The following is a 57524-nucleotide window of genomic DNA, read 5'->3' as shown; positions in this document are numbered from 1 at the left end:
GCGACTGCCGGACCCCGGCGCCCCCGGGTTGGCGGCACGTCGAGACCTTCGATCTGGTGCAGTACTCCGGTGAGGACACCGAACGGCGACCCGACCCGGAACTCGTCCGGCTCGGCCCGCCGGACGTGGCCGAGATGACCGAGCTGGTGACACTGACCAAGCCCGGGCCCTTTCTCCCGCGCACCGTCGAGATGGGCGTCTACCTCGGCTACCGGGACGGCGACGGCCGGCTGCTCGCCATGGCGGGTCAGCGGCTGCGGCTTCCCGGCTGGGTGGAGATCAGCGCGGTGTGCACCCATCCGGAGGCACGCGGACGCGGACTGGCACGCAGACTCGTCGCCGCGGTGGCTCAGGTCATCGTCGACGACGGCGACCTGCCCTTTCTGCACACGACGGCGGAGAATCCGGCGCGCAGCCTGTACGAGGCGATGGGATTCGTCCTGCGCAGCGAGGTGAGCCTGGAGATCGTCCGGGTTCCGAAAGGAGAGTGAATGATGTTCGATCTCGGTCTGCTCGGCGTTCCGATCGCGGGCGCTCCGATGGCCGGAGGCACGTCGACGCCGGAACTCACCGCAGCCGTCTCCGGCGCGGGTGGTCTCGGCTTCTACGGTGGCGCCTATCTCACGCCCGAACGACTCCGTGAGGACATCCGCGCGATCGCCGCGCTGACCGATGCGCCGTTCGGCGTCAATCTGTTCGTGCCCGAGGAGATCCCGTTCGACGAAGCGGCCTTCGCCGAGTACCGCGACCGGCTCGCCCCGCTCGCCGAGCGGCTGGGCGCACCGCTGCCCGAGCACGTTCCGTTCACCGACGACCACTTCGACGCCAAGGTCCAGGTGCTGATCGACGAGCGCGTGCCCGTCGCCTCGTTCACCTTCGGCTGTCCCGACGCCGCCACGGTGGCACGACTGCACGCCGCGGAGGTCTTCGTGGTCGGGACCGTCACCTGTGTCGACGAGGCGCTGATCGCGCGAGAGTCCGGAGTGGACGCGCTCTGCGCCCAGGGCGTGTCGGCGGGCGGACACCGCGGCACGTTCGGCATCCTCGACGCCGACCCGGGCATCGACACGCTGCCCCTCCTCACCGGTGTTGCTGACGCGGCGGGCCTGCCGGTGATCGCTGCGGGCGGCGTCGCCTCCCGCGACGACGTGATCGCACTGCTCGAGGCGGGCGCCGCCGCCGTGCAGGTGGGGACGCTTCTGCTCCGCTGCCCCGAGGCCGGCACCAAACAGGCGCACCGGGACGCCCTCGCCGACCCGCGCTTCACCGAGACCGTCACCACCCGGGCGTACTCGGGCCGCTTGGCGCGTGGCCTGGTGAACGAGTTCATCGCCGCCTACAGTGATGCGGCACCGCCGGTGTATCCCCAGGTCAACACTCTCACCGGCGGTATACGCCGGGCCGGTTCCACCGACCCGGACGTCATCAATCTCTGGGCCGGGACCGGCTTCCGGGCTGCTCAGGCGGTCCCGGCGGCCGACGTGGTGGCCGCATTGAGCCCGTAGCGGTCGGTCAGCCGTCGAGCAGGGTCCTGCGCAGCTTCTCGTCCTTCTCGAGGACCATCTCCTCCAGTCCGGCTTGGAACTTCGCCATCGCACTCTGAACGGCCGGATCGGAGGCTCCGAGGATGCGTGCGGCCAGCAGACCCGCGTTCCGGGCGCCGCCGATCGACACCGTCGCGACCGGCACGCCGGCCGGCATCTGCACGATCGACAGCAGTGAGTCCATCCCGTCGAGGTACTTCAGGGGAACGGGCACCCCGATCACCGGTAGCGGTGTGGCCGCCGCGACCATGCCCGGCAGATGAGCGGCGCCACCGGCACCGGCGATGATCACCGAGATACCGCGTCCCGCGGCGTTCTTCGCGTAGTCGAGCATCCGCTGGGGGGTGCGGTGCGCCGAGACCACGCCGACCTCGAACGGTATGCCGAACTCGGCGAGCGCCTCCGCCGCGGCCTGCATCGTCGGCCAGTCGGAGTCACTGCCCATGATGAGGCCGACTCGGGGTGCGGGCACGGTGGCGGGTGCGGTCATCGACGTCTCCAAGGTTCTCGGGGGCTGATTCTCAACAGCGTAGGCGAGGCAACCGTGCGCGGTGACGCCGGCTGTCGTCCCCGACACGGTGTGAAAGCGGCTCGAAGGCGGGCGGCCGGCGTCTTCGCGATCACCGGATCTTGCGGCGGTAGAGGCGAATCGCCGCCGCGTAGGCGATGGCGCCGATCCCGATGCACCACGCGAGCGCGGCCACGAGGTCGGCGGTGGCGACGGGCTGCTCGCCGAGCAGCGCGGAGACGGTGTCGACGATGGAGGTCACCGGCTGGTGCTCGGCGAAGACCCGCACCGGGGTGGGCATGGTGTCGGTCGGGACGAACGCGGAGCTGACGAAGGGCAGGAAGATGAGCGGGTACGAGAACCCGGTCGCACCGTCGACGGTCTTGGCGGCCAGTCCCGCGACGACCGCGATCCACGTCAACGACAGCGTGAAGAGGGCGAGGATGCCGGCGACTGCGAGCCAGGCGAGCGGTCCCGCGGACGATCGGAAACCCATCGCCAGTCCGACCGCGATGATGATGACCACCGTGACCGCGTTCGCCGCCATCGAGGTGAGGACGTGGGCCCAGAGGACGGCGACGCGAGCGATCGGCATCGATCCGAAGCGCTCGAACAGCCCGCTCTGAAGGTCGTCGAACAGGCGCAGTGCCGTGTACGCGACGCCCGAGGCGATGGCCATCAGCAGGATTCCGGGAAGCAGGTAGTCGACGTAACTCGCAGTTCCGGTGCTCGCCTTGATGGCTCCGCCGAAGACGTAGACGAACAGGAGCATCATGGCGATCGGGGTGAGCGCGGTGGTGACGATGGTGTCGACACTGCGCGTGACGTGCTTGAGCGAGCGACCCAGGAGGGCGCCGGTGTCGCTGAGGACGTGTGTGGTCATGACCGGCCTTCGTTCTCGGTGCGGTGTCTGGTGAGCGCGAGGAAGATCTCCTCGAGGGTGGGCTGCTTCTCGACGTATTCGACCTTGGTCGGCGGAAGCAGTCGCTTCAGTTCGGCGAGTGTGCCGTTCGCGATGATCCGGCCGTCGTGCAGCACGGCGGTGCGGTCGGCGTGTTGTTCGGCCTCCTCGAGATACTGGGTGGTCAGGAGGATCGCGGTGCCGCGGCCGGCGAGTTCGCGGACGGTGTCCCACACGTCGATGCGGGCTTCGGGGTCCAGTCCGGTGGTCGGTTCGTCCAGGAAGATGACGGACGGATCACCGATCAGGCTCATGGCGATGTCGAGACGACGCCTCATGCCGCCCGAGTACGTGGCGACGGCGCGTCCGCCGGCGTCGGTGAGCCGGAAGCGCTCGAGCAGGCCGTCCGCGACGGCGCCGGGGCCGTGCACGTGGCGCAGGCGGGCGATGAGCATCAGGTTCTCGCGGCCGGTCAGTACCTCGTCGACGGCGGCGAACTGACCCGTCAGGCTGATCGACCGGCGAACCTCGAGGGGCTCGGTCGCGAGGTCGTGGCCGCCGACGACGGCGGTGCCTGCGTCGGGCCGCGTCAACGTCGAGAGGATGCGGACGAGCGTCGTCTTGCCTGCACCGTTAGCACCCAGGAGTGCGACGACGCTGCCCGCCTCGACGTCGAGGTCGACCCCGCGCAGCACAGAACGGCCGTCATAGGACTTCTCGATTCCGCGGATCCTGATCGCGGGCGGAGCGATGGTCGTGGTCATGACCGTGTTCCTTCGTCTTCGACTGAGCGAGCGCTGTCTGAAACCGAGTGGGCGCGCCGAATCTCGATGTCGCCGTATGACGTTCGCGCGCGAATGGACACATGCTCACCGGTCGACGGGACGGTGGAACCGTCGAGACGGTTGCGCAGCTGTCCTTGAGTGGACGAGAGGTCGAGCCAGGCGGGAACCCCGTCGGCGACGCCGACGACGATCGTCCCGAAGCTGCTCTCCAGGTCGAGAGCGCCGCCGCGCGCCTCACCGACGGTGACGCTTCCGTACGCGGTGCGCGCGGTGACCGACGACGCCGAACCGTCGATGTGCAGGTCGCCGTACGAGAGATTGGCTTCGACGGCGGCGTGCGCCGTGCCGAGGTGGACGCTGCCGTACGACGACTTCAGTGCGGCGTCGCCGGCGACGGTGCCGATCCGGATCTGCCCGTGCCCCGCGACGACCTCGGCCGACCCGTCTACCGTGCCGACGGTGGCGTTGCCGTACGCGGCGTGCAGCCACAGGTCGCCGGTGGCGTCGAGGTCGACGGCACCGACGGACGCCTTCACCCGGGTCGCGGCCAGCCTGCCGGTGGCGCGGACACCCCCCGTGGAGCATTCGGCGGTGAATCGCGAGCCCTCCGGGAGTTCGACCGTGATGTCCACCGACTCGGAGGGGCCGAGGAAGCGGAACCTGGGACGCGGTCCGAGGACGGTGATTCGGCGGCCGTCGAACTCGACGGTGGTCGCTGCCGCACCGCGCTGATCGGCGGGTTTGTCCGGGTTACTGGGCGATACGGTCACGACGGCGTCGGTGCGGTCGCTCGCGATGACGTCGATGTGGCCGAGCGGCAGGTTCACGGCGAGATCGACGGGTTCTGGGGTGCGGTAGGTGGGCATGGGAGAGCCTTCCGGAGGGTGCAGTCGACCGACCCCGTGGTCGAGACGGGGTGATGGGGATCGTTCGCGAAGGTGTGGAGAGTGATCAGCGCGCCCAGCCGGCGAAGTCGCCGCCGGTGCGCAACGCGCGCTGCACGGATCGTCGCCGGCGCGGATTCAGGGCTGAGGCGACGGCGCGCACCAGCCAGGTGTTGACCGAGACGCCCTCGGCGGCCGCGGCTTCGTCCACCTGCGCCTTGAGGACGTCCGGGAGTCGCAGTGTGGTGCGTGAGCTGGTGGTGTCGTCGAAGTCGACGCCGATCGCGGACTCCGAGTCGGCATCGTCGGTGGTGCGCGGCGTTGCGACGACGAAGTCCACCTCGCGCCCTCGCAGGCGGAGGTCGACCGAACCGGGAACCAGGTCACGAGTGATCTCGCCGGCCGCCGCAGACAGGACATCGAGCAGGGCGAGTCGGATGGTGGCGTCCATACTGTTCGCGAGACGCTCCGCGGCGGCGCGGACGTCGTCGACCCCGTTGTCAGCGGCGTCGGAGAGGTCACGTTCCGCCGCGGCTCCGAACCGGCGCTGAAGGTCGTCGACGTACTGATCGAGGTCCATGACATCAATCATGACACCACGATGGTGTCAATTCAACCCCGTGGCGGTTTCACACCCTCGTTCACGCACCGAGACCGCAGCGTCACGATGGTGTCACCGCGTCCGACTAGCCCGCGTGCGGATCCCAGCCGTCGGTCCACACGGCCGCGCTCATCCACTGGGCGGCGCGCTCGGCCCGTTCGCGGACGTCGTCGACGCCCTCACCCGGACGTCCTACGACATTGACGTGTCCGATCTTGCGATCGGGCCGCTCGCCCTTCCCGTACAGATGGACCTTGGCCTCGGGCATCCGGGCGAACAGATGATGCAGGCGCTCGTCCATCGACATCTGCGGAGCCTCCGGCGCCCCCAGGATGTTGGCCATCACGACTACGTCGGCGCGCGCCGCGGTATCGCCGAGCGGGTAGTCGAGAACCGCGCGCAGATGCTGTTCGAACTGCGAGGTGACGGCGCCGTCCATGGTCCAGTGACCGCTGTTGTGCGGGCGCATCGCGAGCTCGTTGACCACCAGTTCGCCGTCCGTCGTCTCGAACAGCTCCATCGCCATGGCGCCCACCGCGCCCAGTTCCTCGGCCAGCGTGAGCGACATCTGCTGCGCCTGCTGAGCGACATCGGCGTCCAGGCCCGGAGCCGGAGCCAGAACGACGGCGCACTGGCCGTTGCGCTGGACGGTTTCGACGACCGGCCACGCGGCGCCCTGTCCGTACGGCGACCGTGCCACCATCGCCGACAGCTCGCGCACCATCGCCACCTTCTGCTCCGCCATGAGCACGGTGTCGCCCGAGGAGGTGTCGTCGAAGACGCGCAACGCTTCGTCGCGGTTGTCGGTGAGCCACACTCCGCGACCGTCGTAACCGCCTCGGACCGCCTTCAGAACCACCTGCCAGTCGTGGGACTCGCCGAAGGCGATCAGCGCGGAGCGCGCCGCGCCGACCTCGCCCGACAGGTCGACGAAGTCGGGAACCGGGAGGCCCAGTTCCGACAGTTTGGTCCGCATGGCCAGCTTGTCCTGTGCGAAGTGCAGCGCCTTCGACGGCGGGCGCACCGCGACGCCCTCGGCCTCGAGCGCTTCGAGGTGAGCGAGCGGAACTCCCTCGTGATCGAAGGTGAGCGCGACCGCCCCTTCGGCGGCGGCGCGGAGGGCGTCGAGATCATCGTGCGAGCCGAGCACCACGTTCGCGCTCACCTGCGCGGCCGGCTCGTCGGCGCTGCCCGCCAGAACCCGCAGGCACTGACCGAGGGCGATGGCCGACTGATGGGTCATTCGGGCCAACTGACCACCGCCGATCATGGTCACGGTGGGCATGCCGCTGGAACGTCGGTCTGGGCTGGAAGTCACCGTTCAATGTTGTCATGCCCGGCCGCGGACACGCGCACCCCGGCCGGTCGGTGACAATTCGGCGGGCCAGATTACGTACACTCGAACCTTGTGCCGACAATTGACGGGGCAGTGAAGCGACTGCCGGAGCCCGTGCGACGGCTGGTGCTCAAGCACAGCGAACTGATCAAGTTCGCGATCGTCGGCGGCACCACATTCGTGGTCGACATGGCGGTCTACTACGCACTCGCCCTCAGTGTTCTCGAATCGAAGCCGACGGTGGCCAAGGTGATCTCCGGCGTGGTCGCCACGATCCTGAGCTATGTCCTCAACCGCGAGTGGGCGTTCAAGAACCGCGGCGGACGCGAGAAGCACCACGAGGCACTCCTGTTCTTCGCCATCAGCGGCATCGCCGTCCTGATCGCCGCCGCGCCGATCTGGATCGCGAACAACGTCTTCAACATGCGTGAGAACCTGGTCGGCCTCGAACTCGCGATCTTCGACTTCCTGCTCGCCTTCGTGATCGGCAACCTGCTCCAGATGGTCTTCCGGTTCTGGGCGCTGCGGCGGTTCGCCTTCCCCGACGAGCAGCCGCGCGGCGGCGAAGGCGGATCCACCGACGTCAACCCCACGTCCGAGGAACTCAGCGATGAGGAACTCGGACATGCGTGAGCGTCGGCCCGTCGCCGTCTGTCCCGTCGCCGTCTGTCCCGGCACCGCCGTCCGCACCGGCACCGCCGCCGGCGTCTGACTCCTCGCCGTAGGACGCACCGCTCGCCGGATGCAGCGGCGCCACCACCGCGAACACCGCGGGCCGCCGCGACACCAGATCGAGCCGACCGCCGTCGGCCTCCACCAGGGCGCGGGCCAGTGACAGACCCAGCCCGTTCCGTCCCCCGCCCGACACACCCCGGCGGAACATCTCCGGTACCACCTCGTCGGGCACGCCGGCGCCGGCGTCCGACACCGTGACGCGGACCATCTCGCGCGATGTCAGCACCCCGACCCGGACGACGCACTCCCCGCCCCCGTGGACCAGTGCGTTGTCGACGAGCACGCTCAGCGCCTCGCGGAGGCGGCCCGGACGACCGTAGGTGTGCGGGACCGGTTCGTCGACCACCATCCGCACCGACCGCCCGGCCGCTCGATACGCGGGCTCGAAATCGCGCACCAGGGTTTGAACGACCGACGTGACGTCGATCGCGACCCGCGCCTTGGGATCCGCACGCGAGGCCGCGATCATCTCGTCCAGTTCGTCGGCGAGCCGTTCCACCTGCGCCAGTCCCGCCTCGGCCTCGGCGACCACTGCCGGATCGCGGTGCAGGGTCAACTCGTCGAGCCGCAGCCCGATCGCGGTGAGCCGGCTGCGCAGCTGGTGGGAGACGTCCCCGATGATCTCGCCCTCGCGCTCGAGCCGCAGGACGATCTCGTCATTGGCGTCAGCCAGCGCCGCCGAGACCCGATCGAGCTCATCGATGCCGTATGCAGGCCAGTCGGAGGAGAAGTCGCCCCGCCCCATGGCGGCGGCGCGGCGCGCGACGTCCGACAGCGGCTCCGACAGCCGCCGCGCCGTGAGGACGGCCACCACCGCACCGCCGACGACGGCGACCAGGATCGCCAGCAGCAGGGTCAGCACCGCCAGCAACTGGGTCGGACGGACGTCCTCCTGCGGTATCGCGAGCGTCAGGTCCACGTCGCGGCCGAGATTGACCGACTCCGAAACCGCCGCGCCGTCGAAGACATGGCCGATCTGGCGGATCCCGCGCTGGTAGCCGCCGGGCGCGTCCCGATCGCGAACGCGATAGGTGAGCGTGAGGCGACCGTTCGGCGGCACCAGCAGACGGAACTGTTCGAGATCCAGATCGTGCGGGGATACGGCGCGGCCGGCGGCCTCCTCCGCGAGCACGTGCTCGCTCATGCGTTTGAGCCGCTCGGAGAGGTCCTGGTGAGCGGAGGTGGAGAACCAGTCCCAGGTGATGATGGTCATCGGCACGCCGAACATCACGCCCATCGCCACGAGGGACGCGATCATCATCTTCAGGATTCGACGACGCACACGGCTCCTACGGGTCGAACCGGAAGCCGACACCGCGCACGGTCACGATGTGTCTGCGATTCTTGGGACGGTCGTCGCCGATCTTCCGCCGGATCCAGGAGATGTGCATGTCGAGCGTCTTCGACGACCGCAGATCCGTCGACCCCCACACCGCGTCCATGATCTCGTCGCGCGACACCACTTCGCCCGACCGCTCCATCAGGAAGCGGAGCAGATCGAACTCCCGGTTCGCCAGCGTCAGATCCTCGCCGTCCACCACCACGCGCCGAGCGCGCGGGTCGAGCTGGATGTCGCCGCTGTCGAGGATCTCCTCCCCCTCCACGGCCGTGACGCTGCGCCGCATCAGCGCGCGCACGCGCGCGAGCAACTCGGCCAGGCGGAAGGGCTTGCCGACGTAGTCGTCGGCGCCCGCATCGAGACCGACGACGAAGTCCACCTCGTCCGTGCGAGCGGTCAGCATCAGCACGGGCAGTTGCGGCAGTTCGGAGCGGATCCGGCGGCACACCTCCAGACCGTCCATCCCGGGCAGGCCGAGATCGAGGATGAGCAGTCCGTAGTCGCCGCTGCGCACCTTCTCCAGCGCCTCGGGACCGGTGGCCGCGATCTCGCAGTCGTTGCCCTCCCGGCTCAGCGCTCGGGCCAGCGGCTCGGCGATGGCCGCGTCGTCCTCGGCCAGGAGCACCGCTCGCGACCTCATCATCGGCGCCACTCGTCGACGCGGCCCGTCAGCGCGTCGTCGTCCTCGTCGAGCAGCTCCTGGTAGAGCTGAGCGTGCACCGCCTCCACCTGCGGGATGTCATGGAAGGCGAGCGGCTCGTCGGATGCCGATTCGATCACCAGAGTGCCGGTGCGGAGGATCCGGTCGATCACCCCGTGCCGGAACTCGACGGTGTTGATCCTGCGGATCGGAATGTCGATGCCGGACCTGGTCAGGACGCCGCTGCGGTAGATGACCCGACGGTCGGTGACGACGAAATGAGTGGTCTTCCACGAGATCAGCGGCCGGATGAGGAACCACGCCACGGCCGCCGCCCAGATCGCGACGACGACGGCGGTGACCCACAACGCGGCGCGGTCGGCCATTGCGGACGTCTGGGCGTAACCGACCGCGACTCCCGCGGCAGCGGTCACCGCCCAGAAGATCAGCACCGGCACCAGCAGGCTCTTCCAGTGCGGATGCCGGTGTATGACCACCACCTCGCCGGGCGCAAGGTTCTCGCGCGGGTAACCCATGGCGTTTCACCTTAGTGCCGGATTCTTAGGAGGGCCTGATATCGGCGCTACACTGGGGCGGATCTGGCCTCACGACCGCAGCGATACCGAGCAGCAACAACAGGCAAGGACCATGACGTACAACGATCCGCGCGACCCGAACCACCGTCCGCCTCAGCCGCCGGCGACGCGTGCCTACAGCCGGCCGAACGATTACAGGCAGTACACCGAGGCCGGCGACTACGGCCAGACCGGGTACGACGCCCAGTACAGTCAGGGGCCCGCCGCACCCCGCCGCCGCGGCCCGGACATCGACCCGCTGATGTTCTGCGGAGGCGTTCTGATGACCGGAGTGGTCACGGGGCTGGCCGCTTGGCTCGCCGCCTGGGTGATCCGCGCCGTCACCCAGAAGATCAACGAGTCGGGCCGGTTCGGCATCTGGAATCCGCTCGCACAGGACGAGGTGTGGTTCGCCGTCACCGGGTTCGTCGCCGCGATCGTCGCCGGCGCCCTGTGGTACCTGCTGCAGGTGGGTACGCCTGCGCCCAATCAGTTCTACCGATGGATCGTCGGGCTGCTGATCGCCGCCGCGGTGATCCTTCCGCTGCTGCTGTCGGAGCAGATCTCGTCCGGCATCGGCACCGCGGTGCTGCACCTGATCATCGGCTTGCCGGTGCTGACGCTGATCCCGACGATGGGCCGCGCCAGCAGCGACCGCAAACGCAGCTAGAGGTGTCCGGCGCTAGTCGGCGGGCCGCAGATGCGTGACGTCGCCCGCCGACGCCGTGACCGGACCGTCCGGACCGTCGACGATCACCCGCCCCTCGTCGTCGATGTCGGTGGCGATACCGACCACCTCGACGTCGCCGGGCAGGATCAGCCGGACCCGTGACCCCAGGGTGGCGCTGACGCTGCGATAGTTCTCGGCGAGGACTTCGATGCGGTCGGGCCAGTCCGCGAGCCGCTCGGACAACGCCCGCAGATACGCGGCCGCGACTCGGGTCTGGTCCACCGGCGCGTCGGCGAGGCCGCTGATCGAGGCCGCCGTGTCGGGCGCCGACCCGGCGGGCAGATCCAGGTTCAGTCCGGTGCCGATCACCGCCACGCCCCCGCCGTCGCCGGTGAGCCGGAACTCCGAAAGGATGCCCGACAGCTTGCCGCCACCGGGTGCGAGGACATCGTTGGGCCACTTGAGCTCGAGACCGGTTCCGGTGAGTGCGGAGACGGCGTCGTGGACGGCGAGGCCGGTGAGCAACGACAACCAGCCGAGGCTGCGAATCGCATCGGCGTCGACCGCGATGGCAGCCGAGACGGCGAGCTGTCCGGGCGGTGTCTCCCATACCCGCGCATGCCTGCCGCGGCCCGAGGTCTGCCGCGCGGCGATCAAAACAATGCCGTCGACGTCTTCCCCGGCATCGATTCGCGCAATCAGATCGGCATTGGTCGAGCCGGTCTCGGCGATCACCTCCACGGCGCGCCACCGCGTGTCCGACAGCTGTTCGGCGAGGATTTCCTGATCGGGCACGTCGTTGCTCATGTACGAGCACTTTACGGGCCCGCGAGTGAATACACTCACAGCAACGCTTCCGCAGTGATCTCGAATGTGAGGATATTCTCACATTCTCGGCGCGGTTGACCTCGCATAGGTGTCGGTCGTTAGCATCGGATCCCATGACGACTGCTTCACGCGACGACGGCGCTGCGCCGGACATCCACACCACGGCGGGCAAGCTCGCCGATCTGCGCAACCGCCTCGCCGAGGCCGAGTTCCCGGTCGGCGAAGCCGCTGCGGAGAAGGTTCACGCCAAGGGCAAACTCACCGCACGCGAGCGCATCACCCACCTCCTCGACGAGGGTTCGTTCGTCGAACTCGACGCGCTGGCGCGTCACCGGTCCACCAACTTCGGGCTCGCCGAGCGGCGCCCGATGGGCGACGGTGTCGTCACCGGCTACGGCACCGTCGACGGCCGCGAGGTGTGCGTGTTCAGCCAGGACGCCGCGGTCTTCGGCGGCAGCCTGGGCGAGGTGTACGGCGAGAAGATCGTCAAGGTCATGGACCTGGCGATCAAGACCGGCCGCCCCCTGATCGGCATCAACGAGGGTGCGGGCGCCCGCATCCAGGAGGGCGTGGTCTCCCTCGCCCTGTACGGCGAGATCTTCGGCCGCAACGTCCGCGCCTCCGGCGTCATCCCCCAGATCTCGCTGATCATGGGCCCGAACGCCGGTGGCCACGTGTACTCCCCCGCTCTCACCGACTTCGTGGTCATGGTCGACCAGACCAGCCAGATGTTCGTGACCGGTCCCGACGTCATCAAGACCGTCACCGGTGAGGACGTCACTCAGGAGGACCTGGGCGGCGCACACACGCACATGACCAAGTCGGGCGTCGCCCATTATGTCGGCCAGGACGAGGAAGACGCCCTCGACTACGTCAAGGAACTGCTGGGTTACCTGCCGAGCAACTGCCGCGCCGAGGCCCCGCGCCTGCCCGCACCGGAGCGCGTCGGCGCCATCGAGGACAATCTCACCGAGGACGATCTCGCGCTCGACACGATCATCCCCGACTCGCCCAACCAGCCGTACGACATGCACAACGTCATCCGGAACATCCTCGACGACGAGGAGTTCCTGGAGGTGCAGGCCGAGCGTGCGATGAACGTCATCGTCGGCTTCGGACGGGTGGACGGCCGCAGCGTCGGCATCGTCGCGAACCAGCCGACCCAGTTCGCCGGCTGTCTCGACATCGACGCCTCGGAGAAGGCGGCGCGCTTCGTGCGCACCTGCGACGCCTTCAACGTTCCGATCGTCACCCTGGTCGACGTCCCCGGCTTCCTGCCCGGCACCGAGCAGGAGTACAATGGCATCATCCGCCGCGGCGCCAAGTTGCTCTACGCCTACGGCGAGGCGACGGTCGGCAAGATCACCGTCATCACCCGCAAGGCCTACGGCGGCGCGTACGACGTCATGGGCTCCAAGCACATGGGCGCCGACGTGAACCTGGCCTGGCCGACCGCTCAGATCGCGGTCATGGGCGCCTCGGGCGCGGTCGGCTTCGTCTACCGCAACCGCCTCAAGGAGGCGCAGGCGAACGGCGAGGACGTCGACGCACTGCGCCTGGAACTGCAGCAGGAGTACGAGGACACCCTGGTGAACCCGTACGTCGCGGCTGAGCGCGGCTATGTCGACGCGGTGATCCCGCCGAGCCACACCCGGGGCCAGATCGCGAATGCCCTGAAGCTGCTGGAGCGCAAGATGGTGCAGCTGCCGCCGAAGAAGCACGGCAACATCCCGCTGTAGTCCGCTCCCCGATCCAGAAAGGCGACGACATGAGTGACGACGTCACCTCGGCGGGCAGCCAAGAGCAGCCCGCCCGCCCGTTCCTGACCATCGTCGACGGCAAGCCCACCGACGCGGAACTGGCCGCCCTGGTCGGTGTCTTCGCCGCGGCGAGCGGCGGCACCGCCGACACCGGACCGCAGATCCGGAACGACTGGGGCCGCCCCGTCGACATGTTCCGGGTGAACTGGGGCCAGCCCGGCAGCTTCACCAACCGCGGCGGCTGGTGAGCCCCGCACACCGTTCCACCGCGACGACCGTCGTCCTCGGTTCGGCCTCGCCCGCACGCCTGCGCGTGCTGCGAGACGCCGGACTGCGGCCGGCGGTCGTCGTGTCAGACGTGGACGAGGACGCCCTGCTCGACGAGCTGGCGGGCGCCCCGCCCGCGCAGATCGTCACCCGGCTGGCCGAGGCGAAGGCCGACGCGGTGGTCGCCGCCGTCCTCGGTGACGGCGCACCGCAGGCGGCGGGTGCGGCGACCGACGGCGTGGTCGTGACCTGCGATTCGATGCTGCTCACCGGCGGGTCGCTCGCGGGCAAACCGCACACCGCGGCGGCCGCCGCCGAGCGGTGGAGACGGATGCGCGGGACCACCGGTCATCTCATCACCGGACACTGCGTGCGGCGCCTGCGTGACGGCGAGGCCGTCGCGTCCGCCAGTCACAGTCAGTCGACGGCGATCTTCTTCTCCGACGTCTCCGACGAGCTCATCGAACGCTACGCGGCGACCGGCGAGCCGCTCGAGGTCGCGGGCGCGTTCACCCTCGACGGGATCGGCGGCTGGCTGATCGACGGCATCGACGGCGACCCGTCGTCGGTGATCGGCATCAGCCTGCCGCTGGTCCGGCGCCTGCTGACGCAGGTCGGCGTCGACGTCGCCGACCTGTGGTCCGCCGAGCGCTGAGACCTCACTGCCGGAGTACGGCGGGCCAGTACGCCTTGAGGCAGTCGCCGGGCTGTCCCTGCCGTCTGAGGTTGTCGGTGAATCCGCGCCAGAGGGCCCGTGCCCGCGCGACGGAGGTTCCGTGGCCCTGCCCGGGCGCGGCGTCGCCGACACTGACGATCAGCGCTGCGGCCTGCAGCATCGACGTGAACGACAGGTCTTTGCGCTCGAAGACGGTGGCCGCCCAGTTGCCCGCGAAACAGTCGGCGATCAACTCGCGGTCGTCTCCGGGCGGCCCGGCCGCGTCGCCCATGCCGTACGCCTTCGCGAGGCGGTACACGACGTTGTGGCCGTATTCGTGGGCCATGATGGTGGCCGCGGTGAAGTCACCGAGCATGATGCCGGACGAGCCCATGAGCTTGCCGTTCCAGATGTCGGCGAAGGTCTGCACGGGCAGGATCACCGACCCCTGCCTGTCGGTGCCGCCGCCGTCCGGCCGGCGGTCGAGCGGGCAGAAGAAGGCGTTCGGGAAATCGCTCGGGATTCCGTCGGGCAGTTCACCCGAGTCCAGGCACGCGCTGTGGAAGGCATCGCCCGGGGCGATCAGCACCCGGCCCGCCGTCGACCCCTCGATCGCCAACTGGGCGAACCAGTCCTGCCACACCGAGTCCAAGTCGTCGAGCACCGCCGACATGTACGCCGGGACCGCGGTCGACTGATTCGACTCGTCGACCCCGGAGGCCGCCAGCCGCTCAGCCGAGACGGCGGCCAGTTCCGGACACCGAGCGGCCGAACAGTGCGCGGGTGGCGTGGGCGCCGCGCGATGCGCCGTTCCGTCCACCCCGCATGCGCTCATCGTCAGCGCGGCCACGACCGCCAGGGCCGTACCCACCACTGTCCGGAGCCCGCGCCCCGATCCCCTTCTCGGCATGACGGGAACGCTAACACCGTCGCCCCCGGCGACGTGCCCGACGTCATTCGGACGATTGCGCAGGCCGGACCGCGGATCGGAACGAACTTGAGACCGGTCCGGCGAAACGCCTCGGCGCGGCCGTCCGTATGCTTGTATCCGCGGCCGGTTCCGGTCGCCTCCGACATCAGCAGAGGCGGGAGACCCTCAGTGACTGTGGAATTCGATCCGAATCCGGCTTTCTCCGCATACGCACATCCGGAGCGCTTGGTGACGACCGAGTGGTTGTCCGCGCACCTCGGCGCGCCCGGATTGAAGATCATCGAGTCGGACGAGGACGTGCTCCTCTACGACATCGGCCACATTCCCACCGCCCAGAAGGTGGACTGGCACCTTCACCTCAACGATCCGGTCACCCGCGACTACATCAACGGCGAGCAGTTCGCGAAGCTGATGAGCGAGAAGGGGATATCCCGCGACGACACGGTCGTGATCTACGGAGACAAGAGCAACTGGTGGGCCGCGTACGCCCTCTGGGTCTTCACGCTCTTCGGCCATGAGGACGTCCGGCTCCTCGACGGCGGCCGCGACGCGTGGATGGACGAACAGCGCGAGACCTCCTTCGACGTCCCGGTCTACCGCCCGACCGACTATCCGGTCGTGGAGCGCGACGACTCCAAGATCCGCGCCTTCGCCGAGGACGTGCTGTCCGAGATCGGTTCGACTCCGCTGATCGACGTGCGCTCGCCGCAGGAGTACACGGGCGAACGCACGCACATGCCCGATTACCCGCAGGAGGGTGCGCTGCGCGGCGGTCACATCCCCACCGCCGTCTCGATCCCGTGGGCCAAGGCCGCCGCCCCCGACAGCCGGTTCCGCAGCCGGGCCGAATTGGAAGACGTGTACGCCGGTCTCGACCCGGCCACCCCGACCATCGCGTACTGCCGGATCGGCGAGCGGTCGAGCCACACCTGGTTCGTGCTGACCCATCTTCTCGGCTTCGAGAACGTCCGCAACTACGACGGCTCCTGGACCGAATGGGGCAACCGCGTCCGGGTTCCGATCGCCGTCGGCGACGAGCCGGGCACGGGCGTCGCCGACTGACGCCGGAAACAGTTCCATGACGCTGCCCGCCCCTCTCGCCGAGATCGTCTCGGATTTCGCCGATCTGGCGGATTCGGACAAGGTCACTCTGCTGCTCGAGTTCTCCCGCGAGCTCCCCGAGCTGCCCGAGTCGCTGAAGCCCGAGTCGATGGAGCCGGTTCCCGAGTGCCAGTCGCCGATCTTCCTGTCCGTGGACGCCTCGGACGCCGGGGCCGTGCGCCTGTACTTCAGCGCTCCGCCCGAGGCACCCACCACCCGGGGTTTCGCCTCCATCCTGCACGAGGGGCTCGACGGCGCCAGTGCTTCGGAGATCACCGCGGTGCCCGACGACTTCTTCCACGAGCTGGGTCTGTCGTCGGTGATCAGTCCGCTGCGTCTCAACGGGATGGCGGGCATGCTGACGCGGATCAAGCGTCAGGTGCGCGAGCAGACTTCCCGCTGAACGCCGTCGCAGCGCAATGGACTTTCTGCAGATCGTCGACGCCCCGATTCAGCCCGGCGGCCTGGTCGAGTGGATTCCGGCTGTACCGGGCGGTCTGGGCAGCTGGAGCCGAGACGTACGCGAGACCTCGCACAACCACGAGGAGCATCTGCGGTCGGCGTTCGAGTACCGGGCGCTGACGCATCGCGAGGGCGGCCGCGAATCGTGGCTCGGGCTCGCGATCGAGTTCGACGAACCGATGTCGGTGCCCTCGGTCCGCTCCGCGCTGGTGGCGTACATCAATCGCCACGAGGTGCTGCGGACGCACGTGGTGCTCAAGGCCGACCGCGACGCCCGCTACCGCACGGAGCGCTACACCACCGAGCCCGACACCGTCCGGGTCAAGATGGCACGCATCGGCTGGTACACCGAGACGCCGTTGCTCCTCGAGCAGATCGCGGGATCGTTCGACCGCGCGACCGCCCCTCTGCACTGGCCGGCGTACCGGTTCGCGACCGTGGCGCGACCGGACAGTTTCACCCTGTTCTTCGCCGCCGACCACTCGCTGGTGGACGGCTACTCCCTGGTCAATGCGCATCACGAGTTGTCGGAGCTGTACCGGGCGGCCCGCGAGGGTCGTCCACCGGCTCTCGAGCCCACGGGCAGCTACCTCGACTTCAGCGACGCCCAGCGCCGCGCCGCCGACGTCGCCGACCCCGAGCACCGCGCAGTGCGCACATGGGCCGAGTTCGTCGCCCGGTTCGGCGGCCGACTGCCACCGAACCCCCTGCTGACCCCCGGTCGGGCGGGGCCCGCCGAGGAGGGCACCGGGCCGGTCCAGCTCGCGCGCACCCGGTTGCTCCTCGACGACGCAGGCGCAACGCGCTTCGAGGCCTTCTGCGCCGCCTCGGGCGCGTCCCCGGTGGGCGGGATCCTGGGAGCGATGGCGGTGGCCTTCCGCGAGACCAGCGGCGCCGACGACTTCGCCGTGATCATGCCCCGGCATACACGGACCGACCGCTCGTGGCTGCACTCGCTGGGCTGGTTCGTCGGTCTGGCGCCCCTGGTGATCGACGTCTCCGACGATCCCACGCCCGCCGAGGCGTCGCGGCGGAGCACCGCGGAACTGAGCGCTTCGCGGCACGGAAGCGAGCTTCCGTTCCTTCGTGTGGCGGATCTCATCGGCGTCACCGGCTCGCCGCATACGGTGGTCTCGTACATGGACACGCGCGGGGCACCGCGTGCCCAGGCCGCCGACGACGGTGCCGCACGGGTCCTGCGCAGCCATTCTTATGCCGACGACGAGGTCTACGTGTGGGTCAACCGGACGCCCGGCGGCCTGCGGATGCACGCTCGCTATCCCGCCGAAACCGCAGGTGATGTTCCCGTCTTCCTCGACCGTTTCGCGGACCTACTCGCGCGTACAGCCGAAGCCGGGTAGACAATTTTCTTGACCTGCGTGAGATGCGTCGTACCGAGCAATTGATCGGTGCGTTAATCTGAGTCGCGGAAATCACGTTGCCCGTCTGATGCGAGCCACGTGTAGGACGCCACGAGCGGGAGAATCCCGCGCGAGACGCAGCCCGTCGACCCCGGATGGTGAGAGCCGTCCCCGACAACGGCACCGCCTGACCGGTGGTGCCACAGGAGTGCCAGTGACCAGTTCCGCTGAGATCAGTCAGACGACCATCAAGAAGGTCCTCATCGCCAACCGCGGTGAGATCGCCGTTCGCGTGATTCGCGCCGCGAAGGACGCAGGCATCGCCAGTGTCGCCGTGTACGCCGAACCGGACGCCGACGCACTGTTCGTGCAGCTGGCGGACGAGGCGTTCGCACTCGGCGGCCAGACGTCGGCCGAGTCGTACCTGGTGTTCGACAAGGTCCTCGACGCCGCCGCCAAGTCCGGCGCTGACGCAGTCCACCCCGGATACGGCTTCCTCTCGGAGAACGCGGACTTCGCACAGGCCGTGATCGACGCCGGTCTCACCTGGATCGGCCCGCCCCCGTCGGCCATCCGTGACCTCGGCGACAAGGTGACCGCACGCCACATCGCCGAGCGCGCGAAGGCGCCGATGGCCGCCGGCACCAAGGATCCCGTCGCCGGCGCCGACGAGGTCGTCGAGTTCGCCAAGCAGTACGGCGTCCCGGTCGCGATCAAGGCCGCCTTCGGCGGCGGCGGCCGCGGCATGAAGGTCGCGCACACCGTCGAGGAGATCCCCGAGCTGTTCGAGTCGGCCACCCGCGAGGCCGTCGCGGCATTCGGTCGCGGCGAGTGCTTCGTGGAGCAGTACCTCGACAAGGCGCGACACGTCGAGGCCCAGGTCATCGCCGACCAGCACGGCAACGTCGTCGTCGCCGGAACCCGTGACTGCTCGCTGCAGCGCCGGTTCCAGAAGCTGGTGGAGGAGGCCCCCGCTCCCTTCCTGACCGACGAGCAGCGGGCGCGCATCCACTCCTCCGCGAAGGCCATCTGCCGCGAGGCCGGCTACTACGGCGCGGGCACCGTGGAGTACCTGGTCCAGGGTGACACCGTCTCGTTCCTCGAGGTCAACACCCGACTCCAGGTGGAGCACCCGGTCACCGAGGAGACCTCGGGCATCGATCTGGTGCGCCAGCAGTTCCGCATCGCCGAGGGCAAGGCCCTGGAGATCACCGAGGATCCGACCCCGCGTGGTCACTCCTTCGAGTTCCGGATCAACGGTGAGGACGCCGGGCGAGGCTTCCTGCCCGCGCCCGGCCCGATCACCGTCTACCGCGAGCCCTCCGGCCCCGGCGTCCGCGTCGACTCGGGCGTCCGCCAGGGCGACGTCATCGGCGGTCAGTTCGACTCGATGCTGGCCAAGCTGATCGTCACCGGCGAGAACCGGACCCAGGCACTCGAGCGCGCCCGCCGCGCACTGGCCGAGTTCGAGGTCGACGGCCTCGCCACCGTGATCCCGTTCCACCGCCACATCGTGTCGAACCCCGCCTTCATCGGCAGCACCGACGAGAACGGCGTCGAGGGCTTCGAGGTCTACACCAAGTGGATCGAGACCGATTGGGACAACCCGATCAAGTCCTTCACCGGCGGTGAGCCGCTCGACGACGAGGACGACACCCAGCGCCAGAAGGTCATCGTCGAGGTCGACGGCCGCCGCGTCGAGGTCTCGCTGCCCGGCGATCTCAACCTGGGCGGCGGTGGCGGCACCAACGGCGCCATCCGCCGCAAGCCGAAGTCGCGCACGCGCAAGAAGGGCGGCGGCGCCGCTGCCTCCGGCGACGCCGTGACCGCGCCGATGCAGGGCACCGTCGTCAAGGTGGCCGTCGGTGAGGGCGACGAGGTCGCCGAGGGCGACCTGGTCGTGGTCCTGGAGGCCATGAAGATGGAGAACCCGGTCACTGCGCACAAGGCCGGCACCATCACCAGCCTGTCCGCCGAGGCCGGTGCCGCGGTCACCCAGGGCACGGTGCTGCTCGAGATCAAGTAGAACCGGATACACCTCCGGCTGTGCCGTTCCGCCTGACCGATGTCGAGTCAGGAGGAACGGCACAGCCCGTTTTCGGAGCCGTGCACGCGCCCGGATCCGGCCGATTCGTGAGCGAACGAGAAGGACCCGTCATGGAAGCTGTCGAGATCAACGCCGGTGCGTGGTATCTGCGCGCCCTGCGGCACGACGAGCGGTTGTCCGATGTGCCCGCGCTCGAGCTCCTCGGCGTCGGCGATCCGGTCGAGTACATCCGAGCCGCCGACGCCGCGTGGGCCGACGAGTCGCGGCTCACGTGGGCGGTGTGCGTTCCCACCACCGGAGAACTCGCGGCGCTGATCGGCGTCGACGCCGCGGGGTCGGTGGCCGGCCTCGCCCGCGACGGCTACGACGCCGCGCTCGCGGCCGCGGTCGATCCCGCCACCCGTTGCGCGAGCGCACTGCTCGACGTCGAAGCGGCGGCTCTGCGCTCCGGACTGCCGGGCCGCTGACCCGGACGCCGCGCATCCAGGTCGCCGCGCATTCAGGCCGGCGCTCAGAGGGGCGAGTCGGCGGGGTTCCCGAGATCGGTGCAGTCGACCAGCACCATGTCGTCGCGGTGCGCGACGAGATACCGCACGGCAGGCAGTCCCGCCCCCAGCTCCGCGATGGCCTCGCGAACGCGTTCGGCTCCCAGGTAGAAGGGTTGGGCGGGACGGCCGCCGAACGCCGCGCGGCACAGACTCGTCGGGCAGTCGGCGGCGGCCTCGATGACGCGTGCGACGGCGATCGAACCGGCATCCGGGCTGTCGAGGGTCTGGATCACCGCCCCCGCCAGACTCGGATGCTGATCGACGAACTTCAGCGCCGCACTCGAGCAGGCGTCGAGACTGTCGTACCACTCGGGGAGATAGAGCGTCGTCGACGAGGTGTCGGGCGCCGGAACCACGCGGGCGCCGAGCGCCACATAGATGTCCTTGCAGCCGCCGGCGCCCAGACTTGACACGCAGGCCATCAGTCGCTGTTCTGTCGGAACATCGCCGTCACCTGCGGGATTCCGCTCGTCTCCACGGGCTACGAGGATGATCCCAGCGACCGGATGAGCCGGTCCGCCGGAGTTAAAATCACCGCCGGATCCCATGCTGCCCAATGATACCCGGTCCTTTACCATCGATAACTGCAACTGGTTCGCCCGGCCGGGATCACTATGGAGCCCCTGCTTCCCGCCGGGCGTCGACGCGAGTTCGCTGCCGACGGCAGCGACCGCCCGCGAAGAGGGAATCCGGTGAGACTCCGGAGCTGACCCGCAGCGGTATGTCGGAACGACCGCCGTCACACGCACTGGGACCGCCCCGCCCGAGCCACGGCTCACCGGCGGCGGCGCCTGGGAAGCGACGGCCAGTAGAAGCGGGCTCCATTCCTGGCCCGCGCGCCGACGAGCCCGAAGACCTGCCGGATGTATCGAGCGCATCCGCGCCCGATGGCTGTCCGCCTCGAGGAAACGGGCGACTGACGAACTGCGGTTCGCAGCGCCCGGTATGGCGACGGCTCGAACTACTCATGCAGGAGAAGAACACGTCATGTCCGATGACACGACTATCACCACCGACACCAGCACCACCCACTCTGCGGGCTTCACGGCCACCGTCCCCGGCGTCGCCCGGATCGGCGCCAACCGGGAGCTCAAGCGCGCGGTCGAAGCCTATTGGGCGGGCCGGATCGACGCCGCCGCGCTCACCCGGGTCGCAACGGGCATCCGCCGCGACAGCTGGAGCAGACTGATCGACGCCGGTTTCGACTCGGTGCCCGTCAACACGTTCTCGTACTACGACCAGGTGCTCGACACCGCTGTGATGCTCGGCGCGCTGCCACCGCGAGTGGCGGCGATCGACGATCCGCTGGACCGCTACTTCGCCGCCGCCCGCGGCACCGCCGGCGGCCCGGGCCCCGACATCGCACCGCTGGAGATGACCAAGTGGTTCGACACCAACTACCACTACCTGGTTCCGGAGATCGGTCCGGACACCGAGTTCACCCTCGACCCGGGCACAGTCCTCGATGAGATCGCTCAGGCGCAGGCTCAGGGCGTGCCCGCCCGTCCCGTGGTGATCGGACCGATCACCTTCCTCGCGCTCGCCAAGGCGGTCGACGGCGGCCCGGCACCGCTGACCCGCATCGACGATCTCCTGCCGCTCTACACCGATCTCCTCGGCCGCCTGGCCCAGACCGGTGTCGACTGGGTCCAGATCGACGAACCCACGCTGGTGACCGATCAGGCCGACGGTCTCACCGACCTCGCCGAACGCGTCTACAGTGTGCTGTCGGCTGTCCGGACGCGCCCGCGGATCCTGGTGCAGACGTACTTCGGCGATGCGGGCGACCGTCTCGCGGCACTGGCGCGGACCGAGGTGGAGGGCGTCGGAGTGGACCTGGTGACCGGCTCTCCGGACACCGTCCGCGCCGCCGATCTGACCGGAAAACTGGTAGTCGCCGGCGTGGTGGACGGCCGCAACGTCTGGCGCACCGACCTCGACGCGGCGCTGGCCGCACTCGAGTCGCTGCGCGCGCACGCCGGTGCCCTCGCGGTCTCGACCTCGTGTTCCACACTGCACGTCCCGTACACCGTGCGCGACGAGTTCGAACTCGACCCGGTGCTGCACGGATGGCTGGCCTTCGCCGAAGAGAAGTTCGGCGAGGTGGCCGCGCTCGCTCGGGCCCTGGCGCACGGCCGGGACGACCAGGCGTGCCGGTTCGAGGCGGCGCGCGCGGCACTGGCGTCCCGGGCAGCGGACCCGCGCGTACACGTCGCCGCGGTCCGCGAACGCCTCGCCGGGCTCACTCCGGCCGACTGGACCCGCTCGCCCGCGCCCGACCGCCGTGAGGCGCAGGACGCCGCGCTCGGCCTGCCCGTCCTGCCGACCACGACCATCGGCTCGTACCCGCAGACGGTCGAGATCCGCAAGGCGCGCCTCGCGCTGCGGAATGGAACCATCGACTCGGCGGCCTACCGGTCCCGGATGGAGCAGGAGGTCGCCGCGGTGATCGCCCTGCAGGAGCAGGTGGGTCTGGACGTCCTCGTCCACGGGGAACCCGAGCGGAACGACATGGTCCAGTACTTCGCCGAACAACTCGACGGCTTCTTCGCGACGGCCGCCGGCTGGGTCCAGTCGTACGGGTCACGCTGCGTCCGGCCGCCGATCCTGTTCGGCGACGTCCGGCGGTCGTCGCCGATGACGGTCGGCTGGATCACCTACGCGCAGTCCCTGACCGAGAAGCCGGTCAAGGGCATGCTCACCGGCCCGGTGACGATCCTCGCGTGGTCGTTCGTCCGCGACGACCAGCCGCTCGCCGAGACCGCGCGTCAGGTGGCTCTCGCGATCCGGGACGAGACCACCGATCTCGAGCGCGCGGGGGTACCGATCATCCAGGTCGACGAACCGGCACTGCGCGAACTGCTGCCGCTGCGGACCGCCGACCGCGCGGCGTACCTCGACTGGGCGGTGACCGCCTTCCGTATCGCCACCGGCGGGGTCGGCGACGCCACCGCGATCCACACGCATCTGTGCTACTCGGAGTTCGGCGAGGTGATCGGTGCGATCGCCGCGCTCGACGCGGACGTCACCTCCATCGAGGCGGCGCGCTCCCATATGGAGGTCCTCGACGACCTCGACGCGGCCGGCTTCGCCGCCCAGGTGGGTCCGGGCGTCTACGACATCCATTCGCCACGCGTGCCGGCCGCCGATGAGATGGCCGCGTCGCTGCGTGAAGCGCTCGACGCGGTGCGCGCCGACCGGCTGTGGGTCAATCCCGACTGCGGGCTCAAGACCCGCCGCACCGACGAGGTCACCGCCGCGCTGCGGAACATGGTCGACGCCGCCCGCCGGGTCCGCGAGGAGATCGCCGCCGATCGGGCCACGGTGCCCGCCACCTGATCGCGACCGGATCCATCGGACACCGCTCACCGGTGACCGATGGATCCGGTGCGGCCCGTCCTGCCTCCGGTACCGCCGCGTCCGAACTACAGTGGGAGCCGCCCGATTCCCCGACCGGCGGTGCCCGCGACAAGAGGTGGAGACGATGCTCAGATGGTTGGCTGTTGCCGCGACGTGGGTTCTCGCCGCGGTGTCCTCGACACTCGTCCTGGTCTCCCCGTGGTGGCTATTCGTCACCGGCGTCCTCGCCTTCATCGCACTGGTCGGCACGTACGACCTGGTGCAGGCCCGCCACAGCATTCTGCGGAACTATCCGGTGCTCGGGCATTTCCGCTTCCTCATGGAGAGCATCCGGCCGGAGATCCAGCAGTACTTCATCGAACGCGACACCGACGGGACCCCGTTCGACCGGGAGACGCGCACCACGATCTACGAACGCGCCAAGGACGTCAAGGACGTCGACCCGTTCGGCACCCAGCGCGATCCGACGGTGATCGGATACGAGTACGTGCGGCACTCGATCGTCGCGCACTCCGCCACCGACGAGACCCCCACCGTGCGGATCGGCGGGCCGGCGTGCACTCAGCCGTACGACATGGCGATGTACAACGTGTCCGCGATGAGCTTCGGCGCGCTGTCGGCGAATGCGATCCTGGCACTCAACGGCGGTGCCGCCAAAGGCGGCTTCGCACACGACACCGGTGAGGGCGGGCTCAGCTCCTACCATCTGCGGCCCGGGGGCGATCTGATCTGGGAGATCGGCACGGGTTATTTCGGCTGCCGCACCCCCGACGGGCACTTCGACCCCGAGCAGTTCCGTGACAAGGCATCGAACCCGCAAGTCAAGTGCATTTCGATCAAGCTGTCCCAGGGGGCCAAACCCGGTCTCGGCGGAGTGATGCCCGGCCCCAAGGTGACGGCCGAGATCGCGCAGATGCGGGGTGTCCCCGCCGGGCGGTCCGTCGTCTCACCGCCCTCGCACAACGCTTTCCACACCCCCGTCGGGCTGTGCGAGTTCATCGGCCGTCTGCGCGACCTGTCGGGCGGCAAGCCGGTCGGCTTCAAACTGTGCGTCGGTTCGCGCAGTGAGCTCCTCGGCATCTGCAAGGCCATCCGCCAGACCGGGATCGCACCCGATTTCATCATCGTCGACGGGGCCGAGGGCGGCACCGGGGCCGCGCCGGTGGAATTCGAGGACAACGTCGGGACCCCGCTGACCGAAGGCCTGATGACGGTGCACAACGCGCTGGTCGGCACCGGTCTGCGCGACCAGATCCGGATCGGCGCGTCGGGCAAGATCACCAACGGCATCGACATCGTCAAGCGCGTGATCCAGGGCGCCGATTTCACCCTCGCGGCGAGGGCGATGATGATGGCCGTCGGATGCATTCAGGCGCAGCAGTGCCACACCAACAAGTGCCCGGTCGGCGTGGCCACCCAGGATCCGAAGCGAGCCCGCGCACTCGACGTGCCCGACAAGACCGAACGGGTCTACAACCTGCAGCGCCACGTCGTCGACAACGCCAAGCAGTTCGTCGCGTCGATGGGACTGACGAGCTTCGACGATCTCCACCCGTCGATGCTGATGCGGACGGTGGGGCCGAACAGATCGAAGTCGTACGCGGAGATCTACGAGTGGCTCGCGCCGGGCGAACTGCTGACCCGCCCGCCGGAGTCGTGGCGCGAGGACTGGGAGTACGCGAGTGCGGAGTCCTTCGTCCTCACGAGTGCGCACGAACCCGATCCGTCACACCGGCCGCCGAGCCACGGCAGCACCCAGCATCCGCTCGCGGTGTAGCCCCGCTCGCGGCGCTCTCAGCGCCAGGCGAACACCGGCTGTTCGAGATCGTGAACGCGGGTGTCCCGGCCCGCCAGCACCACCTCGGCGAACTGATACACGACCGCGGCCGTCGGCGCGTGGATCCGGGCGCCCGCGATGTTCAGCGCGACCAGGGTGCGCGGCGACTCCGGTATCCGACTGAACACCGCCGGCCGGCGCAATTCGTCGAAGGACACGAAGAAGAGCTTGTCCACCTCGGCCGGACTCGGATGGACGGGCGGGTCGTCGTCCACCCAGCACACCACCGGTGTCATCAGATAGCCCGACCGCGTCTCGTAGTCATCGAGAAGGCCGAGCACCGTCTCCTCACCGAGCTCGATCCCGATCTCCTCGTGCAGTTCGCGCAACGCGGCCCGGGTCGGCGTCTCGCCGGGATCGAGGCGTCCGCCCGGGAGCGCGAACTGATTGGAGTGGTTGCGCAGGGACGACGGCCGCCGGGCGATCCAGATCCCGTACTCCCCGCCGTGACGGACGACGGTGATGGCGACCGCCGAGTGCCGGAGCCTGCCCGCCGGGTCGTCGATGGTCCGGCGGGCCCAGCTCCCGATCCGCTCCCGTGCCAGTTGCCGCGTGATCTCCATGCCTTCATCTCTACCCGGTGCGGCGTCCCGAGGGCGGCTAACCGATCACCGCGAGCAGGTCGCCGGGCGCCACCTCGGCGACCGCGTCGACGGCGACCCGCTCGACCACCCCGCCGACGGGCGCGGTGATGGAGGCCTCCATCTTCATCGCCTCGATCGTCGCCACGGTCGATCCCGCGGTCACGCTGTCGCCCTCGGCCACGGTGACAGTGACGACGCCGGCGAAAGGCGCACCGATCTGGCGCGGATCACTGCGGTCGGCGCGTTCGGCGACAGCTGCCGACGGCTCCACCGACCGGTCCTGGGCCGGCACCGGCCGCAGTGTCCCGTTCACCGTGAACAACACGGTGCGGCGGCCGAGGTCGTCGGGTTCGCCGACCGCTTCGAGACCGACGAGCATCTCGGTGCCGGGACCCAGCCGGACGCGATGCTCCTCGCCGGGCCGCAGACCGTAGAAGAACTCCGTCGCCGACAGCCGCGAGGTGTCGCCGAACGTCGCCCGATGGTCGCCGAACTCGGCCGCCGGACCGGGGAACAGCAGCCGGTCCAGAACCCGCCGCCTGCGCGGCCCGGATCGGGTGAGCGCCTCGCGATCGTCGGCCGCGAGGGCGGCGGTCGGCGGCGTGTGGGTCCGGCCCGCGAGGACCTGCGTGCGCAACGGTTCCGGCCAACCGCCGGCGGGCTCTCCGAGATCGCCGGCGAGGAAGCCGATCACCGAGTCGGGGACATCGTGCGATGCGGGGTCGGCGGCGAACTCGGCAGCGGTGATCTGCTGCGCCACCAGCGACAGGGCGAGATCGCCGACCACCTTCGACGACGGCGTCACCTTGATCGGCCGCCGCAACAGTGCGTCGGCGTCGGCGTAGGCCCGTTCCACCTCCTCGAAGCGGTGGCCGACGCCGAGGGAGATGGCCTGCTGCCGCAGATTCGACAGCTGTCCCCCGGGGATCTCGTGTTCGTAGACGCGTCCGGTCGCGGCTCCCACCCCGGACTCGAACGGCGCGTACACGCGGCGCACCGCCTCCCAGTAGGGCTCCAGGGAGCACACGCTGCGAAGATCCAGCCCGGTGTCGTGTTCGCCGTTCTCCAGCGCCGCCACCACCGCGGAGAGCGATGGCTGACTGGTGGTGCCCGACAGCGGAGCGCTGGCGGCGTCGACCGCGTCTGCTCCCGCGGCGATCGCCGCGAGATAGGTGGCGACCTGACCGCCCGCGGTGTCGTGGGTGTGGACGTGGATCGGGATGTCGAACTCCCGGCGCAACGCGCCGACCAGGGCGGTCGCGGCACGCGGACGAAGCAGACCGGCCATGTCCTTGATCGCGAGCACGTGGGCGCCGGCGTCGACCACCTGCTCGGCCAGACGCACGTAGTAGTCGAGGGTGTACAGATCTTCACTCGGATCCGACAGGTCGCCGCTGTAGCTCAACGCCACCTCGGCCACCGCCGTCCCCGTCTCGCGTACCGCGTCGATGGCGGGCCGCATGGCTTCGACGCTGTTGAGCGCATCGAAGATCCGGAACACGTCGATGCCCGTGGCCGCCGCCTCCGCGACGAAGCCGCGGCACACGTCGTCCGGATACCGGGTGTAGCCCACGGTGTTGGCACCGCGGAGCAGCATCTGCAGGCAGACGTTCGGCAACCCCTCCCGGAGTCGTTCGAGCCGCTCCCAGGGATCTTCCTTCAGGAAGCGGAGCGCTACGTCGTAGGTGGCACCGCCCCAGCACTCCACCGACCACAGCTGCGGGGTCAGTGCCGCCACGTACGGTGCGACGGCGTCGAGGGCGCTGGTGCGCAGCCGGGTGGCGAGCAGCGACTGATGGGCGTCGCGGAAGGTGGTGTCGGTGATCGCGACGGCGGACTGAGTCCGCAGCGACTCGGCGAACCGGTCCGGCCCCAGACTCAGCAGACGCTGCCGTGAGCCCGCGGGCGGCCGCGCCAGCAGGCTCGCCGGGACGGCGGGCAGTTTGGAGGTGGGACGGACGGTCGACGGCGCCTCACCGTGCGGCCGGTTCACCGTCACGTCGGCCAGATACGCCAGCAGCTTGCCGACGTCGTCGCCCGGTGCGTGCCCGGTGAGCAGTTCCGGGTGGTCGTCGATGAACGAGGTGGTGGTCCCGCCCGCGAGGAAGTCGTCGTTCTCCAGGACCGCGCGGAGGAACCCGATGTTGGTGGTGACGCCGCGGATCGAGAACTCGGCCAGCGCCCGCCGGGCCCGCGCGGCCGCGGTCGCGAAATCGCGGCCCCGGCAGGTGAGTTTGACGAGCATCGAGTCGAAGTGGCCGGTCACCTCGCTGCCCAGAGCGGCGGCGCCGTCGAGCCGGACCCCCGCCCCGCCGGGCGCGCGGTAGTCGCGGACGCGGCCGGTCTGCGGCCGGAAGCCGTCGGCGGGATCCTCGGTGGTGATGCGGCATTGCAGCGCCGCACCGCGGACGGTGATCGCGTCCTGGTGCAGCCCCATCCCGGCGAGCGAGGCACCGCCGGCGATCTGCAGCTGGGCCGACACCAGATCCACCTCGACCACCTCTTCGGTGATCGTGTGCTCCACCTGAATCCGCGGGTTCATCTCGATGAAGTAGTGCCGGCCGCGTTCGTCGAGCAGGAACTCGACGGTGCCCGCACAGGTGTACCCGATATGCCGAGCGAAGGCGACGGCGTCGCGGCAGATGCGGTTGCGCACCTGGGGGTCCAGGCCCACGGCGGGCGCGATCTCGATGACCTTCTGATGCCGCCGCTGCAGGCTGCAGTCCCGCTCGTACAGGTGCACCACGTCACCGCCGGCGTCGGCCAGGATCTGTACCTCGATGTGTCGCGGTCGCACCACCGCCTGCTCCAGGAACACCGTGGGATCGCCGAATGCCGCATGGGCTTCCCGGCCCGCCGCCGTCACCGCATCGGCGAGATCCTCGATCCGTTCCACCCTTCGCATCCCGCGGCCCCCGCCGCCGGCCACCGCCTTGACGAATACCGGGAACGTCAGCTCGGCCGCCGCCGCTACCAGCTCGTCGGGGTCGGATGACGGCGCCGACCCGGCGAGCACGGCCAGGCCCGCCTCGCGGGCGGCCTGAACCGAGCGCTTCTTGTCGCCGGTGAGGTCGAGCACCGCGGCCGACGGTCCGACGAAGACGAGTCCGTTCTCGTCGCACGCGCGGGCCAGTCCGGCGTTCTCCGAGAGGAAGCCGTAGCCCGGGTACACCGCGTCGGCCCCCGATCTCAGCGCCGCCCCGATCACCTCGTCGACTGACAGATAGGCCTTGACCGGGTGGCCGGGCGTGCCGATCTGATACGACTCGTCGGCCTTGAATCGGTGGATGCCGCCGCGGTCCTCGTGCGGGAACACGGCCACCGTTCCGAGGCCGAGGTCGCGGGCCGCACGGAAGGCCCGGACCGCGATCTCGCCTCGGTTGGCGACCAGGATCTTCGAGATGCTCACGCCGGAACGGACCTCTGCTGCGGGCCCGAGTACGCGGACAGCGGACGGATCAGGGCGTTCGACTCGGTCTGCTCGATGATGTGGGCCGTCCACCCGGTGATGCGGCTCATCACGAACAGCGGCGTGAACATCGGGATGTCGAAACCCATGAGGAAGTACGCCGGTCCGGTCGGGAAGTCGAGGTTCGGCCGGATCCCGGTCCGCGAGACCATCTCCTCTTCGAGCTCGGCGTAGACGGCGAGCCATCTGGATTGACCGAGGTGTTCGGAGACCTCCCGCAGCGCGCGGTACATGGTGGGCACCCGGGAGTCTCCCCGCTTGTAGACGCGATGGCCGAAACCCATCACCTTCTCTCCGGCGGACAGCTTCGCGTCGAGCCAGGCGCGCGCCCGCTCGGGGCGGTCGATCTCGATCATGTCGTGCATCACGGCCTCGTTGGCGCCGCCGTGCAGCGGTCCCTTCAACGCGCCGATCGCCGCGGTCACCGCGCTGTAGATGTCCGATCCGGTCGAGGTCACGACGCGGGCAGCGAAGGTGGAGGCGTTGAAGCTGTGTTCGGCGTAGAGCACCATCGACTTCTCGAAGGCCCGGACGACCACCGGATCGGGCACCTCTCCGAAGCACATGTTCAGAAAGTTCTCCGCGTAGCCGAGCCCGTGGTGCGGGGCGATCGGGTCCAGCCCCCTCCTGCGTCGCAGGTCGGCGGCGACGATGGTGGGCAGCACCGCGAACATCCGCTGAGCCTTGTCGAGCAGTGACGCGGGCGCGGCGACGTCCTCGTCGGGGTCCTCGGTGCCGAGATAGCTGATCATCGTCCGGACCACGTCCATCGGGTGGCAGGTCTCGGGAGTGCGGGCCAGCACCGCCTGTGCCGATCGGTCCAGACGCCGGGCGGCGCGCTCGCGCTGGGTGAACTGTTGCAGCTGGTGATCCCCCGGCAGCTCGCCGTACCAGAGCAGGTACGCGACCTGCTCCATCGAGCACTTCTCCGCGAGTTCCTGCACCGGATAGCCGCGATAGGTGAGCGAGTTGGTCTCCGGGACCACTTTCGAGATCGCGGTGGTGTCCACGACGACGCCGGCCAATCCCTTGTATATGGCGTCGGTGTATATGGCGTCGGTCCCGCTCGTCCGTGCGGCCGCGGACTGCGCGGTGGGTGTGTCTGTCATGTCTGATCCCCCGGTCGGGTGTAGGTGAACAGCTGATCGTCGAAGGTGTTGTAGTCGGCGTATCGAAGCAGCTCGTAGAGGCGGGCCCGGTGCTGCATCCGCTCGAGCAGGCCCCGCTGCGTACCGGTCTCGGAGAGTTCGCCGAGACCGGCCTCGACGGCGCCCATCGCGATACGCAGTGTGGTGACCGGATAGATCACCGCGTTGTAGCCGAGATCCCGGAGTTGCTGGGCGGTGAGCAGTTCCGACTTGCCGAACTCGGTCATGTTCGCCAGCAGCGGCGCATCGATCGCCGCGCGGAAACGCTCGAACTCGGCCGCGGTGGCCAGGGCCTCGGTGAAGATGAGGTCGGCTCCGGCGTCGACGTACGCCTTCGCCCGGTCGATCGCCGCGTCGAGACCCTCGACGCCCCGGGCGTCGGTACGGGCGCACACGATGAAGTTCTCGTCCCGACGCGCACCGACCGCGGCTCCCAGCCGGCGCAGCATGTCGTCGACCGGGACCACTTCCTTGCCGTCGAGGTGTCCGCAGCGCTTGGGGTTCACCTGGTCCTCGAAGTGACAACCGGCCAGCCCGGCGTCCTCGAGTGTCGCGACGGTCCGGGCCGCGCTCATCGGCTCGCCGAACCCGGTGTCGGCGTCGATGAGCGTCGGCAGGTCGGTGGCTCGCGCGATCGCTCCGCCGCGCGCGGCGACCTCGGTGAGGGTGGTGAGGCCGATGTCGGGCAGCCCCAGATCGGCGGCCAGCGCGGCGCCCGAGACGTACACGCCCTCGAATCCGGCGTCGGCCACCATCGTGGCCACCAACGGTGAGAACGCGCCCGGCCAGCGCTGGAGTTCGCCGGAGTTCAGGGCGTCGCGCAGGCCGCGCCGCTTGTCGGCGTCGCTACGGCCGGAGGAGAAGACGCTTCCGGAAGTGGCGGTCATCTCAGAGGATTCCCTTCCCGGTCTCGGGCGTGGACGCCAGCACGTCCGGCAGGACGCGGACGTTGAGGGTGTCGAGACCGCCGGCGGGCAGGTCCGCGAGGCCGGTCGCCGCAGCAGTGAAGCGCTCCTGCTCGGCGGGGTCGATCACGCCCTGCGCCATGCGCGCGAACTTCGCCAGATACTGGTCGCGGGCGAATGGACGGGCGCCGAGCGGGTGGGCGTCGGCGACGGCCAGTTCGTCCTCGATCACCTCGCCGCTTGCGAGGGTGATGACCGCGCGCGCACCGAAGGCCTTCTCGTTCGGGTCGGTGGAGTGGTAGCGGCGCGTCCACTCCGGGTCCTCGACGGTGGAGATCTTGCGCCACAGTTCCACCGTGTCCGGGCGGGCGGCGCGCTCGGGCGCGTACGAGCGTTCGTGGTCCCATTCACCGTCCTGGAGCGCGACGGCGAAGATGTACATGACCGAGTGATCGAGCGTCTCACGGCTCGCGGTCGGGTCGAACTTCTGCGGGTCGTTCGACCCGGTGCCGATCACGTAGTGGGTGTGGTGGCTGGTGTGCAGCACGATCGACGCGATCTGCGAGGGGTCGCCGACCCGGTCGCGCATCCGCCGGGCCAGGTCGATCGGCGCCTGGCTCTGGTACTCGGCCGAGTGCTCCTTGGTGTAGCTGTCGAGGATGGCCCGCTTGGCCTCACCCGGCGCAGGCAGGGGCACCGTGTAGCGCGCCTCGGGCCCACCGAGCATCCAGGCGATCACACCGTCTTCGCCCTCCCAGATCGGCGACGGCGCCCCCTCGCCGCGCATCGCCCGGTCGACTGCCTCGACCGCGATCTTGCCCGCATGGGCCGGGGCGTACGCCTTCCAACTGGAGATGAGTCCCTTGCGGGACTGCCGCGTGGCGGTGGTCAGGTGCAGGGCCTGGCCGACGGCCTGGTAGATCGTCGGCACATCGAGCCGCAGCATGGTGCCGAGACCGGCCGCGACCGACGGACCGAGGTGCGCGACGTGGTCGATCTTGTGCTCGTGCAGGCACATGCCCTTCACGAGATCGATCTGGATCTCGTACGCGGTGGCCAGTCCGCGGATCAGATCGGCGCCGTCGGCGCCCACTCGCTGCCCCACCGCCACCAGGGCGGGGATGTTGTCGCCGGGGTGCGAGTACTCGGCGGCCAGGAAGGTGTCGTGGAAGTCCAGCTCACGCACCGCGACGCCGTTGGCCCAGGCCGCCCACTCCGGTGCGTACGAGCCGTCGACGCCGAAGACCGTGGAGCCGCCGGCGACCGGCCTGGTCTGCGCCTGCCTGCGCGCGCTCACGACCGGTCGCCGCACCACCGACGCGGCGCTCACGGCCGCGTTGTCGATGATGCGGTTGACGATCATCTCGGCGGTCTCGTCGGGCACACCGACGGGGTCGGCGGCCACCTGAGCGATCTTGTACGCGAGATGCTCGCTCAACGGAAACTCTTCGGCGCTGCGGCGGGTGCGGACTTCGTGATTGATCATGTTCGCACCGTACGCAGGCGCTCTCGTCTCGCGAAAGGCCTGGCAAATGCGTATTTCTGCGGATCTTTCAGGACTATGTTGCGAATCTTGCGGATACCGTGCCGGATACAGTTGGCGCATGGCCAAGACCTATGTGGGCGGCCGGCTCCGCCGGCTGCGCGAGGAGCTCGGGCTGTCGCAGGCGGCGCTCGCCCGGCGGCTGGACCTGTCCACCACGTACGTCAATCAGCTCGAGAACGACCAACGCCCGATCACCGTCCCGGTGCTGCTCACCATCACCTCCGCGTTCGACCTCGCGCCGGACTTCTTCTCCGCGTCCGGCGACGCCCGCCTCGCCGCCGACCTGGCCGACGCGATCCTCGAGCAGGGAGAGAAGGTGAGCCGGACCGAGGTGGCTGAGATGGTGGCGCGCATGCCGCAGATCGGCCGCGCCCTGGTCGGCATGCACCGTCGGCTGGCGGCGGCGACCGCCGAGCTGGAGACGCTCCGAGCGCGGACCGGTGACGGCTCCACCGAACCCCACATCACCCCGTTCGAGCAGGTCCGCGACTATTTCTACGACCGCCGCAACTACATCGCCGAGCTCGACCTGGCCGCCGAGCGACTCTTCGCCGACGCCGGCCTGTCCGTCGGCGGGCTGGATCTGCAGCTGGCCGACCTGTTGGAACACCGGTTCGGCGTCCGCGTCACGATCGCGCCCGCCGAGCGCGGCACCGGACCCAAGCGCGTATTCGACGAGGAGTCGGCGACGGTGACGCTCGCGCGGCGACTGTCGGCGGGCCAGCGCGCCTTCCAACTCGCCACGCAGCTCGCACTGCTCTCGCAACGCCCGCAGATCGATCGGCTGGTGGCCTCCGCGGACAGCCTCGACGACGCCTCGATACCCGTGGCGCGCGTGGGCCTCGCGAACTACTTCGCAGGTGCGCTGGTTCTCCCCTACGGCGAATTCGCCGCTGCCGCACGTGAACTCCGCTACGACGTCGACCTCTTGAGTCGGCGGTTCGAGGTCGGCTTCGAGACCGTCTGCCACCGCCTGTCCACCCTGCAACGCCCCGGCGACCGCGGAGTTCCGTTCATCTTCGTCCGTGTCGACAAGGCCGGGAACATCTCCAAGCGTCAGTCGGCGACCGCGTTCCACTTCTCCCGGGTGGGCGGCAGCTGTCCGCTGTGGGTGGTCCACGACGCCTTCGCCACGCCCGGCCGGGTGCGGACCCAGGTGTCGCAGATGCCGGACGGCCGCAGCTACTTCTGGCTGGCGCGGACCATCGACTCGCATTCGGGCGGCCACCTCGCGACGCCGTCCGACTTCGCGATCGGCCTGGGCTGCGATCTCGCGCACGCCGACGAACTGATCTATTCGACCGGAGTCGACCTCGCCGAGGACCGCACGATGGTGCCGATCGGCGCCGGCTGCAAGGTGTGTCCGCGGCCGGACTGCTCGCAGCGCGCCTTCCCGATGCTGGGCCGCGGCATCCACATCGACGAACGGATCAGCGACTCGATCCCGTACCGCCGGTCGGAGTGAACCGGGGCGGTACGGGACCGCAGCCGTGCGGATCGACCGATGTCGGTGGAGTCGATCAGTCGTGAGCGAAGCTCACGGTCGGGAGCACCTTCCGCAGCCAGGCCGGCGTCCACCAGGCCGCCCGTCCGGTCAGCCGCAGCAGCACCGGCAGCAGCACCAGCCGGATCAGGAAGGCGTCCAGCAGCACCGCGACGCCGAGGATCACTCCCATCTCCTTGGGAGGCAGCGGTCCGGACAGGGCGAAGGTGAAGAACACCGCCACCATGACTCCGCCCGCGGCGAAGATCACCCGCCCCGAGTGCGCCACCGCGCCCACCATCGCCGACCTCGCATCGCCGTCACGTTCCCAGTGCTCCTTGGCGGAGGCGAGCAGGAACACCGTGTAGTCCATCGCGATGGCGAAGATCATCGCGAAGAAGAACACCGGCGCCCAGGCGTCCAGGAAGCCCTGCGACTCGAAGCCGAACAGTCCGGCACCGAGTCCGTCCTGGAACACCAACCGCGCCACGCCGAACGCCGCCGCGGTCGAGAGGAGACTGACCAGCGTTCCGAGGAAGGAGATGAGCGGCGCCGCCAGCGCGAACAGCAGTAGCAGGAATCCGAGCGTCAAGACCACCGCGATCACCACCGGAGTGCTCCGGTCGAGTTGCGCCTTCAGGTCCAGATTCTCTACGGCGGCACCGCCCACGAGCACCCCGGCGGGCAGGCCGGCGCGCAACCGGTCGACGGTCTGCGCCAGTTCCGGGTCCGACGGATCGACGGTCGGCACGGCCTGGATCATCCGGTAGTCGACGCCGTCGGACGGTGCGGCCGGCGGGGTCGCGGCCGCGATTCCCGGATCGTCCGCCAGCACCGTGCGCGCCTCGTCGGCGACCGCCGCGGGTGCGATGACGGTCAGCATGCCCGGCGCTCCCGGACCGAAAGCCTCCTGCACGCGGTGGTAGCCGACGCGGGCACTGGCGTCTTCCGGGAGCACCTTGATCGACGGCATGGCGGTGGTCAGGCCCACCAGCGGGATCGCCAGGACCACCAGGATCGCCAGGGCCGCCGCTCCCCACCGCAGCGGGTGCCGCCACAGTCGTTGCGCCCACGCCTCGAACCGCGGCGAACGGTGTTCGCCCGCCTTGACCCACGGCAGCGGCAGTTTGTCGATGCGGTGATCGAGCTTCGAGAGCACCAGTGGCAACAGGGTGAGGGTGGCCGCGAGGATGAACACGACCGAGATCATGATCCCGCCCGCCATCGACCGGAACGACGGTGACGGCACCAGCATCACGGCGGACAGCGACACCAGCACGGTCGCGCCCGAGAGCAGGACCGCCTTGCCCGCCGTATCCATGGTCTGAGCGATCGCGGCCCGCATCGGCAGTCGCTGTCCCATCCGTGCCGCCCGGAACCGGACGACGAGGAACAGCGCGTAGTCGATGCCCAGGGCGAGGGAGAACATCATCGCGAAGTTCATCGCCCAGATCGACACCGGGACAACGGCGTTCACCAGCACCAGAACTCCCGCCGACGCGACGAGACCGGCGATCGTCAGCAGCAGCGGCAGCCCGGCGGCGACGAGCGCACCGAACGCCACCACCAGGATGAAGAGCGTCACCGGGAATGAGATCATCTCGGAGGTCAGCATCGCCTCGAGGTTGGCCTTGTTGAAATCCGACCACATCACCGACGCACCCGTGGGCGCCACCTGAACGCCGTCGCGTGAGAGGGCCTCGAGTGGCGGCGACAGATCGGTCGCCGCGCGCACCATCTCGTTGGTGTCCGCGCCCGCACCGCCGATCACGATCGCCGTCCGGCCGTCGGCGGAGAGGGTGGCCCCCGGCGTCGGCTCGATCACCTGGCTGATCCGTCCGTCGGCGCGCAGGATGTCGCCAACAGCGGCGATCACCTCCGGCCCATCACCCTCGGTGAGGGACCGCTGGCCCGTCACGACCACCTGGATGGCCGACGACGCGTTCCCGCCGAAGTGCGCGACCGCTAGATCGCGGGCCGCGACCGAGTCGGACCCCTGTGCCTGCCAGCCGGCGCCGGAGAGACTCTTCTCCACCGACGGTGCGAAGACGCCGAGCCCGATGACGATCAGGATCCACGCCGCCGCGACCAAGCGGCCGTGGGCACTCACCCAGACGCCGAGCCGACCGAGCGGCCCGGGCCGCGGCTCCACCGCGCCCACGGACGCGGCGGACGCCCGCGTCGGTTCCAGTTCTTCACTTCTCATGTCATTCGTCCTCCTCCATATCCCCCTGGGGGGTTAGTGGGAGACCGTACATCCCCCCAGGGGGTTATGCAATAATCGAGGCGACGAGAGGAGTCGACATGCAACTACCCGACGAGAAGCTCAAACCGGTGCTCACGCGGCTGCGACGCGCCCATGGCCATCTGGCGACCGTGATCCGCATGCTCGAAGAGGGTGCCGAATGCGAGGATGCCCTGACCCAGCTCGCCGCGGTCGACAAGGCGCTGGCGCGCAGCGGCTACGCCCTGGTCTCCACGGGCCTGATCCACTGCATCAGCACCGAGGGCCCGGACAGCGTCGATCAGGCCAAGATGGAGAAGCTGTTCCTGTCGTTCGCCTGAGAGCGGATCAGCGACGGACGGCGGTGCGGAGCAGCGCGAGCTGGATGGTGGTGAGGAGCCGGTCGTCCCGGTCCTCCAGGCGCAGGCCCGAGAGCTGCTGGGCCCGCTCGATCCGATAGCGCAGGGTGTTCGCGTGCACGCCCACCGCGGCGGCCGCATCGCGCACGTTGCCGTGCGCGTCGAGATAGGCCTGGACGGTCGCCACCAGGTCGGCGGAGTGCTTGCGGTCGTAGTCCGCCAGCGCGGCCACCCGCGGGTCCAGGAGGTCCTCGCGCGCGGCGACCACGTCGAGGATCTCGCCGAGCAGAACCGCGGTCCGTGATTCGGCCAGACTCGTCACCCGCGCTGCACCCGGAGCCGATGCGGTGGCCGTGAGCACCCGGTCCACTTCGGCCCGCCCGGCAGGAACGTCGGCCAGCCCGGCGAGCGGGCTGACCACCGCGGCGTGCAGCACCGCGCCCGCCAGGGCCGCGTCCCCGTCGAACTTCGTGACGAGTCCGCCGACCCAACGCATGATCGCGGCCGTGTTGACCGCCGGCAGCAGCAGGTACGCGCGACCGTCGAGCACCGTGGTGACGGCCGCGGCGGCGAAGGCGCTGGCGTGCAGCCGGAGTGCACCGCCGACTGCGGCCATCGCGTCCTCGTAGACGGCCTGGTCGCCGCCGGTGGGCGCGATCCCGATCACCGCGACGGCCTCGTCCACCGGCCACCGCAGGTACGCGCCCGCCGACGAGACGTCGATGCCCCCGTGCGCACCGAACAGACGCTGCACCAACTGGCCCTCCGTGGACGGCGCACGCATCTCCCGGGTCAGGATGCGCGCGGCGATGGCGGCGGCCCCGCGCATCACGTCGGCGGAGTCGTCGGCCAGCGGTCGGGCACCCTCCTGCACCCAGATGGAGCCGAGATGCCTGCCGGATCGGGCGTGGACGCCGACGACGAGGCGGCGGCGCATGGCCTGTTCCGGATGCTCGGGCACGTCGACCACCTCGCCGCCGCGGCGGATCGCGTCGAACACACCCCAGCGACGAAGCAGATCCAAGTACGCGGGCGGCCCGGCCCGACCGAGGATCGTCTGCACCCGCAGGTCGTCGGCCTCGCCCTTCGACGGCGAGTACGCGAGGACCCGCGCACTGGTCGCGTCCTCGATGGACACCAGTCCCCCGGTACCGTTCGCGACCAGCGCCACCAGACCGAAGAGATCGACGTCGACGGGCGGCGTCAGGTCCGCGGGGTCATCGTCCCGGACCCGGTCCAGACATCCCTGCACCGTCGTCAGCACCCGGTCCCACCGCGCCCGGGCATCGACCACCACCACGGCCACCCCCGCCCGCGCGGCGACCTCTGCCAACCCGGACGGATTCGCCTTGGTGAAGACCACACGCGGCCCCTCGACGGGCCTCCCCTCCGTGTGGCGCCCTCGCATCCACTCGAGGACCGCGCCGGTGCCGAGTCCCACCAGAAGCACCGCGTCCGTCGGCGCATCGAGACCGCCGGCCAGATCGTCGGCATCGATCATCGACACCGAGGTGATCCGCCGTTCCGGATCGGCGTCGGCGAGGACGTGTGCCACGGCGGTGTCGAGGGCCGAGACGACGTCTCGGAGGAGCACCGACGGATGCGTCGCCGACACCTCGTCGCTCGTCGCTCCGGAATCCTCGTCACCAGTGGTCATGGCAGTAGAGTCTGTCAGGTCAGCTGGAGAATCGTACAAGAAACCACGTGATCGTTCGTAGTATTGTCCGACGACCGCCGCGGCCCGCCGACGTGTACTGGCATCATGACCACCGCACACGCCGCCGACCCGATTCCGGCGCCCACCGAAGTGTTCACCGAACTGAACGAGCTCGCCGACTCCTCCGAGAAACTCGTCACCGACTGGCTGCGCGCCGCCGCGGCGGCGCAGACCGAGCCGCATGCGTCCGCTCGCCGTCTCGCCTCGGTCCTGTCTGATCCGCGCGGGCTCGACTTCACCGTCGGTTTCGTCGACCGGGTGATCGGCACCGAGGACCAGAAGGCGGCCGCCCAGGCGCTCGCCGAACTCGCGGCGAGCACCCCGGCCACGCTGGGCGCCTGGGACCGCTTGCAGATCAAGGCCGGCGGCGTCCTGGCCGAGAGGCTGCCCGGGGTGGTCATCCCCGCCGCGCGCGCACGGATGCGTTCGATGGTCGGGCACATGATCGTCGACGCCCGTGAGCGGCCCTTCCGCCGGGCGGTCGCCAAGCTCCGCGAGAGCGGCCATCGGCTCAACATCAACCCGCTGGGCGAGGCCGTGCTCGGTGACGCCGAGGCCGACAACCATCTCGCGGACGCGCGGGCATTGCTGCGGCGCGATGACGTCGACTACGTCTCGATCAAGGTCTCCTCCGTCGCCTCCCAGATCTCGATGTGGGCGTTCGAGGAGACGGCGCAGTACATCATCGACCGACTGACGCCGATGTATCTCCAGGCCGCCGCCGCGCCCGCGGGCACCAAGTTCATCAACCTCGACATGGAGGAATACCGCGATCTGGAACTCACCATCGAGGTGTTCACCCGGCTCCTGAGCCTCCCCGAACTCAAGCACTTCGAAGCGGGGATCGTGCTGCAGGCCTACCTGCCGGACGCACTCGGCGCGATGCAGCGCCTGTCGGACTTCGCCGCCGCCCGGGTGGCGGCCGGCGGCGCAGGGATCAAGGTCCGGCTGGTCAAGGGCGCCAACCTCGCCATGGAGTCGGTGCACGCCGAGGTGGCCGGATGGCCCCAGGTGACCTGCTCGTCGAAGACCGCGACCGATGCCAACTACAAACTCGTGCTGCACTGGCTGCTCAACAGGGATCACATGCGGGGCCTGCGCGTCGGTGTGGCCGGGCACAATCTGTTCGACATCGCCTTCGCCCATCTGCTGGCCGATCGCCGCGGTGTGTCCGACCGCGTCGAGTTCGAGATGCTGCAGGGCATGGCGACCGAGCAGGCCGACGTCCTCAGCGCCGACGTCGGCCGGCTGCTGCTGTACGTGCCGACGGTGAAACCGAAGGAATTCGACGTCGCGATCTCGTACCTGGTACGCCGTCTCGAGGAGAACGCCGCGCCCGAGAACTTCATGTCGGGAATCTTCGACCTCGCGCCCGGAAGTGCGATCTATCACCGGGAGTCGGGGCGGTTCCGCGATGCGCTCGCCGAACTCGGCCGCATCCTCACCACCGACGGCTACGCGCCTCCCCTGCCGAACGACCGGCAGGACCGGACACTCGACCAGTCCGCTGAGACGGCCCTCGATCCGGCACTGCCGCTTCCGGCCTTCGCGAACGAACCGGACACCAACGCCGCCCTGCCCGCCAATCAGCGATGGGCGCGCGACGCGCTCGCCACCGCGACACCGCAGTGGCTCGCCTCCCAGCCCGTTCCCGACGCGATCGCCGAGGACGAGGTGGACGCGCTGGTCGAGCGCGCCCGGTCGGCCGCCGCACAGTGGAGCGCACGCCCGGCCGCCGACCGCGCAGCGATCCTCTACCGCACCGCGGACATCCTCTCCCGCCGGCGCGGACACCTCGTCTCACTGGCCGCGGCCGAGGCGGGCAAGACCGTCGCCCAGTCCGATCCCGAGATCTCCGAAGCCATCGACTTCGCCCGCTACTACGCGCATCGAGCACTGGAACTGGACGAGGTCGCCGCGGCCGCCTTCACTCCGGACCGGGTGATCGTGGTGACACCGCCGTGGAACTTCCCGATCGCGATCCCCGCGGGCGGCACCTTCGCCGCCCTGGCCGCCGGCGCAGCGGTGATCCACAAGCCGTCGAAGCCGACACCGCACTGCTCGATGGCCATTCTCGAAGCCCTCTGGGAGGCAGGTGTTCCGCGCGAGGCGTGCCAGGGAGTGTTTCCCGACGAGGGCCCGGCCGGGCGACGATTGATCAGTCATCCCGACGTCGACCGCGTCGTGCTCACCGGTGCCTCCGAGACCGCGGCCCTGTTCGCGTCCTGGCGTCCGGACCTGCGGATCAACGCCGAGACCTCCGGTAAGAACGCGCTGATCATCACCCCGTCCGCCGATCGCGACCTCGCCATCGCCGATCTGGTCCACAGCGCTTTCGGCCACGCGGGCCAGAAGTGCTCGGCGGCGTCGCTGGCGATCCTCGTCGGCAGCACGTACTCCTCGGAGCGGTTCCGCCGTCAGTTGGTGGACGCGGCCGCCTCACTCGTCGTCGACTGGCCCACCAACCTCTCGGCCACCGTCGGACCGCTCACCGAGGATCCGAGCGATAAGCTGCTGCGGGCCCTGACCACCCTCGAGCCGGGCGAACGCTGGCTCCTGAAGCCGCGGCGGATCGACGACCGACTGTGGTCACCGGGAATCAAGGACGGTGTGGCGCCCGGAACGTTCTTCCACCGCACCGAGTGCTTCGGACCGGTTCTCGGACTGATGCGCGCCGAGACGCTCGACGAGGCCATCGAGTTGCAGAATGCCACCGACTTCGGACTCACCGCGGGTCTGCACTCCCTCGAGCCGCGCGAGGTCCGCTCGTGGATCGACCGCGTCGAGGCGGGAAACGTCTACGTCAATCGCGGCATCACCGGCGCGATCGTCCGCAGGCAGCCCTTCGGCGGGTGGAAGCGGTCGTCGGTGGGTCTGGGTTCCAAGGCGGGCGGTCCCAATTACCTGATGCTCATGGGATCGTGGGCCGACCGCGACTGCCTGCCCGACGCCGCACCGGCCGCGCTCGCCGAGGTCGGCGCCTTCATCGACTCGGTCTCGCCGGTGCTCACCGCCGGCGAGACGGCATGGCTGCGAGCGGCGGTGAGCGACGACGACACCGCGTGGGCCGCCGAGTTCGGGACGCCGCGCGACGAGACGGGCCTGGCCGGCGAGGCGAACATCTTCCGCTATCGCCCCGCGGCGGTGGCGCTGCGGGTGACGGCGGAGTCGACGCCCGCCAAGGTGGCACGACTGCTGGCGGCCGCGCACCGGAGCGGTGCGCGCGTGGTGGCGGCACCGGCGCCGGACATCGGCGACGATCTGCGCGCGGTGCTCGACGCCGCGGCGGCGCTGGGCGTGCCGGTCGATCCCGCCCGCGACGACCGGGCCTTCGTCGACCGGATCGGACGGGCCGGCATCGCCCGTGTCCGCCTGGATTCTCCGGCGACACCGGCACTGCGCGATCTCACCCTCGGACGGCCCGAACTCGCGGTGCTCGACGACACCGTCACCGCGTCCGGACGCGTCGAACTGCGGTACTGGCTCGCCGAGCAGTCGGTCTCGATGACCCTGCATCGATTCGGGAACCTCGACCGCGCCTTCGTCGAATTGGCCGAAGACCTCAAGTCTTCATAGATCGCCACAATGTGGGGACGTGCATCTTGTACGTCCCCACATGCTTTGCCGGGCCGGTCACCGGGAAGAATCGTCGTGAGCGGGAGACCTGTGTCACATTTGACGCGTGTGTTGCTTCCGGCTGAACCCACCTCTAGGAGATGACCTATGACCGTCGCGCCCGACGAGAAGACCATCCAGCTGGTCGCGGTCGCGCTGTACTTCGCAGCCATGCTCGGCATCGGCTGGTACGCGTACCGCCGCACGCGGAACAGTCTGGACGATTACATGCTCGCCGGCCGCGGCCTCAAGCCGTGGGTCGCCGCACTCAGCGCGGGTGCGTCGGACATGTCGGGTTGGCTGCTGATGGGCCTGCCGGGCGCGATGTATCTCTCCGGCCTCTCGGCGTCCTGGATCATGATCGGCCTGCTGATCGGCGCGTGGACCAACTGGAAGCTGGTCGCGCCGCGACTGCGCGCATACACGCAGGTGGCAGGTGACTCGATCACGATTCCGAGCTTCTTCGAATCGCGATTGCACGACGACTCGCGCATCCTCCGGATCACCTGCGGCGTCATCATCCTGGTGTTCTTCACGTTCTACGTCTCCAGCGGCATGGTCGCCTCCGGCAAGTTCTTCGACAGCTCCTTCGGGGTCGACTACACCGCGGGCATGCTGATCGTCGCCGGCATCACCATGCTGTACACGCTGTTCGGCGGGTTCCTCGGCGCGTCGCTCACCGACGTGGCGCAGGGGCTGCTGGTGGTGGTCGCGCTTCTGGCGGTTCCGATCATCGGCATCATCGACCTGGGCGGCGTCGGCGCCACCATCGACGGAGTGAACGCCGCCATGGACAACGGTCTGAGCTTCTTCGCCGGGACCACCGTCATCGGCATCATCTCGGCGGCCGCGTGGGGCCTGGGCTACTTCGGGCAGCCGCACATCATCGTGCGTTTCATGGCGCTGCGGTCCCCGTCCGAGGCCGGTGTCGCCCGCCGAATCGGCATCGGCTGGATGCTGCTGTGCGCGCTCGGCGCCGTCGGCACCGCACTGGTCGGCATCGCCTACTTCGCCGAGCACACCGCGCAGGCCCCGAAGGACGCCGAGACCGTGTTCCTGTCGCTGTCGCAGCTGCTGTTCCACCCCTTCATCGCGGGCCTGGTGCTGGCCGCCGTGCTCGCGGCCATCATGTCCACCATCTCCTCCCAGCTCGTCGTCTGCTCGTCGGCTCTGGTGGAGGATCTGTACAAGCTGGTCGCCGAGAAGACCGGCAGGGGCCGTGAACTCACCGACAAGACCTACGTCATGCTCGGCCGTCTCGGCGTTCTGACGATCGCGGTGATCGCCGCGCTGCTGGCGATCTCGCCGTCGAACAGCATCCTGGATCTGGTCGCCTTCGCCTGGGCGGGCTTCGGGTCGGCCTTCGGCCCGGCGGTGATCCTCTGCCTGTACTGGCGCCGGGTCAGCACCGTCGGAGTCCTGTCGGGCATCGTCGCGGGCGCGGTCGTCGCCTACGTGTGGGGTCAGACCTCGCTGAGCGAGGACCTCTACGAGATCATCCCGGGCTTCGCCGCCAGCCTGATCGTCACCGTGGTCGTCAGCCTGCTGACCTTCCGCGCGGACCCGGAGATCGATGCCGAGTTCACCCGCGCGGTGGAGCTGAGCCGGTCCAAGGAGCCGTTCACTCATCAGACGGACGACGTCCTCGCCGACGTCTGACCCGCCGCGCCCCTACTCGCGCCACCGCAGCGCTCCGAGCGCCGCCGCCACGGCGACGGCGTTCGTCTCCAGCGGCCGCGGCAGCAACTCCTGGGCACGCGCCACATGCCGGACCACGGTATTGCGATGCGTGTACAGGCGTGCGGCGGCCGCGCTCGCGTTGCACTGACAGGCGAACCACATCCGAACCGATTCGTGGAGACCGCGGTCGGCGGACGCCAGATCGCCGAGGGTGTGCGCGACGAAGGCGTCCAGCCGTGTCAGATCGCGCGTCATCGCCGCCAGCAACGCGAGATCGTCGTATGCGGCGAACCGCGCCGTCGAGCCGAGCCTGGTCAGCAGTTGCTGTCCTTCGAGTGCTTCGAAGTGGCTGCGGCGGAACCCCTCTCGACCCGCGCCGGGCGAGCCGGCCGTCACCCGTACATGCGGGTGCGCCGCGAGGGCCGCGTCCATCACCAGCCGATCGGTCGGCAGCCACACCCACAGTTCCGAGGCCCCGGCCAGGACGGTGAGACGGCGACCGACGCCGGAGGCGACCATGATCGCCTCGCAGGCGGCCTCCAGATCGTCGGGTGCCAGCCCGGCGTCCCCGGAGATCACCATCGCCGACTGCGGTCCTTCGATCGAATATCGGAGAGCGAGGTCGGCGCGGGCCGGTGCGATCGGCGCACCCTCCAGGATCAGCGCGACCGCAGCACGCCGCTGGGCGTGGTTGTCGCCCGCGAGTTCGGCGCGGGCGACGTCGATCTGGTGCGTCAGTTCGGCCACCGTGTCGTCGATGAAGGTGGCGATCGAGACCGAGGTCACCTCGAGAAGCTCCCGCAGCAGTCTCGCGTCCGAGGTCAGACCGAAGCAGATCTGCATCCAGAGCCGCCAGGCGGTGTTCTGCGCGGTGCGGAACGAGTCGAGCGCACCGGCGTCGAATCCGCGCCTGACCAGATCGCGGACGAAGCCGATCGTCTCCTCGTTGAGGTTGACGCTCACCCGTGCGCCGGGATCGGCAAGGTTGCTTCGAGCCCAGTGGTTGAGATTGCCCTCGTTGATCCGCAGGGCGACCTCTCGCAGATCCGCATCCACGAGGACGCGCTCCATCCCGGCGGGGTGCATCGCGGCGTGGTTCATATCGGCGATCCATTCGGGCGGAGCGTTCAGTACCGTCTCCACCCCGGCCCGGATGAGGTCGGCCACCTCGCGACTGGGCTCGGCCAGTTCTGCCTCGTCAGACGCCATATGGTTGATTATGCACTCCGACTGCGGCGATGTTGGTGCGATTCATCCTTGCTTTTCATCGACGGTTACAACGATCATTGGTATCGAAGGTTCAGCCCTCCTGACGAGAAGGAACACCATGACCACCGAATCGACGGGCACATCGGCCACCGCCGACTCGATTTTGAGCGAGCAGCCGCTCGACGTCGTCGTCCTCGGCGCAGGCATCTCCGGAATCGGCGCCGCGCACTACCTCACCACCGAGCATCCCGGAAAGAGCTTCGTGATCCTCGAATCACGCGACTCCATCGGCGGTACCTGGGATCTGTTCCGGTACCCCGGTATCCGCTCCGACTCCGATCTCAACACGTTCGGGTACGAGTTCAAGCCGTGGCGCGATCCCCAGGCCATCGCCGACGCACCCCGCATCCTCGACTACCTGCGTGAGGCCGTCGCCGAGGACCGCCTGGAGTCGAAGATCGCGTTCAACCGCCGCGCGGTGTCGGCCGACTGGTCCGAGGCCGAGCAGTTGTGGACCCTGACCGTCAAGCACAACGACACGGGCGAGACCTCCGAGGTCAAGACCCGCTGGGTGTTCGCGGGCACCGGCTACTACAACTACGACGAGGGCTTCACTCCGGAGTTCGCAGGCAGCGACGACTTCGCGGGGCAGATCGTCCACCCGCAGCACTGGCCCGAGGATCTCGACTACCGGGGCAAGAAGGTCGTCGTCATCGGGTCCGGCGCCACCGCCGTCACCCTGGTCCCCTCGATGGCGGGCGATGCCGCCCACGTCACGATGCTCCAGCGCACGCCGACCTACGTGATCCCGCTTCCCCGCGAGGACGCCATCTCCAATGCGCTCAAGAAGACGCTCGGCGCCGAGCGCGGCTACCGGCTGAGCCGTCAGAAGAACATCTTCCAGCAGAAGCTGGTGTACCAGTTCTGCCAGCGCTACCCGAGCGTCGCGCGCAAGGTCATCCGCGCCTCCAATGCGGCGCTCCTCCCCCGCGACTACGACCTGGACACCCACTTCAACCCGCCGTACAACCCGTGGGACCAGCGGCTGTGCGTGGTCCCGGACGGCGACCTGTTCAAGGCGATCAAGAAGGGCACCGCGTCCATCGAGACCGGCCGGATCAAGCGGTTCGTCGCCGACGGCATCGAACTCGAGTCCGGTCAGGTGCTCGAGGCCGACATCATCGTCACGGCCACCGGTCTCAACCTGCAGTTGTTCGGCGGGATGGAGCTCAGCCGCGACGGCGAGCCGATCGACCTGTCCGAGACCGTCGCCTACCGTGGCGTGATGCTGTCCGGCGTGCCCAACTGGGTGCTGGCGATCGGCTACACGAACTCGTCGTGGACGCTGAAGATCGGCCTGCTGTGCGAGTACTTCTGCCGCATGCTGACCCACATGGACCAGGGCGGCTACAGCTCGGTGCGGCCGGTGGCCGATCCCGGCATGGAGACCCGGCCGCTGCTCGATTTCGGCGCCGGATACGTCAAGCGGGCCCTCGACCGTCTGCCGAAGCAGGGCACACAGAGCCCGTGGACCATGACCATGGCGGTCTCCGCCGACGTCAAGCAGCTTCGCAAGGGCGAGGTCGACGACGCCTTCCTGGACTACCGGAAGGTCGCCGCCACCGTCGACGCCTGAGGCTTCCCCTTCGAGTACGGGTGCCCCGGACCTCATGGTCCGGGGCACTCGTGTCTATCGGTGGTCGGCGTCGCTCAGTTGCTGCTGCCGACCGCGTCGGTGATGCCGCCGAACAGCCCGCCGAGGCTCCCGCCGAACAGGCCACCGAGGCTGCCGCCGCCCAGGCTGCCCGTGCTGCCGCCGTCGCCGCCGGTGCCGGGATCGGGGTCGCCACCGTCACCGGGACCGCCCGGATCGCCTCCGCCGTCACCGGGGTCGCCGCCGCCGGCGGCCTCGACGACCAGGTTCCTTATCGACGACTTCGCGCCCACCACGGCCTTCAACTCCACGGCACCGGCGGTCGTGGGAGTCCACTGACAGGTGGCTTTGCCGTTCGCGAGGACGAGCCCGGAGCAGATCGCGGCACCGTTCGCGGTGAGTGTGACCGCACTGCCCTCGGATGCGTCGGACGTCACCACGACCGGGGTTGCGGTGCCGACCTTGGGCGATCCGTTGACCGCGATCACCGGCGCACCGGGTTCGGGTTCGGGGTCGGCTGCCGCGACGGTGCCCGTGATCGTCGCGTTGGACGCCTCGATGGTCGCGGTTCCCGAATAGACCGCCTTCAGCGAGTAGGCGCCACCCGCGGCGGGCTTCCAGTTCGTCGTCGCGACTCCCGCGGCGACGGTCCCGGTTCCGATCGAGGCGCCGTTGTTGAAGAATTCGACCGTGCCGCCGGTGGCGCCGCTGCCGCCGGCCGTGACCGTCGCCTTCACAGTCGAGGTCTCACCGGCCTTGGGCGCCGGCGTCACCGACACGGCCATGGCCGACGCGGTCTTGGGGGCGGGTGTTTCCAAGGTGATGGTCGGGCCCACGTTCGACTGGTTGTTGTTCTTCTCGAACACGTTGGTGGTGGACCACTGCAGGCCGCCGGTGTTCAGCGTGCCCGGCGCACACTCCACCGTGTAGTCCTGCGTCCAGATCAGCGGCTTGGCCTCCCACGAACCGCCACCGGTCGCATCGATCATCACCCAGCCGTCGCCGGAGGTCACCTCGTTCGGCTTCTTGGTCCCGGGACCGTCCGGATTGTTCGTGTAGGTCCCGCCCGAGACCGTCCACACGGAGGTGTTCGGCACCGCTTTCATGCACGACGGATGATTGTCGCGCACGCTGTACACCAGCCACCCCAACTTGCGGTCGATCCGATTCGTGATGGTGACCGTGTCACCGACCTTCACCTTGCCGTCGACCAAGGCCGCGCTCCCGACCGTCCGCGAGAAGCTGACGGTGTCGTTGCCGCCGGTCACCGGCGTCATCGTCTCCGCGCCCGCGGCCCCGGCCGCCGTGGTCCCTGCGATGATCGCCGCGGACGTCGACAGCAGGGCGACGAGCGCAGGTCTGTTGAGTCTGCTCATCTGATTGCTCCTGATCATCCGAAGAGGTTCGAGAGACTGCCGGACCCGAGGCTTCCGGACCCGGAGCTACCCGACCCCGAACTGCCGCCGGCACCGCCCGTGCCCTCGCCGCCCGAGCCGTCACCGCCGGAACCCGTGCCGCCGCTGCCGGTGTCTCCACCGGAACCGTCCCCGCCACCGGGCGACGACGCCGGGACCACCGTGATGGTCGGACCGACATCGGGCTTGTTGTTGTTCTTCTCGAACGCGTTGGTCGTCGACCATTGCAGACCACCCGTGTTCAGGGTGCCAGGAGCGCAGGTGACCACGTAGTCCTGCGTCCAGATCAGCGGCTTGGCCTCCCACGAACCGCCACCGGTCGCATCGATCATCACCCAGCCGTCGCCGGAGGTCACCTCGTTGGGCTTCTTGGTCCCGGGACCGTCCGGATTGTTCGTGTAGGTCCCGCCCGAGACCGTCCACACGGAGGTGTTCGGCACCGCCTGCAAGCACGACGGATGATTGTCGCGCACGCTGTACACCAGCCACAACATCTTCCGGTCGATCCGATTCGTGATGGTGACCGTGTCACCGACCTTCACCTTGCCGTCGACGAGGGTGGCGCCCTCGACCGATCGTTGGAAACTCACGGTGTCGTTCTCACCGCTGACGGGGCCGACGGTGTCGGCGGCCGCCGCACCGGTGCCGATTCCCGCCAGCGCGGCAGCCGCCGCGCAACTGCCCACGACCGCCACTGTCCGTCTGATTGTCGACATGTTCGTCTGCTTTCTCGAGGTGTTGGTATGCGCGCTCATCCGAGGCTGCCCGTGTAGATGCTTCCGGTGTCCATGCCGGCGCTTCCGCTGCCGAGGCTTCCACCGAGGCTGCCGCTCGCCGGGCTGGCCGAGACGTAGACGTTCTCGGTCACGGTGACCGGCTCTGCGCTGGAGATGACGGCGCGCAGCGGGTAGGTCCCGGCCTTCTTCGGCACCCAGGTGCAGCTGACGCGGCGGTCACCGTCGAGCTCGAGGTTTCCGCAACCGTCGAGCGACTTGCCGTCGGCGGTGAGGACCACCTTGTCGCCGGGGCGGCCGTCGGGGTTCTTGACGGTGATCTCGACGTCGTTGTCGGCCATCGCATCCTTCGGGTTCACCGAGATCCCGGGAACGCCGCGCGTCACCTCGATGTTCGGGCCGACGTTCGGATGGTCGCCGTTGTCGCCCACCCAGGTGGTCGAGTACTGCAGTCCGCCGGTGTTCAGCACCCCGACGTCGCACTTGAGCAGGTAGTCCTGCGACCAGGCGATGCTCTCCCAGGAGTTGGCCGCGGGCGCGTCGATCTTCGCCCATCCCGGACCGGAGGAGAACTCGTCGGGCTTCATGGCGCCGGAGACGTTCGGATTGTTCGTGTAGGTCTTGCCGCTCACCTTCCACACCGAGGTGTTGGGCACGGCCTCCATGCACGTCGGGTGCGTGTCCTTGACCCAGTAGATGAGCCATGCGAGTTTGCGGTCGAGCCGGTTGGTGACGGTGATGACCTCTCCGTTGGGCACCTTGCCGTCGACCAGTTTGAGTCCGCTGATCTCGCGGGAGAAGTTCACGGCACTGCTGCTGCCCTTCGCCGGACCGACGGTGTCGGCGTCCGCCGCACCCGATCCGGACATCACGCCGACCGCGCCCAGCGCAGCGATCGCCCCTGCCGCTGCGAGTCGTCGCAGCACGATCTTGGTTTTCAACACAGCCTCCTCGATTCGCGGCGCGGGATCAGGTGGGAGGGCGCCGCGACAGCGTCCGATAAATGTATGGATCCGACGAGGGCGAACGCTTCATCGAGCTGTCGATACGTCCCGAATTGCGTGCTGCCAGCACAAAAACTGCGACATATCGGCCGTTCGTAGGACGGCCGGCACGAAGTGGAGGGCGGCGCACCGCCCGCCGGACACGACGATGCCCGCAGGTTCCCCTGCGGGCATCGGTCGGAGTCGATGTGGTTCGGTCGCGCGCCCTACTGCGCCAGCAGTCCCTTCGCCACGTGGGTCACCTGGATCTCGTTCGACCCGGCGTAGATCATCAGCGACTTCGCATCGCGCGCCAGCTGCTCCACGCGGTACTCGGCCATGTAGCCGTTGCCGCCGAAGAGCTGCACCGCCTCCATCGCGACCTCGGTCGCCGCCCGGGAGGAGTACAGCTTCATCGCGGACGCCTGGGCCAGTGTCGGCGGCTTGCCGGCCTTGGCCGCCTCCATCGCGACGAAGAGCATGTTCTGCACGTTGAGCCGCGCGATCTCCATCTCCGCGAGCTTGAGCTGAATTAGCTGGAACTTTCCGATCTCCTGTCCCCACAGGGTGCGCGTCTTGGCGTAGTCGATGGAGAGCCGCTGGCATTCGTTGATGATGCCCAGGGACAGCGCGGCGATGCCGATCCGCTCGGCGGTGAATCCGGCCTTCGCGCTGTCGCCGCCCCGCTTGTCCGATCCGGTCTCCTCGGTCTCTCCGAGCAAACGATCCCGGCCCACCCGGACGTTGTCGAAGAACAGCTCACCGGTCGGCGAACTCATCATGCCCATCTTCTTGAACGGCTTGCCCTGGGTGAGTCCCTCCATGCCCTTGTCGAGGACGAAGGTAAGCACCTTGCGATCGCGCATCGGCGTGCCGTCGCCCTCGTCGAGCTTGGCGAAGACCACCATGGTGTCGGCGTACGGGCCGTTGGTGATGAAGGTCTTGTTGCCGTTGAGGATGTAGTCGTCGCCGTCGCGGCGCACCGTCGTCTTCATCCCGCCGAGCGCGTCCGAGCCGCTGTCGGGCTCGGTGATGGCCCACGCCCCCACCTTCTCCATCGTCACCAGCTCCGGAAGCCAGCGACGCTTCTGCGCCAGGGTGCCGCGGCTGCGGATCGTCGAGACCGTCAGGCCCAGTGAGACGCCCATCGACGCGATGAGGCCCAGGCTGACCCCCGCCATCTCCATGTTGAGGATCAGGAACATCGAGTTGGCGAGACTGTTCGATCCGCCGCCCGAGGATCGCGGCTCGCCCGCCTCCTCGGCTGCGAGCTCCTTCTCCAGGCTCTCGGCGTTCATCGAGTCCATCCCGAAGGTCGCCAGCATCTTGCGGAGGATGTCGTACGGCGGGAGCGACCCCGACTCCAGACCCTCCAGATTGGGCCGGACCTCCTTGTCGATGAAGCCGCGCACAGCGTCGCGGACCATCACATCTTCCTCAGACCACTCGAACATCAAGCCTCCAAACTGGAACACGTTTCACTTGGGTCTGACGGTAGCGCATCGTGCCACCGACCCGGTAGGTCGACGCCCTCAGTCGACCGGCTCGTCACAGCGCCGATCCGTCCCGTACGGCGGCCTCGGCCAGGCGACTGTGCCACTGCCGATTGAGCCACATCTCGACCAGTTCCGGCGCCACGCCCGCCTGCGCGGCCCAGCGGTGAAGCAGGGAGTTGTACCGCACGTATCTGCGGACGGAGTAGTGCGACACCGACGACGCGACAAGCCAGCCGTTCCACGTGAGACTGCCGGCGCTGGCAGCATCCAGCAGTTGCGGACGGTCGGGTGCCCCGGAGTGGATCGCCCAGCAGTACAGGGACATCAGGACGTGGCCCACACCAGGAGCGACCGGCCATCCCGACCAGTCCCGATACGCCGCGGCGTCGATCAGTGCCGGAGCGCGCCGGCAGGCGACGAGCGCACGCTCGACCGCGGCGAACGGCGTGCCCGCATCCCGCCCGGACCGGACGTCGACGAATCGGCGGACACCGCCGCGCAGCGGGTGCTCGGCCAGCCAGGCGGCACACATGTACAGGCGATCGAGTTCCGGTTCGTCACCGAGGCCCATTCCGTGCACACCCGGCTCGAGATCGCCCCGACGCAGGTACGCGGTGCCCTTCCACACCTGCGTTCCGTCCGCATCGCGCCCGCTGACCTGCGCCGGGATCTCGCACTGAGCCAGGCGCTCGTTCCACCAGTCGAGATCCACTTCGACGACATCCTCGAGAACCGTCTCGGCGTAGGGCTGGTTCCGGCACCAGGCGATGCAGTCCGCCGGAATCACCAGGTGCGCGTCCGCGCCGTCGCCGCTCCAACTCTCGTCCATGCGGCCGATGGTCGCACGGCCCTCTGACATCGACGTCGCACCTGCTCCGCGACGTCAGAGCGTGACCGTGTACAGCCCGCCCGGGCACACGTCGGCCGCAAAGAAGCTCGCGGCGTCCTCGCAGAGCACGGCCTGTGCGACCGGGCCCGCGACCACGAGCGTCGCCGGCCCACCCGCGGCGAGCGCGGCGAGAACGCCGCGAATCCGACCCACGAACGCGCCGACCGACTCACCGCCGTGGCCCGACCACAGGGGATCGCCGAACCAGGCGCCCAACTGCGCCGGGTCGACCGACTCCGGCGCGGTCGACCGCCAGCGGCCGACGTCGAGCGACGCCAGTCGCGGGTCGACGCCGAACAGACCGCACGCCAGGCGTGCGGTCTGCGTCACCGATCTCTCGGGTCCGGCGATCACCCGTCCGGCCCGGGGCAGCCGCGATGCGAGCGCCGCCGCATCCCGGCGGCCACGCGAGTCGAGATCGTCGTGCTCGCCGCCGAACCGGACCGCTCTGTTGGGTGCGGTCCGCGCGGCGACCACCAGATGCACCGACGTCAGGCGCCGACCTCCGCGAGCGTGCGGTCGGAAGTCTTGGACCGGCGCATCATCACGCCGAGCAGCGCGACGAACGCCACGGTCAGGACCGTCCACAGAAGTACCTGGTTCGCGATCGCGTACACCCGGAAGTCGGCCACCACCTGTCCGGGGAATCCGGCGCCGACGATCCGGTCGCCGTCCATCACCGGACCGGGGATCTCCTTGAACTCGGGAAGAAGCGCGGCCGTGATGGTCACACCGACCAGGTACACCACCGCGGAGGTGACACCCGACCACAGTCCGCCGATCCGGTCCGCGAGCCGGCAGCCGAGGATCACCGCGACGACCATCAGCGCCACCGACACCAGCGTCAGCGTCAGGTAGGCGCCCGACCGCGCTCCGATGGTGTCCTCCTCGCCGACCGCGGGCGGGTTGGGCGGGTAGACGAAGTAGGGGACGCCGATCACGGCCACGAAGGCCACGGCACCCAGCCCCGCTGCGACCGCCCGAGGGTCCGCGGCCGGCCACCGACGTCCCACGTAGGCCCACAGAACTGTGAACGCGACGGCGAACAGGGCGCCCATCGCGACGGCGAAGACGACCGTGCCGACTCCCGCACCGATGTTCTCCTGGACGGTTCGGCTGTAGATCTCGTGCTCGTGTGCATGCTCGCCGGACAGCATCGACTCGGCGTGCGACCGCTCCTCCTCGTAGTCGATGGCCAGCCGCACCTGCGGTTCGATGAAGATCCGCGCATAGACGAACGACACCAGTCCGGCGATCAGGCCTGCGAGCACGCCTGCGCCGGTGAATCTGCGCTCCATTGTTCTGTTGTCTCCCCGGCTCAGTGGCAGGGGAAGCCGAGGAAGTGCCGTGCGTCGTGCACGAACTCGTGGACATGGGTGTCGCTGCCGAACACCGACACCGCGCCCTGGTCGTATCCCAGGAAGTAGTAGGCGAGCGCCGCGAGTGCCACGGTGGCGGTGAGCCAGAGGGCCGCGCTCGCGGCGGAGAGGTTCGGCACGGCGAGGGAACGTACGCCCTGCGTTGCGGTGGATGCGGTCATCGTCGACGTCCTGTTCTCCCGGATCACGCGCCCGGGGTCGGCATTGTTCACACCGATGCGACTGTCTGGCTCGCAGTCCGACGGCGTCGTCGGCGGACCGCTCACAGTGGCGCGACCGCCCCGGATTCGCACCGGGTTAACCGCATCGGCCCGCTGAGTGTACCGCCGGCCGCAATCCGCTGAGTGTCACAGGTGTGCGCTTGAATGGGAGTGTGGCATCGGGCAGTCAGATCCTTCGGAGCATGCATCCGGCCACGCAGCGGTGGTTCAGCGACGCGTTCGGCGCGCCGACCCGAGCCCAATCCGGTGCGTGGACGGCGATCGCCCGCGGCGAGAACACCCTCGTCGTGGCTCCGACCGGGTCGGGCAAGACCCTCGCAGCCTTCCTGTGGGCCATCGACTCGCTGTACCGCGAGCGGATCGACGCCGCGACCGGCGGCAGTGCGGGCACCGCTCCGGGTGTCCGGATCCTCTACATCTCACCGCTCAAGGCACTCGCCGTCGACGTGGAGCGGAACCTGTCGGCACCACTGGTGGGCATCGCGCACGCGGCGCAGATCATGGGACTCGACGCACCGTCGATCACGGTCGGAGTCCGGTCCGGGGACACCTCGGCGGCCGACCGCCGACGGCTGCAGGCCCATCCGCCCGACATCCTGATCACCACGCCCGAATCGCTCTACCTGATGCTGACCTCCTCGGTGCGCGAGACCCTCGCCACGGTGACGACGGTGATCGTCGACGAGGTGCACGCCGTCGCAGCGACCAAGCGGGGCACGCACCTGGCGCTCTCGCTCGAACGGCTCGATGCGCTGCTCGAGCGGCCCGCGCAGCGCATCGGGCTGTCAGCGACCGTGCGGCCCGAGGAACTCGTCGGCGAGTTCCTGGCGGGCGAGGGCGACTGCACCGTCGTGAAGCCGCCTGCGGCGAAGACCTTCGACCTCTCCGTGGACGTGCCGGTGGAGGACATGACCGCCATCCCGCCGCCGGACACCGGGACGGACGATCTCGACGACGCCTTCTCCCCGACCGCCGGTTCCCTCTGGCCCCACGTGGAGTCGGCGATCGTCGACCGCATCGAGGAGAATCGCTCGACGATCGTCTTCGCGAACTCTCGTCGTCTCGCCGAACGTCTGACCGCCCGGCTGAACGAGATCGCCGCCGAACGCGCGGGCATCGAGTTCGACCCGGACCGACCGAACCCGACAGTGCCCGGCGGGATGCCCGCCTACGTCTCGGCCAGTGGAGACACGGCGGGCGCGCCCGCCGTCCTCGCCCGCGCCCACCACGGCTCGGTGAGCAAAGAGCAGCGTGCACAGATCGAGGACGATCTGAAATCCGGCAGGCTCCGGTGCGTGGTCGCAACGAGCTCACTGGAACTCGGCATCGACATGGGTGCCGTCGACCTCGTGATCCAGGTGGAGGCCCCGCCGTCCGTCGCGGCCGGGCTGCAGCGCATCGGCCGCGCCGGACACCGGGTCGGCGAGGTGAGTCGCGGCGTGCTGTTTCCGAAGCACCGCACCGACCTGATCCACTGCACGGTGGTGGCGCAGCGAATGCTCGCCGGCCGCATCGAGGCGCTCTCGGTACCGGCCAACCCGCTCGACATCCTCGCCCAGCAGACCATCGCGGCGACCGCCGTCGACGATCTCGACGTCGACGACTGGTACGCGACCGTCCGGCGCGCGATGCCGTATCGGACCCTCACCCGCGACGTGTACGACGCCGTCCTCGATCTGATATCCGGCCGGTATCCGTCCGACGAATTCGCCGAACTGCGCCCGAGGGTGGACTACGACCGCGCAGCCGGGCGGCTCACCGCCCGGCGCGGCACCCTGCGTCTGGCGGTCACCTCCGGCGGGACCATCCCCGACCGCGGGCTGTTCGGCGTCTTCCTCGTGGGCGGGACCGACCGCGCAGAAAGCGGCCAACCCCGCCGGGTCGGAGAGCTCGACGAGGAGATGGTCTACGAGTCACGGGTCGGCGACGTGTTCGCCCTCGGCGCGTCGAGCTGGCGAATCGAGGAGATCACACACGATCGGGTGCTGGTCTCGCCCGCGTTCGGCATGCCGGGGAGGCTGCCGTTCTGGATCGGCGACGCCGTCGGTCGTCCGGCCGAGCTCGGTGCGGCGATCGGTGAGTTCATCGGGATCGCGGGCCATGAGGAGAAGCTCGCCGCACTCGCCGCCGAACTCGGGCTCAGTGCCAATGCAGAGCGCAACCTGTCCGCGCTGATCGCCCAGCAGCGCGATGCCACCGGCGTGCTCCCGACCGACCGCACCCTCGTACTGGAACGCTTCCGCGACGAGCTCGGCGACTGGCGGCTGGTGCTGCACTCCCCCTACGGCCTGCGGGTCCACGCACCGTGGGCCGGTGCCGTGGCCGCGCAGCTCTCGGCACGTCTCGGCATCGACGGGGCCACCACTGCCACCGACGACGGCATCATCGTGCGCCTCCCCGACACCGATGACGATCCGCCGGGGGCCGACGTCTTCCTCCTCGACCCCGAGCACATCGAAGCGGACGTCACACGCGCGCTGGCCGATTCGTCACTGTTCGCGTCGCGGTTCCGCGAGTGCGCCGGGCGGGCGCTGCTGCTTCCGCGCCGTGATCCCGGAAAGCGTGCCCCGCTGTGGCAGCAGCGGCAGCGCAGCGCCCAGCTGCTGGCGGTGGCGTCGCGCTTCAGCGATTTCCCGATCATTCTCGAGACGGTCCGCGAATGCCTCTCCGACGTCTACGACCTGCCCTCGCTGGTGGACGTCCTCACCCGCATCATGCAGCGCAAGATCCGGATCACCGAGGTCGAGACGTCCACGCCGTCGCCCTTCGCGGCCTCGATGCTGCTCGGCTACGTCGGCTCGTTCATCTATGACGACGACGCCCCGCTCGCCGAACGCCGGGCGACCGCGCTGTCCCTCGACACCGCGTTGCTCGCCCAGCTCCTCGGCCGCGTCGACCTGCGTGAGTTGCTCGATCCCGCAGTGATCACGGAGGTCGTCGCACGGCTCCAGCGGACGGCTCCGGAACGGCGGGCGCGCGACGATCAAGATGTGGTGGACCTGCTGCGATGGCTGGGACCGTGCACACCCGGACAGATCGCCGAACGCTACCGGGGCGACGACCCACTCGCCGTTCCGCTCGACGAGGTGCTCGAGCGACTCGTCGCCGACGGCCGCCTGATCGAGGTGCCCTTCCGCGG

General features: G+C 69.3%; 48 protein-coding genes and 2 riboswitches (2 of these 50 running past the window's edge). Of the genes, 20 read left to right on the top strand and 28 right to left on the bottom strand.

Annotated elements, in window-relative coordinates; all coding sequences use genetic code 11:
* Together ACK8HH_RS06140 and ACK8HH_RS06135 are read left to right on the top strand one after the other, a co-directional pair.
* Positions 1-491, top strand: the 3' portion of a protein-coding gene (locus ACK8HH_RS06140; RefSeq protein WP_006896464.1) for a GNAT family N-acetyltransferase. Its footprint begins 208 nt before the window's first position; 491 of the gene's 699 nt are visible here — the last part of the coding sequence; its start codon lies beyond the left edge, outside the window; its stop codon occupies positions 489-491.
* Between the two features lie 3 nt (positions 492-494).
* Positions 495-1505, top strand: coding sequence for an NAD(P)H-dependent flavin oxidoreductase (locus tag ACK8HH_RS06135; RefSeq protein WP_045538619.1), 1011 nt, complete (start codon positions 495-497; stop codon positions 1503-1505).
* Between the two features lie 7 nt (positions 1506-1512).
* On the opposite strand, the gene purE is transcribed toward ACK8HH_RS06135, so the two are convergent.
* The 6 genes from purE to ACK8HH_RS06105 form a co-directional block, all read right to left on the bottom strand.
* Positions 1513-2034 (bottom strand): 5-(carboxyamino)imidazole ribonucleotide mutase, encoded by a 522-nt coding sequence (purE, locus tag ACK8HH_RS06130; RefSeq protein ID WP_062367546.1) that lies wholly within the window; start codon positions 2032-2034, stop codon positions 1513-1515.
* Positions 2035-2164: 130 nt separating this feature from the next.
* Positions 2165-2935 carry an ABC transporter permease gene (locus ACK8HH_RS06125; protein WP_412475627.1) on the bottom strand — a complete coding sequence of 257 codons (771 nt, stop codon included), beginning with the start codon at positions 2933-2935 and terminating at the stop codon, positions 2165-2167.
* Positions 2932-3717, bottom strand: a complete 786-nt coding sequence (locus ACK8HH_RS06120; protein WP_006896468.1) for an ABC transporter ATP-binding protein — start codon at positions 3715-3717, stop codon at positions 2932-2934. Before ACK8HH_RS06120 ends, ACK8HH_RS06125 begins: the two co-directional genes overlap by 4 nt.
* Positions 3714-4604: a DUF4097 family beta strand repeat-containing protein gene (locus ACK8HH_RS06115; RefSeq protein WP_006896469.1), complete on the bottom strand. Its 891-nt coding sequence runs from the start codon at positions 4602-4604 to the stop codon at positions 3714-3716. Before ACK8HH_RS06115 ends, ACK8HH_RS06120 begins: the two co-directional genes overlap by 4 nt.
* 85 nt (positions 4605-4689) lie before the next feature.
* On the bottom strand, positions 4690-5214 hold the full coding sequence (locus ACK8HH_RS06110) for a toxin-antitoxin system HicB family antitoxin (RefSeq protein ID WP_231650230.1): 525 nt from the start codon (positions 5212-5214) through the stop codon (positions 4690-4692).
* Positions 5215-5308: 94 nt separating this feature from the next.
* The gene (locus ACK8HH_RS06105; protein WP_006896471.1) at positions 5309-6541 is read right to left on the bottom strand and encodes a 5-(carboxyamino)imidazole ribonucleotide synthase; all 1233 of its coding nucleotides are present in this window, start codon (positions 6539-6541) and stop codon (positions 5309-5311) included.
* Between the two features lie 90 nt (positions 6542-6631).
* Between ACK8HH_RS06105 and ACK8HH_RS06100 the strand changes: the two genes are divergently transcribed.
* Complete coding sequence (locus ACK8HH_RS06100) at positions 6632-7192, top strand: GtrA family protein (RefSeq protein ID WP_045538607.1); 561 nt, start codon at positions 6632-6634, stop codon at positions 7190-7192.
* Here the strand turns inward: ACK8HH_RS06100 and ACK8HH_RS06095 are convergent.
* Genes ACK8HH_RS06095 through ACK8HH_RS06085 form a run of 3 tightly spaced genes read right to left on the bottom strand, consistent with a single transcriptional unit; the run spans position 7164 to position 9809 of the window.
* Positions 7164-8576 carry a sensor histidine kinase gene (locus tag ACK8HH_RS06095; RefSeq protein WP_045538605.1) on the bottom strand — a complete coding sequence of 471 codons (1413 nt, stop codon included), beginning with the start codon at positions 8574-8576 and terminating at the stop codon, positions 7164-7166. The genes ACK8HH_RS06100 and ACK8HH_RS06095 overlap by 29 nt on opposite strands.
* A 7-nt stretch (positions 8577-8583) precedes the next feature.
* A complete protein-coding gene (locus ACK8HH_RS06090) occupies positions 8584-9276 on the bottom strand; it encodes a response regulator transcription factor (protein ID WP_197078082.1) in 693 nt (230 codons plus the stop codon).
* Positions 9273-9809, bottom strand: a complete 537-nt coding sequence (locus ACK8HH_RS06085; RefSeq protein WP_006896475.1) for a PH domain-containing protein — start codon at positions 9807-9809, stop codon at positions 9273-9275. The genes ACK8HH_RS06090 and ACK8HH_RS06085 overlap by 4 nt, the downstream gene beginning before the upstream one ends.
* Before the next feature lie 112 nt (positions 9810-9921).
* Between ACK8HH_RS06085 and ACK8HH_RS06080 the strand changes: the two genes are divergently transcribed.
* On the top strand, positions 9922-10518 hold the full coding sequence (locus ACK8HH_RS06080; protein WP_346075774.1) for a hypothetical protein: 597 nt from the start codon (positions 9922-9924) through the stop codon (positions 10516-10518).
* Positions 10519-10530: 12 nt separating this feature from the next.
* Here the strand turns inward: ACK8HH_RS06080 and ACK8HH_RS06075 are convergent, their stop codons facing one another.
* On the bottom strand, positions 10531-11325 hold the full coding sequence (locus ACK8HH_RS06075; RefSeq protein WP_375002311.1) for a biotin--[acetyl-CoA-carboxylase] ligase: 795 nt from the start codon (positions 11323-11325) through the stop codon (positions 10531-10533).
* Positions 11326-11459: 134 nt separating this feature from the next.
* Here ACK8HH_RS06075 and ACK8HH_RS06070 point away from each other — a divergent pair, with 134 nt between their 5' ends.
* The 3 genes from ACK8HH_RS06070 to ACK8HH_RS06060 are packed head-to-tail and all read left to right on the top strand — an operon-like array spanning position 11460 to position 14028.
* Positions 11460-13085 (top strand): acyl-CoA carboxylase subunit beta, encoded by a 1626-nt coding sequence (locus ACK8HH_RS06070; RefSeq protein WP_062367543.1) that lies wholly within the window; start codon positions 11460-11462, stop codon positions 13083-13085.
* Positions 13086-13114: 29 nt separating this feature from the next.
* Complete coding sequence (locus tag ACK8HH_RS06065; RefSeq protein ID WP_006896479.1) at positions 13115-13354, top strand: acyl-CoA carboxylase subunit epsilon; 240 nt, start codon at positions 13115-13117, stop codon at positions 13352-13354.
* Positions 13351-14028, top strand: coding sequence for a Maf family protein (locus ACK8HH_RS06060; RefSeq protein WP_062367542.1), 678 nt, complete (start codon positions 13351-13353; stop codon positions 14026-14028). Before ACK8HH_RS06065 ends, ACK8HH_RS06060 begins: the two co-directional genes overlap by 4 nt.
* A gap of 4 nt (positions 14029-14032) precedes the next feature.
* Here ACK8HH_RS06060 and ACK8HH_RS06055 read toward each other — a convergent pair whose 3' ends face one another.
* The gene (locus tag ACK8HH_RS06055; protein ID WP_045538601.1) at positions 14033-14938 is read right to left on the bottom strand and encodes a neutral zinc metallopeptidase; all 906 of its coding nucleotides are present in this window, start codon (positions 14936-14938) and stop codon (positions 14033-14035) included.
* Between the two features lie 189 nt (positions 14939-15127).
* On the opposite strand from ACK8HH_RS06055, the gene ACK8HH_RS06050 reads away from it, so the two are divergent.
* The 5 genes from ACK8HH_RS06050 (at position 15128) to ACK8HH_RS06030 (ending at position 20397) form a co-directional block, all read left to right on the top strand.
* Positions 15128-16021 carry a sulfurtransferase gene (locus tag ACK8HH_RS06050; protein WP_006896482.1) on the top strand — a complete coding sequence of 298 codons (894 nt, stop codon included), beginning with the start codon at positions 15128-15130 and terminating at the stop codon, positions 16019-16021.
* A 16-nt stretch (positions 16022-16037) separates the two neighbouring features.
* Positions 16038-16463, top strand: a complete 426-nt coding sequence (locus tag ACK8HH_RS06045) for a SufE family protein (RefSeq protein WP_222111025.1) — start codon at positions 16038-16040, stop codon at positions 16461-16463.
* 16 nt (positions 16464-16479) lie between these two features.
* Complete coding sequence (locus ACK8HH_RS06040) at positions 16480-17883, top strand: condensation domain-containing protein (RefSeq protein WP_412475626.1); 1404 nt, start codon at positions 16480-16482, stop codon at positions 17881-17883.
* Positions 17884-18097: 214 nt separating this feature from the next.
* Entirely contained in the window at positions 18098-19909 is a 1812-nt protein-coding gene (locus ACK8HH_RS06035; RefSeq protein WP_412475625.1) for an acetyl/propionyl/methylcrotonyl-CoA carboxylase subunit alpha, read from the top strand.
* A 131-nt stretch (positions 19910-20040) separates the two neighbouring features.
* The gene (locus ACK8HH_RS06030) at positions 20041-20397 is read left to right on the top strand and encodes a hypothetical protein (RefSeq protein WP_006896486.1); all 357 of its coding nucleotides are present in this window, start codon (positions 20041-20043) and stop codon (positions 20395-20397) included.
* Positions 20398-20441: 44 nt separating this feature from the next.
* On the opposite strand, the gene ACK8HH_RS06025 is transcribed toward ACK8HH_RS06030, so the two are convergent.
* Positions 20442-20891 carry a hypothetical protein gene (locus tag ACK8HH_RS06025; RefSeq protein WP_231650343.1) on the bottom strand — a complete coding sequence of 150 codons (450 nt, stop codon included), beginning with the start codon at positions 20889-20891 and terminating at the stop codon, positions 20442-20444.
* 231 nt (positions 20892-21122) lie between these two features.
* Positions 21123-21357, top strand: a riboswitch (cobalamin riboswitch).
* A gap of 108 nt (positions 21358-21465) precedes the next feature.
* On the opposite strand from ACK8HH_RS06025, the gene metE reads away from it, so the two are divergent.
* Positions 21466-23817 carry a 5-methyltetrahydropteroyltriglutamate--homocysteine S-methyltransferase gene (gene metE, locus ACK8HH_RS06020; RefSeq protein ID WP_412475624.1) on the top strand — a complete coding sequence of 784 codons (2352 nt, stop codon included), beginning with the start codon at positions 21466-21468 and terminating at the stop codon, positions 23815-23817.
* Positions 23818-23962: 145 nt separating this feature from the next.
* A complete protein-coding gene (locus ACK8HH_RS06015) occupies positions 23963-25615 on the top strand; it encodes an FMN-binding glutamate synthase family protein (RefSeq protein ID WP_412475623.1) in 1653 nt (550 codons plus the stop codon).
* 17 nt (positions 25616-25632) lie between these two features.
* Here the strand turns inward: ACK8HH_RS06015 and ACK8HH_RS06010 are convergent, their stop codons facing one another.
* From ACK8HH_RS06010 to prpD, 5 genes are read right to left on the bottom strand one after another with little or no spacing between them, the layout of a single operon-like run.
* Positions 25633-26238: an NUDIX hydrolase gene (locus ACK8HH_RS06010; protein ID WP_278126774.1), complete on the bottom strand. Its 606-nt coding sequence runs from the start codon at positions 26236-26238 to the stop codon at positions 25633-25635.
* A 37-nt stretch (positions 26239-26275) separates the two neighbouring features.
* Positions 26276-29668 (bottom strand): pyruvate carboxylase, encoded by a 3393-nt coding sequence (locus ACK8HH_RS06005; protein ID WP_412475622.1) that lies wholly within the window; start codon positions 29666-29668, stop codon positions 26276-26278.
* Positions 29665-30837: a bifunctional 2-methylcitrate synthase/citrate synthase gene (locus ACK8HH_RS06000; RefSeq protein ID WP_260868412.1), complete on the bottom strand. Its 1173-nt coding sequence runs from the start codon at positions 30835-30837 to the stop codon at positions 29665-29667. Before ACK8HH_RS06000 ends, ACK8HH_RS06005 begins: the two co-directional genes overlap by 4 nt.
* Entirely contained in the window at positions 30834-31763 is a 930-nt protein-coding gene (gene prpB, locus ACK8HH_RS05995) for a methylisocitrate lyase (protein WP_412475621.1), read from the bottom strand. The genes ACK8HH_RS06000 and prpB overlap by 4 nt, the downstream gene beginning before the upstream one ends.
* 1 nt (position 31764) lies before the next feature.
* On the bottom strand, positions 31765-33267 hold the full coding sequence (prpD, locus tag ACK8HH_RS05990; RefSeq protein WP_412475620.1) for a 2-methylcitrate dehydratase PrpD: 1503 nt from the start codon (positions 33265-33267) through the stop codon (positions 31765-31767).
* Between the two features lie 118 nt (positions 33268-33385).
* On the opposite strand from prpD, the gene ACK8HH_RS05985 reads away from it, so the two are divergent.
* Positions 33386-34792 (top strand): short-chain fatty acyl-CoA regulator family protein, encoded by a 1407-nt coding sequence (locus ACK8HH_RS05985; protein ID WP_006896495.1) that lies wholly within the window; start codon positions 33386-33388, stop codon positions 34790-34792.
* A 55-nt stretch (positions 34793-34847) separates the two neighbouring features.
* On the opposite strand, the gene ACK8HH_RS05980 is transcribed toward ACK8HH_RS05985, so the two are convergent.
* Positions 34848-37016 carry an MMPL family transporter gene (locus ACK8HH_RS05980; protein WP_412475619.1) on the bottom strand — a complete coding sequence of 723 codons (2169 nt, stop codon included), beginning with the start codon at positions 37014-37016 and terminating at the stop codon, positions 34848-34850.
* Between the two features lie 98 nt (positions 37017-37114).
* Between ACK8HH_RS05980 and ACK8HH_RS05975 the strand changes: the two genes are divergently transcribed.
* Positions 37115-37375 carry a metal-sensitive transcriptional regulator gene (locus ACK8HH_RS05975; protein ID WP_006896497.1) on the top strand — a complete coding sequence of 87 codons (261 nt, stop codon included), beginning with the start codon at positions 37115-37117 and terminating at the stop codon, positions 37373-37375.
* A gap of 7 nt (positions 37376-37382) precedes the next feature.
* Here ACK8HH_RS05975 and ACK8HH_RS05970 read toward each other — a convergent pair whose 3' ends face one another.
* Complete coding sequence (locus ACK8HH_RS05970; RefSeq protein WP_062367539.1) at positions 37383-39050, bottom strand: PucR family transcriptional regulator; 1668 nt, start codon at positions 39048-39050, stop codon at positions 37383-37385.
* Positions 39051-39155: 105 nt separating this feature from the next.
* Here ACK8HH_RS05970 and ACK8HH_RS05965 point away from each other — a divergent pair, with 105 nt between their 5' ends.
* Both ACK8HH_RS05965 and putP read left to right on the top strand, forming a co-directional pair.
* Positions 39156-42686: a bifunctional proline dehydrogenase/L-glutamate gamma-semialdehyde dehydrogenase gene (locus ACK8HH_RS05965; protein WP_062367538.1), complete on the top strand. Its 3531-nt coding sequence runs from the start codon at positions 39156-39158 to the stop codon at positions 42684-42686.
* A 147-nt stretch (positions 42687-42833) separates the two neighbouring features.
* Positions 42834-44384 carry a sodium/proline symporter PutP gene (gene putP / locus ACK8HH_RS05960; protein ID WP_006896500.1) on the top strand — a complete coding sequence of 517 codons (1551 nt, stop codon included), beginning with the start codon at positions 42834-42836 and terminating at the stop codon, positions 44382-44384.
* 12 nt (positions 44385-44396) lie between these two features.
* Here putP and ACK8HH_RS05955 read toward each other — a convergent pair whose 3' ends face one another.
* Positions 44397-45614 (bottom strand): PucR family transcriptional regulator, encoded by a 1218-nt coding sequence (locus ACK8HH_RS05955; RefSeq protein WP_412475618.1) that lies wholly within the window; start codon positions 45612-45614, stop codon positions 44397-44399.
* 118 nt (positions 45615-45732) lie between these two features.
* Here ACK8HH_RS05955 and ACK8HH_RS05950 point away from each other — a divergent pair, with 118 nt between their 5' ends.
* Entirely contained in the window at positions 45733-47250 is a 1518-nt protein-coding gene (locus tag ACK8HH_RS05950; RefSeq protein ID WP_222111019.1) for a flavin-containing monooxygenase, read from the top strand.
* Positions 47251-47324: 74 nt separating this feature from the next.
* On the opposite strand, the gene ACK8HH_RS05945 is transcribed toward ACK8HH_RS05950, so the two are convergent.
* The 8 genes from ACK8HH_RS05945 to ACK8HH_RS05910 form a co-directional block, all read right to left on the bottom strand.
* A complete protein-coding gene (locus ACK8HH_RS05945) occupies positions 47325-48644 on the bottom strand; it encodes an Ig-like domain repeat protein (RefSeq protein WP_412475617.1) in 1320 nt (439 codons plus the stop codon).
* Positions 48645-48658: 14 nt separating this feature from the next.
* Positions 48659-49399 carry a hypothetical protein gene (locus ACK8HH_RS05940; RefSeq protein WP_039867447.1) on the bottom strand — a complete coding sequence of 247 codons (741 nt, stop codon included), beginning with the start codon at positions 49397-49399 and terminating at the stop codon, positions 48659-48661.
* 35 nt (positions 49400-49434) lie between these two features.
* Complete coding sequence (locus ACK8HH_RS05935; protein ID WP_412475616.1) at positions 49435-50361, bottom strand: hypothetical protein; 927 nt, start codon at positions 50359-50361, stop codon at positions 49435-49437.
* Positions 50362-50627: 266 nt separating this feature from the next.
* Entirely contained in the window at positions 50628-51854 is a 1227-nt protein-coding gene (locus tag ACK8HH_RS05930; RefSeq protein WP_006896506.1) for an acyl-CoA dehydrogenase family protein, read from the bottom strand.
* Between the two features lie 94 nt (positions 51855-51948).
* The gene (locus ACK8HH_RS05925) at positions 51949-52755 is read right to left on the bottom strand and encodes a hypothetical protein (RefSeq protein ID WP_006896507.1); all 807 of its coding nucleotides are present in this window, start codon (positions 52753-52755) and stop codon (positions 51949-51951) included.
* A gap of 24 nt (positions 52756-52779) precedes the next feature.
* The gene (locus ACK8HH_RS05920) at positions 52780-53271 is read right to left on the bottom strand and encodes a histidine phosphatase family protein (protein ID WP_006896508.1); all 492 of its coding nucleotides are present in this window, start codon (positions 53269-53271) and stop codon (positions 52780-52782) included.
* Between the two features lie 5 nt (positions 53272-53276).
* Positions 53277-54083, bottom strand: coding sequence for a CbtA family protein (locus tag ACK8HH_RS05915; RefSeq protein WP_006896509.1), 807 nt, complete (start codon positions 54081-54083; stop codon positions 53277-53279).
* A gap of 20 nt (positions 54084-54103) precedes the next feature.
* Complete coding sequence (locus ACK8HH_RS05910) at positions 54104-54325, bottom strand: CbtB domain-containing protein (protein WP_006896510.1); 222 nt, start codon at positions 54323-54325, stop codon at positions 54104-54106.
* Positions 54326-54366: 41 nt separating this feature from the next.
* Positions 54367-54514, bottom strand: a riboswitch (cobalamin riboswitch).
* 53 nt (positions 54515-54567) lie between these two features.
* Here ACK8HH_RS05910 and ACK8HH_RS05905 point away from each other — a divergent pair.
* Positions 54568-57524, top strand: partial view of an ATP-dependent helicase gene (locus tag ACK8HH_RS05905; RefSeq protein ID WP_412475717.1) — the 5' portion only. It continues 1690 nt past the right edge of the window; only the first 2957 of its 4647 coding nucleotides appear in the window; it begins with the start codon at positions 54568-54570; its stop codon lies off the right edge, out of view.

It is taken from the genome of Gordonia sp. LUNF6, assembly GCF_047041125.1.
Taxonomy (GTDB): Bacteria; Actinomycetota; Actinomycetes; order Mycobacteriales; family Mycobacteriaceae; genus Gordonia; species Gordonia sihwensis.
The sequence above is the reverse complement of the archived record's forward strand: the minus strand, read 5'-3'. Positions and strand labels throughout refer to the sequence as shown.

What these genes read in the sequence shown, in the direction of transcription:
- ACK8HH_RS06135 (WP_045538619.1), top strand. Translation starts at nt 495, where the DNA reads ATGTTCGATCTCGGTCTGCTCGGCGTTCCGATCGCGGGCGCTCCGATG.
- purE (WP_062367546.1), bottom strand. Translation starts at nt 2,034, where the DNA reads ATGACCGCACCCGCCACCGTGCCCGCACCCCGAGTCGGCCTCATCATG.
- ACK8HH_RS06125 (WP_412475627.1), bottom strand. Translation starts at nt 2,935, where the DNA reads ATGACCACACACGTCCTCAGCGACACCGGCGCCCTCCTGGGTCGCTCG.
- ACK8HH_RS06120 (WP_006896468.1), bottom strand. Translation starts at nt 3,717, where the DNA reads ATGACCACGACCATCGCTCCGCCCGCGATCAGGATCCGCGGAATCGAG.
- ACK8HH_RS06115 (WP_006896469.1), bottom strand. Translation starts at nt 4,604, where the DNA reads ATGCCCACCTACCGCACCCCAGAACCCGTCGATCTCGCCGTGAACCTG.
- ACK8HH_RS06110 (WP_231650230.1), bottom strand. Translation starts at nt 5,214, where the DNA reads ATGATTGATGTCATGGACCTCGATCAGTACGTCGACGACCTTCAGCGC.
- ACK8HH_RS06090 (WP_197078082.1), bottom strand. Translation starts at nt 9,276, where the DNA reads ATGATGAGGTCGCGAGCGGTGCTCCTGGCCGAGGACGACGCGGCCATC.
- ACK8HH_RS06085 (WP_006896475.1), bottom strand. Translation starts at nt 9,809, where the DNA reads ATGGGTTACCCGCGCGAGAACCTTGCGCCCGGCGAGGTGGTGGTCATA.
- ACK8HH_RS06080 (WP_346075774.1), top strand. Translation starts at nt 9,922, where the DNA reads ATGACGTACAACGATCCGCGCGACCCGAACCACCGTCCGCCTCAGCCG.
- ACK8HH_RS06075 (WP_375002311.1), bottom strand. Translation starts at nt 11,325, where the DNA reads ATGAGCAACGACGTGCCCGATCAGGAAATCCTCGCCGAACAGCTGTCG.
- ACK8HH_RS06070 (WP_062367543.1), top strand. Translation starts at nt 11,460, where the DNA reads ATGACGACTGCTTCACGCGACGACGGCGCTGCGCCGGACATCCACACC.
- ACK8HH_RS06065 (WP_006896479.1), top strand. Translation starts at nt 13,115, where the DNA reads ATGAGTGACGACGTCACCTCGGCGGGCAGCCAAGAGCAGCCCGCCCGC.
- ACK8HH_RS06055 (WP_045538601.1), bottom strand. Translation starts at nt 14,938, where the DNA reads ATGCCGAGAAGGGGATCGGGGCGCGGGCTCCGGACAGTGGTGGGTACG.
- ACK8HH_RS06045 (WP_222111025.1), top strand. Translation starts at nt 16,038, where the DNA reads ATGACGCTGCCCGCCCCTCTCGCCGAGATCGTCTCGGATTTCGCCGAT.
- ACK8HH_RS06040 (WP_412475626.1), top strand. Translation starts at nt 16,480, where the DNA reads ATGGACTTTCTGCAGATCGTCGACGCCCCGATTCAGCCCGGCGGCCTG.
- ACK8HH_RS06030 (WP_006896486.1), top strand. Translation starts at nt 20,041, where the DNA reads ATGGAAGCTGTCGAGATCAACGCCGGTGCGTGGTATCTGCGCGCCCTG.
- metE (WP_412475624.1), top strand. Translation starts at nt 21,466, where the DNA reads ATGTCCGATGACACGACTATCACCACCGACACCAGCACCACCCACTCT.
- ACK8HH_RS06015 (WP_412475623.1), top strand. Translation starts at nt 23,963, where the DNA reads ATGCTCAGATGGTTGGCTGTTGCCGCGACGTGGGTTCTCGCCGCGGTG.
- ACK8HH_RS06010 (WP_278126774.1), bottom strand. Translation starts at nt 26,238, where the DNA reads ATGGAGATCACGCGGCAACTGGCACGGGAGCGGATCGGGAGCTGGGCC.
- ACK8HH_RS06000 (WP_260868412.1), bottom strand. Translation starts at nt 30,837, where the DNA reads ATGACAGACACACCCACCGCGCAGTCCGCGGCCGCACGGACGAGCGGG.
- prpB (WP_412475621.1), bottom strand. Translation starts at nt 31,763, where the DNA reads ATGACCGCCACTTCCGGAAGCGTCTTCTCCTCCGGCCGTAGCGACGCC.
- prpD (WP_412475620.1), bottom strand. Translation starts at nt 33,267, where the DNA reads ATGATCAATCACGAAGTCCGCACCCGCCGCAGCGCCGAAGAGTTTCCG.
- ACK8HH_RS05985 (WP_006896495.1), top strand. Translation starts at nt 33,386, where the DNA reads ATGGCCAAGACCTATGTGGGCGGCCGGCTCCGCCGGCTGCGCGAGGAG.
- ACK8HH_RS05980 (WP_412475619.1), bottom strand. Translation starts at nt 37,016, where the DNA reads ATGAGAAGTGAAGAACTGGAACCGACGCGGGCGTCCGCCGCGTCCGTG.
- ACK8HH_RS05975 (WP_006896497.1), top strand. Translation starts at nt 37,115, where the DNA reads ATGCAACTACCCGACGAGAAGCTCAAACCGGTGCTCACGCGGCTGCGA.
- ACK8HH_RS05970 (WP_062367539.1), bottom strand. Translation starts at nt 39,050, where the DNA reads ATGACCACTGGTGACGAGGATTCCGGAGCGACGAGCGACGAGGTGTCG.
- ACK8HH_RS05965 (WP_062367538.1), top strand. Translation starts at nt 39,156, where the DNA reads ATGACCACCGCACACGCCGCCGACCCGATTCCGGCGCCCACCGAAGTG.
- putP (WP_006896500.1), top strand. Translation starts at nt 42,834, where the DNA reads ATGACCGTCGCGCCCGACGAGAAGACCATCCAGCTGGTCGCGGTCGCG.
- ACK8HH_RS05955 (WP_412475618.1), bottom strand. Translation starts at nt 45,614, where the DNA reads ATGGCGTCTGACGAGGCAGAACTGGCCGAGCCCAGTCGCGAGGTGGCC.
- ACK8HH_RS05950 (WP_222111019.1), top strand. Translation starts at nt 45,733, where the DNA reads ATGACCACCGAATCGACGGGCACATCGGCCACCGCCGACTCGATTTTG.
- ACK8HH_RS05945 (WP_412475617.1), bottom strand. Translation starts at nt 48,644, where the DNA reads ATGAGCAGACTCAACAGACCTGCGCTCGTCGCCCTGCTGTCGACGTCC.
- ACK8HH_RS05940 (WP_039867447.1), bottom strand. Translation starts at nt 49,399, where the DNA reads ATGTCGACAATCAGACGGACAGTGGCGGTCGTGGGCAGTTGCGCGGCG.
- ACK8HH_RS05930 (WP_006896506.1), bottom strand. Translation starts at nt 51,854, where the DNA reads ATGTTCGAGTGGTCTGAGGAAGATGTGATGGTCCGCGACGCTGTGCGC.
- ACK8HH_RS05925 (WP_006896507.1), bottom strand. Translation starts at nt 52,755, where the DNA reads ATGTCAGAGGGCCGTGCGACCATCGGCCGCATGGACGAGAGTTGGAGC.
- ACK8HH_RS05915 (WP_006896509.1), bottom strand. Translation starts at nt 54,083, where the DNA reads ATGGAGCGCAGATTCACCGGCGCAGGCGTGCTCGCAGGCCTGATCGCC.
- ACK8HH_RS05910 (WP_006896510.1), bottom strand. Translation starts at nt 54,325, where the DNA reads ATGACCGCATCCACCGCAACGCAGGGCGTACGTTCCCTCGCCGTGCCG.